Source organism: Maricaulis sp. (genome assembly GCF_030149425.1).
In the GTDB taxonomy this organism is placed as follows: Bacteria; Pseudomonadota; Alphaproteobacteria; order Caulobacterales; family Maricaulaceae; genus Maricaulis.
Genome location: NZ_JASBRQ010000088.1, coordinates 55,634 through 111,698, shown reverse-complemented (window position 1 = coordinate 111,698; position 56,065 = coordinate 55,634). Strand labels below are relative to the sequence as shown.

Annotated in this window: 55 protein-coding genes and 1 pseudogene (2 of these 56 cut by a window edge); 26 read left to right on the top strand and 30 right to left on the bottom strand. The window is 58.8% G+C overall.

The features are described from left to right. Positions 1-70, bottom strand: the 5' end (the start) of a protein-coding gene (locus tag Q1V57_RS15720; RefSeq protein ID WP_300532709.1) for a hypothetical protein. The gene continues 122 nt to the left of window position 1, outside the view; the window shows 70 of its 192 coding nt (coding positions 1-70); it begins with the start codon at positions 68-70; the stop codon falls past the left edge of the window. A 243-nt stretch (positions 71-313) separates the two neighbouring features. On the opposite strand from Q1V57_RS15720, the gene Q1V57_RS15715 reads away from it, so the two are divergent. Next, the gene (locus Q1V57_RS15715; protein WP_300532708.1) at positions 314-697 is read left to right on the top strand and encodes a hypothetical protein; all 384 of its coding nucleotides are present in this window, start codon (positions 314-316) and stop codon (positions 695-697) included. Positions 698-849: 152 nt separating this feature from the next. On the opposite strand, the gene Q1V57_RS15710 is transcribed toward Q1V57_RS15715, so the two are convergent. After that, a complete protein-coding gene (locus tag Q1V57_RS15710) occupies positions 850-2,613 on the bottom strand; it encodes an acyl-CoA dehydrogenase (RefSeq protein ID WP_300532706.1) in 1,764 nt (587 codons plus the stop codon). Positions 2,614-2,746: 133 nt separating this feature from the next. Here Q1V57_RS15710 and Q1V57_RS15705 point away from each other — a divergent pair, with 133 nt between their 5' ends. From Q1V57_RS15705 to Q1V57_RS15685, 5 genes are read left to right on the top strand one after another with little or no spacing between them, the layout of a single operon-like run. Next, on the top strand, positions 2,747-3,346 hold the full coding sequence (locus Q1V57_RS15705) for a YceI family protein (protein ID WP_300532705.1): 600 nt from the start codon (positions 2,747-2,749) through the stop codon (positions 3,344-3,346). Next, positions 3,346-3,918: a cytochrome b gene (locus Q1V57_RS15700; protein WP_300532703.1), complete on the top strand. Its 573-nt coding sequence runs from the start codon at positions 3,346-3,348 to the stop codon at positions 3,916-3,918. The genes Q1V57_RS15705 and Q1V57_RS15700 overlap by 1 nt, the downstream gene beginning before the upstream one ends. 7 nt (positions 3,919-3,925) lie before the next feature. Next, positions 3,926-4,465: a YceI family protein gene (locus tag Q1V57_RS15695; protein ID WP_300532701.1), complete on the top strand. Its 540-nt coding sequence runs from the start codon at positions 3,926-3,928 to the stop codon at positions 4,463-4,465. Positions 4,466-4,513: 48 nt separating this feature from the next. After that, positions 4,514-5,464, top strand: coding sequence for an L-threonylcarbamoyladenylate synthase (locus Q1V57_RS15690; protein ID WP_300532699.1), 951 nt, complete (start codon positions 4,514-4,516; stop codon positions 5,462-5,464). After that, positions 5,461-6,867 (top strand): FAD-binding oxidoreductase, encoded by a 1,407-nt coding sequence (locus Q1V57_RS15685; protein WP_300532698.1) that lies wholly within the window; start codon positions 5,461-5,463, stop codon positions 6,865-6,867. Before Q1V57_RS15690 ends, Q1V57_RS15685 begins: the two co-directional genes overlap by 4 nt. A gap of 139 nt (positions 6,868-7,006) precedes the next feature. Here the strand turns inward: Q1V57_RS15685 and Q1V57_RS15680 are convergent, their stop codons facing one another. Next, a complete protein-coding gene (locus Q1V57_RS15680) occupies positions 7,007-7,405 on the bottom strand; it encodes a GIY-YIG nuclease family protein (RefSeq protein ID WP_300532696.1) in 399 nt (132 codons plus the stop codon). 23 nt (positions 7,406-7,428) lie between these two features. Next, complete coding sequence (locus Q1V57_RS15675) at positions 7,429-8,499, bottom strand: endonuclease/exonuclease/phosphatase family protein (protein WP_300532694.1); 1,071 nt, start codon at positions 8,497-8,499, stop codon at positions 7,429-7,431. Positions 8,500-8,606: 107 nt separating this feature from the next. Between Q1V57_RS15675 and yaaA the strand changes: the two genes are divergently transcribed. The 9 genes from yaaA (at position 8,607) to Q1V57_RS15630 (ending at position 16,065) form a co-directional block, all read left to right on the top strand. Then, complete coding sequence (gene yaaA, locus Q1V57_RS15670) at positions 8,607-9,398, top strand: peroxide stress protein YaaA (protein ID WP_300532692.1); 792 nt, start codon at positions 8,607-8,609, stop codon at positions 9,396-9,398. A gap of 27 nt (positions 9,399-9,425) precedes the next feature. After that, positions 9,426-9,806 (top strand): hypothetical protein, encoded by a 381-nt coding sequence (locus Q1V57_RS15665; RefSeq protein WP_300532690.1) that lies wholly within the window; start codon positions 9,426-9,428, stop codon positions 9,804-9,806. 340 nt (positions 9,807-10,146) lie between these two features. Beyond that, positions 10,147-10,947, top strand: coding sequence for a 3-hydroxybutyrate dehydrogenase (locus Q1V57_RS15660; RefSeq protein WP_300532688.1), 801 nt, complete (start codon positions 10,147-10,149; stop codon positions 10,945-10,947). Then, positions 10,932-11,396: an NUDIX hydrolase gene (locus Q1V57_RS15655; RefSeq protein WP_300532687.1), complete on the top strand. Its 465-nt coding sequence runs from the start codon at positions 10,932-10,934 to the stop codon at positions 11,394-11,396. Before Q1V57_RS15660 ends, Q1V57_RS15655 begins: the two co-directional genes overlap by 16 nt. A gap of 8 nt (positions 11,397-11,404) precedes the next feature. Further along, positions 11,405-11,851, top strand: coding sequence for a TIGR02301 family protein (locus tag Q1V57_RS15650; protein ID WP_300532685.1), 447 nt, complete (start codon positions 11,405-11,407; stop codon positions 11,849-11,851). A 106-nt stretch (positions 11,852-11,957) separates the two neighbouring features. Continuing rightward, entirely contained in the window at positions 11,958-12,992 is a 1,035-nt protein-coding gene (locus Q1V57_RS15645) for an efflux RND transporter periplasmic adaptor subunit (RefSeq protein WP_300532683.1), read from the top strand. Between the two features lie 51 nt (positions 12,993-13,043). Continuing rightward, positions 13,044-13,730, top strand: coding sequence for an ABC transporter ATP-binding protein (locus tag Q1V57_RS15640; protein ID WP_300532682.1), 687 nt, complete (start codon positions 13,044-13,046; stop codon positions 13,728-13,730). Then, entirely contained in the window at positions 13,730-14,881 is a 1,152-nt protein-coding gene (locus Q1V57_RS15635) for an ABC transporter permease (protein WP_300532680.1), read from the top strand. The genes Q1V57_RS15640 and Q1V57_RS15635 overlap by 1 nt, the downstream gene beginning before the upstream one ends. Positions 14,882-14,889: 8 nt before the next feature. Next, positions 14,890-16,065: an ABC transporter permease gene (locus tag Q1V57_RS15630; RefSeq protein ID WP_300532678.1), complete on the top strand. Its 1,176-nt coding sequence runs from the start codon at positions 14,890-14,892 to the stop codon at positions 16,063-16,065. Positions 16,066-16,108: 43 nt separating this feature from the next. Here the strand turns inward: Q1V57_RS15630 and Q1V57_RS15625 are convergent, their stop codons facing one another. Genes Q1V57_RS15625 through Q1V57_RS15615 form a run of 3 tightly spaced genes read right to left on the bottom strand, consistent with a single transcriptional unit; the run spans position 16,109 to position 19,192 of the window. Next, complete coding sequence (locus Q1V57_RS15625) at positions 16,109-16,873, bottom strand: hypothetical protein (protein WP_300532676.1); 765 nt, start codon at positions 16,871-16,873, stop codon at positions 16,109-16,111. Between the two features lie 22 nt (positions 16,874-16,895). After that, on the bottom strand, positions 16,896-18,236 hold the full coding sequence (locus Q1V57_RS15620; RefSeq protein ID WP_300532674.1) for a dihydroorotase: 1,341 nt from the start codon (positions 18,234-18,236) through the stop codon (positions 16,896-16,898). Beyond that, positions 18,233-19,192 carry a glycosyltransferase family 9 protein gene (locus Q1V57_RS15615; RefSeq protein WP_300532672.1) on the bottom strand — a complete coding sequence of 320 codons (960 nt, stop codon included), beginning with the start codon at positions 19,190-19,192 and terminating at the stop codon, positions 18,233-18,235. The genes Q1V57_RS15620 and Q1V57_RS15615 overlap by 4 nt, the downstream gene beginning before the upstream one ends. A gap of 66 nt (positions 19,193-19,258) precedes the next feature. Between Q1V57_RS15615 and Q1V57_RS15610 the strand changes: the two genes are divergently transcribed. The 3 genes and pseudogenes from Q1V57_RS15610 to Q1V57_RS15980 all read left to right on the top strand — a co-directional run bounded on the left by Q1V57_RS15610 (position 19,259) and on the right by Q1V57_RS15980 (position 21,062). Then, entirely contained in the window at positions 19,259-20,065 is an 807-nt protein-coding gene (locus Q1V57_RS15610; protein ID WP_300532670.1) for a hypothetical protein, read from the top strand. Between the two features lie 10 nt (positions 20,066-20,075). Continuing rightward, a pseudogene (locus Q1V57_RS15985) lies at positions 20,076-20,600 on the top strand (DNA-3-methyladenine glycosylase I); the annotation flags it as partial. Then, positions 20,580-21,062, top strand: coding sequence for a helix-turn-helix domain-containing protein (locus Q1V57_RS15980; protein WP_366145181.1), 483 nt, complete (start codon positions 20,580-20,582; stop codon positions 21,060-21,062). The pseudogene Q1V57_RS15985 and the gene Q1V57_RS15980, both read left to right, overlap by 21 nt. Here the strand turns inward: Q1V57_RS15980 and Q1V57_RS15600 are convergent. The 9 genes from Q1V57_RS15600 to Q1V57_RS15560 all read right to left on the bottom strand — a co-directional run bounded on the left by Q1V57_RS15600 (position 21,059) and on the right by Q1V57_RS15560 (position 29,808). Further along, entirely contained in the window at positions 21,059-21,658 is a 600-nt protein-coding gene (locus Q1V57_RS15600; RefSeq protein ID WP_300532667.1) for a DNA-3-methyladenine glycosylase I, read from the bottom strand. The genes Q1V57_RS15980 and Q1V57_RS15600 overlap by 4 nt on opposite strands. A gap of 210 nt (positions 21,659-21,868) precedes the next feature. Beyond that, complete coding sequence (locus tag Q1V57_RS15595) at positions 21,869-22,213, bottom strand: thioredoxin family protein (RefSeq protein WP_300532665.1); 345 nt, start codon at positions 22,211-22,213, stop codon at positions 21,869-21,871. Positions 22,214-22,236: 23 nt separating this feature from the next. Then, entirely contained in the window at positions 22,237-24,387 is a 2,151-nt protein-coding gene (locus tag Q1V57_RS15590) for a peptidase domain-containing ABC transporter (protein WP_300532663.1), read from the bottom strand. A 3-nt stretch (positions 24,388-24,390) separates the two neighbouring features. Next, complete coding sequence (locus tag Q1V57_RS15585; RefSeq protein ID WP_300532661.1) at positions 24,391-25,620, bottom strand: HlyD family efflux transporter periplasmic adaptor subunit; 1,230 nt, start codon at positions 25,618-25,620, stop codon at positions 24,391-24,393. After that, a complete protein-coding gene (locus Q1V57_RS15580; protein ID WP_300532659.1) occupies positions 25,613-26,620 on the bottom strand; it encodes a hypothetical protein in 1,008 nt (335 codons plus the stop codon). Before Q1V57_RS15580 ends, Q1V57_RS15585 begins: the two co-directional genes overlap by 8 nt. A 75-nt stretch (positions 26,621-26,695) precedes the next feature. Further along, positions 26,696-26,905 carry a hypothetical protein gene (locus tag Q1V57_RS15575; RefSeq protein WP_300532657.1) on the bottom strand — a complete coding sequence of 70 codons (210 nt, stop codon included), beginning with the start codon at positions 26,903-26,905 and terminating at the stop codon, positions 26,696-26,698. Between the two features lie 81 nt (positions 26,906-26,986). Next, complete coding sequence (locus Q1V57_RS15570) at positions 26,987-28,276, bottom strand: hypothetical protein (protein ID WP_300532655.1); 1,290 nt, start codon at positions 28,274-28,276, stop codon at positions 26,987-26,989. Between the two features lie 174 nt (positions 28,277-28,450). After that, positions 28,451-28,888 (bottom strand): hypothetical protein, encoded by a 438-nt coding sequence (locus Q1V57_RS15565; RefSeq protein ID WP_300532653.1) that lies wholly within the window; start codon positions 28,886-28,888, stop codon positions 28,451-28,453. 227 nt (positions 28,889-29,115) lie between these two features. Further along, a complete protein-coding gene (locus Q1V57_RS15560; RefSeq protein ID WP_300532652.1) occupies positions 29,116-29,808 on the bottom strand; it encodes a hypothetical protein in 693 nt (230 codons plus the stop codon). A 316-nt stretch (positions 29,809-30,124) separates the two neighbouring features. Between Q1V57_RS15560 and Q1V57_RS15555 the strand changes: the two genes are divergently transcribed. Beyond that, positions 30,125-30,421, top strand: a complete 297-nt coding sequence (locus tag Q1V57_RS15555) for a hypothetical protein (RefSeq protein WP_300532651.1) — start codon at positions 30,125-30,127, stop codon at positions 30,419-30,421. Between the two features lie 568 nt (positions 30,422-30,989). Here Q1V57_RS15555 and Q1V57_RS15550 read toward each other — a convergent pair. The 7 genes from Q1V57_RS15550 to Q1V57_RS15520 all read right to left on the bottom strand — a co-directional run bounded on the left by Q1V57_RS15550 (position 30,990) and on the right by Q1V57_RS15520 (position 38,921). Further along, positions 30,990-31,382, bottom strand: coding sequence for a hypothetical protein (locus Q1V57_RS15550; RefSeq protein ID WP_300532649.1), 393 nt, complete (start codon positions 31,380-31,382; stop codon positions 30,990-30,992). 116 nt (positions 31,383-31,498) lie between these two features. Beyond that, positions 31,499-32,110 (bottom strand): site-specific integrase, encoded by a 612-nt coding sequence (locus Q1V57_RS15545; protein WP_300532648.1) that lies wholly within the window; start codon positions 32,108-32,110, stop codon positions 31,499-31,501. Positions 32,111-32,231: 121 nt separating this feature from the next. Then, complete coding sequence (locus tag Q1V57_RS15540; RefSeq protein ID WP_300532646.1) at positions 32,232-35,069, bottom strand: type IV secretion system DNA-binding domain-containing protein; 2,838 nt, start codon at positions 35,067-35,069, stop codon at positions 32,232-32,234. A gap of 5 nt (positions 35,070-35,074) precedes the next feature. Then, the gene (locus Q1V57_RS15535; protein WP_300532644.1) at positions 35,075-35,479 is read right to left on the bottom strand and encodes a hypothetical protein; all 405 of its coding nucleotides are present in this window, start codon (positions 35,477-35,479) and stop codon (positions 35,075-35,077) included. A gap of 72 nt (positions 35,480-35,551) precedes the next feature. After that, positions 35,552-36,754 carry a type IV secretion system DNA-binding domain-containing protein gene (locus Q1V57_RS15530; protein WP_300532642.1) on the bottom strand — a complete coding sequence of 401 codons (1,203 nt, stop codon included), beginning with the start codon at positions 36,752-36,754 and terminating at the stop codon, positions 35,552-35,554. A gap of 114 nt (positions 36,755-36,868) precedes the next feature. Next, positions 36,869-37,210: a DUF3768 domain-containing protein gene (locus Q1V57_RS15525; RefSeq protein WP_300532640.1), complete on the bottom strand. Its 342-nt coding sequence runs from the start codon at positions 37,208-37,210 to the stop codon at positions 36,869-36,871. Positions 37,211-37,484: 274 nt separating this feature from the next. After that, positions 37,485-38,921: a hypothetical protein gene (locus Q1V57_RS15520; RefSeq protein ID WP_300532639.1), complete on the bottom strand. Its 1,437-nt coding sequence runs from the start codon at positions 38,919-38,921 to the stop codon at positions 37,485-37,487. Positions 38,922-39,246: 325 nt separating this feature from the next. On the opposite strand from Q1V57_RS15520, the gene Q1V57_RS15515 reads away from it, so the two are divergent. After that, a complete protein-coding gene (locus Q1V57_RS15515; RefSeq protein ID WP_300532637.1) occupies positions 39,247-40,770 on the top strand; it encodes a recombinase family protein in 1,524 nt (507 codons plus the stop codon). 47 nt (positions 40,771-40,817) lie between these two features. Here the strand turns inward: Q1V57_RS15515 and Q1V57_RS15510 are convergent, their stop codons facing one another. The 5 genes from Q1V57_RS15510 to Q1V57_RS15490 all read right to left on the bottom strand — a co-directional run bounded on the left by Q1V57_RS15510 (position 40,818) and on the right by Q1V57_RS15490 (position 46,243). Continuing rightward, a complete protein-coding gene (locus Q1V57_RS15510) occupies positions 40,818-42,980 on the bottom strand; it encodes an ATP-binding protein (RefSeq protein ID WP_300532635.1) in 2,163 nt (720 codons plus the stop codon). Between the two features lie 181 nt (positions 42,981-43,161). Continuing rightward, on the bottom strand, positions 43,162-43,674 hold the full coding sequence (locus Q1V57_RS15505; RefSeq protein ID WP_300532633.1) for a hypothetical protein: 513 nt from the start codon (positions 43,672-43,674) through the stop codon (positions 43,162-43,164). A 160-nt stretch (positions 43,675-43,834) separates the two neighbouring features. Then, positions 43,835-44,755, bottom strand: coding sequence for an AAA family ATPase (locus tag Q1V57_RS15500; RefSeq protein WP_300532631.1), 921 nt, complete (start codon positions 44,753-44,755; stop codon positions 43,835-43,837). 2 nt (positions 44,756-44,757) lie between these two features. Beyond that, complete coding sequence (locus Q1V57_RS15495) at positions 44,758-45,270, bottom strand: hypothetical protein (protein WP_300532629.1); 513 nt, start codon at positions 45,268-45,270, stop codon at positions 44,758-44,760. 10 nt (positions 45,271-45,280) lie between these two features. Continuing rightward, positions 45,281-46,243: a CBASS oligonucleotide cyclase gene (locus tag Q1V57_RS15490; RefSeq protein WP_366145180.1), complete on the bottom strand. Its 963-nt coding sequence runs from the start codon at positions 46,241-46,243 to the stop codon at positions 45,281-45,283. Between the two features lie 397 nt (positions 46,244-46,640). On the opposite strand from Q1V57_RS15490, the gene Q1V57_RS15485 reads away from it, so the two are divergent. From Q1V57_RS15485 to Q1V57_RS15475, 3 genes are all read left to right on the top strand, one after another. Continuing rightward, complete coding sequence (locus tag Q1V57_RS15485) at positions 46,641-46,982, top strand: helix-turn-helix transcriptional regulator (RefSeq protein ID WP_300532626.1); 342 nt, start codon at positions 46,641-46,643, stop codon at positions 46,980-46,982. Between the two features lie 65 nt (positions 46,983-47,047). Beyond that, a complete protein-coding gene (locus Q1V57_RS15480; RefSeq protein ID WP_300532625.1) occupies positions 47,048-47,488 on the top strand; it encodes a hypothetical protein in 441 nt (146 codons plus the stop codon). A 218-nt stretch (positions 47,489-47,706) separates the two neighbouring features. After that, the gene (locus Q1V57_RS15475) at positions 47,707-49,251 is read left to right on the top strand and encodes a recombinase family protein (RefSeq protein ID WP_300532623.1); all 1,545 of its coding nucleotides are present in this window, start codon (positions 47,707-47,709) and stop codon (positions 49,249-49,251) included. Here the strand turns inward: Q1V57_RS15475 and Q1V57_RS15470 are convergent. Further along, positions 49,248-50,693 (bottom strand): glycosyltransferase family 39 protein, encoded by a 1,446-nt coding sequence (locus tag Q1V57_RS15470; protein ID WP_300532622.1) that lies wholly within the window; start codon positions 50,691-50,693, stop codon positions 49,248-49,250. The genes Q1V57_RS15475 and Q1V57_RS15470 overlap by 4 nt on opposite strands. A gap of 221 nt (positions 50,694-50,914) precedes the next feature. Between Q1V57_RS15470 and Q1V57_RS15465 the strand changes: the two genes are divergently transcribed. Then, the gene (locus Q1V57_RS15465; protein WP_300532620.1) at positions 50,915-52,030 is read left to right on the top strand and encodes a beta-ketoacyl-ACP synthase III; all 1,116 of its coding nucleotides are present in this window, start codon (positions 50,915-50,917) and stop codon (positions 52,028-52,030) included. Between the two features lie 201 nt (positions 52,031-52,231). Here the strand turns inward: Q1V57_RS15465 and Q1V57_RS15460 are convergent, their stop codons facing one another. Beyond that, a complete protein-coding gene (locus Q1V57_RS15460) occupies positions 52,232-53,449 on the bottom strand; it encodes an ammonium transporter (RefSeq protein WP_300532618.1) in 1,218 nt (405 codons plus the stop codon). Between the two features lie 528 nt (positions 53,450-53,977). On the opposite strand from Q1V57_RS15460, the gene Q1V57_RS15455 reads away from it, so the two are divergent. Both Q1V57_RS15455 and Q1V57_RS15450 read left to right on the top strand, forming a co-directional pair. Continuing rightward, positions 53,978-55,093 carry a beta-ketoacyl-ACP synthase III gene (locus Q1V57_RS15455; RefSeq protein ID WP_300532616.1) on the top strand — a complete coding sequence of 372 codons (1,116 nt, stop codon included), beginning with the start codon at positions 53,978-53,980 and terminating at the stop codon, positions 55,091-55,093. Between the two features lie 11 nt (positions 55,094-55,104). After that, positions 55,105-56,065, top strand: partial view of a hypothetical protein gene (locus tag Q1V57_RS15450; RefSeq protein ID WP_300532614.1) — the 5' portion only. It continues 44 nt past the right edge of the window; 961 of the gene's 1,005 nt are visible here — the first part of the coding sequence; the start codon lies at positions 55,105-55,107; its stop codon lies beyond the right edge, outside the window.

Genomic DNA, 56,065 nt, shown 5'->3' with positions numbered 1-56,065 from the left:
GCAAGACCCAATCCAGGGCGAGATCGGCCAGCAGCAAGACCACGAAGGTGATACCGCCGCTCAGCAGCAATATCTGACTCCGGTTCTGCACTACCCATTTCACCACCAGGCCAACCCCGTCCGCGTGTGTGTCAGTCTTCCGATACGTCGAAAAGACTCCGTTACCAAGCCTCAAGCGCCAAGATTGCGCCGTTTTCGTGACATAGCGTGGCGGTATTGCTGCAGTGCGGCGGGGGAACCTCACCCGGCCGTTCCCGCTCGCAGCGTTCGCGACGGCCATGCTAGTGACAAGGCTGAAGGGAGATAAGCCTCAATGAGCGACACCATTATTGAACCGGGCAATGGGAAAACCGCCGATCGTGACGACAAACTCATGATCGCGTTGAACTATGTCCTGATGCTGATCGGCAATATCATTGGCGTGACGTCGATCATCGCCCTGATCATCGCCTATGCTCGTCGCGAAAATGCGCCCAATTGGCTGTTCTCACATTACGACTTCCAGATTCGCACCTTCTGGATCGCGCTGATCGGTATCATCGCCTGCACGGTGCTGATCTTCACCGTCATCCTCTCGCCCTTCGGGCTTTTGGGTTATGCCGCGATCTGGCTCTGGGTGCTGATCCGCAACGCTATCGGCCTGGTCCGCCTGATCGACGGCCGCGGCATCGCCCAGCCGCAGACCTACTGGGTCTAGGCGCGCGTCCGATAACAGTCTGTCATCCCCGACGCAGGCCCCGCGCAAGCGGGGCGCAGATCGGGGACCCAGCCATTTTTTTCGGGAGCTCTGCTCGTCGCCCGGCTTAAAGCCAGGCTCTCGTCAGGGATGACAGGCGCTCCAGATTGCGATCATTCCCCGATCGCGAAGCCGACCTCGGCAATCATGTCCATGCCCATGGTGATGTCGTCGACGCGTGACGGCGACAGGGCCAGAACGGCCTCGGCATAGAAATTGGCCAAGGCGATGCGCTGGGCTGCAAAGGCCGGGTCGCCGATATTTTCTTTCTGGCGGCGACGGGCCGCGACGGCACCAACGCACAACATCCAGCCGCCGATCACTTCCCCGGCGAGGGTCAGGAAGGGCGTAGCGCCGGCCAGCTTGTCCGACATGTCGCTGTCATTGAGCCAGGCGGCCGCTTCGCGCAGCGCGTCGAGACCATCCTCCAGACGTTCTGCCAGCGGCGGCAGGTCCGGGTGGGACGAGGTCGAGCAGGCTTCAATCGTCTGCTGGATGTCGTCATAGAGTTCGGTGAAAGCCGCCCCCCCGGCCATGGACAGTTTGCGGCCGGCCAGGTCCATCGCCTGGATGGCATTGGTGCCTTCATAGATCGGGGCAATACGGGCATCGCGCAGGTGCTGGGCCGCGCCGGTTTCCTCGATAAAGCCCATACCGCCATGGATCTGGATGCCGAGCGAAGCCACTTCGACACCGATATCGGTAGACCACGCCTTGGCGATCGGAGTGAGCAATTCTTCGCGCCGCTTGGCCGCTGCACGCTCATCCTCCTCGGCGCCATATTCGGCAAGGTCGGCGGCAACAGCACAGGACAGGCAGATGGCTCGCGAGGCTTCGATCTTCGCCTTCATCATCGCCAGCGTGCGCTGGATGTCGGGATGGTTGATGATGGCATGCGGCGCCGGGCCGTCCGCTTCCGGTGCCCGGCCCTGCTTGCGCTCCTTGGCGTAGCCGAGCGCCTGCTGATAGGCGCGCTCAGCGATCCCCACGCCCTGAACACCGACATTGAGGCGGGCCGAGTTCATCATCGTGAACATGCAGCGCATGCCGTTATTCTCGCCGCCGATCAGCCAGCCCTTGGCGCCGGCATATTCCATCGTGCAGGTCGGAGAACCGTGAATGCCCAGCTTGTGCTCCAGGCCGATCGCCTGCAGCGAATTGCGCGTTCCATCCTCGAGCACCTTCGGCACGATAAACAGCGAGATGCCCTTGGTGCCCTCCGGCGAACCCGGCGTACGCGCCAGCACGAGGTGGATGATATTGTCGGTACAGTCGTGCTCGCCCCAAGTGATGTAGATCTTCTGCCCGGACACGGCCCAGGAGCCGTCCGCATTGGGTTCGGCCTTGGTCCGCAGCGCACCCACATCGGAGCCGGCCTGCGGCTCGGTCAGATTCATCGTCGCCGTCCACTCACCGGTCAGCAGCTTGGGCAGGTATTGATCGCGCTGTTCCGGCGTGCCGTGTGACAGCAGAGCTTCAATCGCGCCATAGGTCAGCATCGGGCCGAGACCGAAGGCCATGTTGGAGGACTGGATCATTTCCAGCACCGCGACACCAAGCGCACGCGGCAGGCCCATACCGCCCGCCTCGGCGGGGAATTGCAGCCCCTGCCAGCCGCCTTCGACGAACTGGGCATAGGCTTCCTTGAACCCGTCCGGTGTGGTGACTTCACCATTCTCGAGCGTGCAGCCCTTGAGATCGCCGACGCGATTGAGCGGGCCCAGCACATCGCCGGACAGCTTGGCAGCCTCGTCGAGGATCGCCCCGGTCAGGTCATCCGTGAATTCATGGAAAGCCCCGCCGGACTTGACCGTATCAACAGCGGCCACTTCCTCGAGCGCAAAACGCAAATCTTCGACCGGTGCGCGGTAATCCATTTTTTCTCTCCCAACCGTGTTGGGGGCGAAGATAACCTCCGCGGCGAAACTTGCGAGCCTGGAAACAGTGATTTTCTGTCGCAGCCGCGAGATTGTGCTTTTCCGGTTTCGCCAACCGCCTACATTGTCGGCTATGAGACTGCACGCTTTAGCCCTCGCCCTGCCGCTCTTCATCGCGGCCTGCGCCACACCGACAACAGACCCGGCGCGCCTGCCTGCAGGGCAATGGGAGCTGGACCAGGGGCATGCCAGCGTCGTCTGGCGCGTGCGCCATCTCGGCCTGTCCTGGTATACCGGCCGCTTCGACAGCCTGCGCGCCAGCCTCGATTTTGATGCCGAGCGCCCGGACGAGGCTCAGCTTACAGCGATTATCGACACCGCATCGATCTCTACCGGCGATAGCGACTTCGACCGCACCCTGGCGCAGGACTGGTTCAATGCCGAGCGCCACCCCGAGATCCGCTTCACCTCGAACCGTATCGAGATCACCGGTGAGACCACCGGCCGCGCCTATGGCACGCTGCGCCTCAATGGCCGCACGGAGGAGACGGTGATGGAGATCGAATTCTATGGCGGCCTGTTCAATTTGCTGGAAGGGCGCAATACGATCGGTTTCGGCGCCGACATGGTCATCGACCGCTCCGCCTTCGGCATCGGCAATCTGCCCGAGACTGTGCTGGGCCGCGAAATCCGCATCCGCATTGAGGCGGAATTCCTTGAGGGAGGAGAATAATGCGCGACGTTTATAGCCCGATTGCGATTACCCTGCACTGGATCCTGGCCGTGCTTTTGATCTCCATGGTGTTTTTCGGCTGGTATATGGAAGGTCTGCAAGAACGCATGCTGGCCGGCGAAGGTGTCGCGCTGAGCGATGTTCAATTCGCCTATAACGCCCACAAGACCACCGGCCTTTTCATCCTCGCCCTGAGCCTGTTCCGGCTCGGCTGGCGCCTGACCCACCCGGCACCGGCGCTGCCCGCCGGCATGAAGCCCCATGAAGTCTGGATCGCCAAGGCGACGCATTGGGGCTTTTACGCGCTGATGATCGGCCTGCCGCTGGGGGGCTGGGCCGCAGCATCCGCCACGCCCTTCCCGACGCTCCTGTTCAATAATCCCGAACTGGTCCTGCCCAAGCTCCCGGTGCCGCAGACCGAGGAATTCGCCGCCTTTGCCGGCAGCGCCCATGGCGCCGGCGGCTGGGCCATCCTGATCCTCTCCGGCCTGCATGTCGCCGCCGCGCTCAAACACCAGTTCATCGACCGCGATAATCTTGTCGCCCGCATGATCCCCCTGCTCAAAAGGTAATCCCCCCATGTTGCGTTCCGCCCTCGCTGCCCTGCTGCTCACCGCCTCCCCCGCCCTCGCCCAGGACTGGACTGTGGACCCTGAGGCCAGCCGTGTCGGATTTGAGACCTCGGCCTTCGGCTCGACCGTGACCGGCGCCTTTGACCAGTGGAGCGCCGAAATCACGCTGGATCCCGCCGACCTCACCAGCGCGCGTATTGATGCGACGGTCAGTGTGGCGACGGGCTCGACCGGCAATGGCCAGCTCGACCAGTCAATGCTGTCGGCAGAGGGCCTGGCCCCGGAGAGCCATGCCCTGGCGCGCTTCACGTCCAGCGATATCCGGGCCGCAGGAGACGGGTATGAGGCGCATGGCACGCTCAATATCCGCGGCGCCGACCAGGCGGTTGTCCTGCCCTTCACCCTCGCCATTGCTGACGGGCGCGCTATTGCCGATGGCGCGCTGGAGATTGCCCGCCTGGACTATGGTGTCGGCGATGCCAGCTGGGGCGAAACCGCGGCCAGCGTCACCATCGTGCTGCATATCGAGGCCGATGCGGCTGAATAGGCGCACAACAGGCTTGTCTTGCCACACCGCTTGGCGCTAGCTCGGCCCATGTCTGCCACCATCCTGCCTGCCAGCGAGACCACCGCCATCACCCGCGCTGCCGACATCCTGCGCGACGGCGGGCTTGTGGCCATGCCGACCGAGACCGTCTACGGGCTGGCCGGGGATGCGGGCAATGGCGAGGCAGTGGCGCGGATCTACGCAGCCAAGGGCCGGCCGAGCTTCAACCCGCTGATCGCCCATGTCTCCGGCGCGGACATGGCGGAACGGCTGGTTGAGATCCCGCCCCTCGCGCGCCGCTTGATGGAGGCGTTCTGGCCCGGGCCGCTGACCCTGGTTCTGCCCAAGCGCGATGAGGCGCCGATCTCTGACCTCGCCAATGCCGGTCTCGACACGGTCGCCATCCGGTGTCCCCGGCACAGCGCCGCACGCGCACTGATCGAGGCCGCAAACCGCCCCCTGGTCGCCCCCAGCGCCAACCCGTCCGGCGCCGTCAGCCCGACCAAGGCGGACCATGTAGCAACCGGTTTGGGTGACAAGATCGACATCATTCTCGATGGCGGCGACTGCCCGGTCGGACTGGAAAGCGCGGTCGTCGCCGTGGACGGCGACACCGCCACCCTTCTGCGCCCCGGCGGCCTGGATCGCGAAGCCATTGAAGCCATTACCGGTCCGCTGCAGACCGCCGGTCAGAGCGACGCCCCCGCCAGCCCCGGCATGCTGAAGAGCCACTACGCCCCCGGTGCAGCCGTCCGCCTTAATGCGCGCGCAGCCGGTCCGGGCGAACTGCTGTTGGGATTTGGCGAAATCTCCGGTGACCTCAACCTGTCGGCGACCGGTGATTTGACCGAAGCCGCGGCGCGCCTGTTCTCCGCCCTGCGCGAACTCGACGCCCGCGGCGCAGACACCATTGCCGTCGCGCCCATACCCGGGCACGGTCTCGGCGAAGCCATCAATGACCGCCTGCGCCGTGCCGCAGCCCCGAGAGACGCGACATGACCGAGATCTCCGCCGACACTATTGACCGCCTCAAATCCGCTCTCGGCCCCAAGGGCTGGAGCCAGGATGCACACGAGATCGAACCGCATGTGAAGGACTGGCGCGGGCGCTATCAGGGGCATTCGCCCATCCTGCTCAAGCCGGGCTCGACGCAAGAGGTTGCCGCAGCTGTAAAAATCTGCGCCGAGGCCGGGATCGCCATTACGCCCCAGGGCGGCAATACCTCGCTGTGCGGCGCCTCTACCCCGCAAGGCGAAGTGCTGATCTCGCTGAAACGCGTGAACCAGGTACGCGAGATTGACGCGGCCAATGATTCCATGACGGTTGAAGCCGGCTGCATCCTTGAAACCCTGCAGAACACGGCGGCGGAGGCCAATAGGCTCTTCCCCCTGTCGCTAGGCTCGCAAGGCTCGGCCATGATTGGCGGGCTGATCTCGACCAATGCCGGCGGTGTGCATGTGCTGCGCTATGGCATGACCCGCGACCTGGTGCTGGGTCTGGAAGCGGTGTTGCCCAATGGCGAGATCTGGTCCGGTCTGACCGGCCTGCGCAAGGACAATACCGGCTATGATCTCAAGCAATTGCTGATCGGGGCGGAGGGCACGCTGGGCATTATCACCGCCGCGACGCTGAAGCTTTTCCCGCGCCCGGCCCGCTTGGAGCTCGCCTTTTGCGGGCTCAGCTCCGCCGATGATGCGGTGCAATTCCTGAGCCTGGCCAAACAGGCCTCCGGCGGCGCTGTCACGGCCTTTGAAATCATGCCGCGCAATGCCCTCGACCTGGTGCTCGAACACGTTCCCGGGACCCGCAACCCGCTGGAAGGCCGGCATGACTGGTATGTTGTCTGCGAAATGAGTTTCGCCCGCGAAGACGGTGCCCGCGACACGCTGGAAGCGGCTCTGGGCGAGGCTTTCGAGCAAGGCCTGATCGCCGATGCCGCGATCGCCGAGAATGACAGCCAGCAGCATGATTTCTGGCGCCTGCGCGAAACCATTGCTGAGGCCGAACGGGCCCATGGCAAGGCGCTCAAGCACGACATCTCCATCCCGGTCTCAAAAATGCCGGCCTTTATGAACCGGGCAACCGAGACCGTTGAACGCGACTACCCGCAGGCCGAGGTGATCGCCTTCGGCCATGTCGGCGACGGCAATGTTCACTTCAACATCATGGCCCGTGAGACCGGCGCCGGGGATGAATTCCTCGCCGGCATCAAGCCCGCCTCGGACATTGTCTATGATCTCGTCGACCAGTATGGCGGCTCGATCTCAGCCGAGCACGGCATCGGCATTCTGAAGCGCGAAGAACTGGCCCGCCGCAAGCCGATCGATGTGACAGTCATGCGGGCCATCAAACAGGCCCTCGACCCGCACGGGATCATGAATCCGCGGGTCTTGCTGGGCTGATCGGGTTCGGTGGCTGAGCCGGCCGAATTAAACCGCCCAGCGCAGGGTTGAGGTGCCCCGGATAAACCGGGGCATGACGGAATTTTGAGACGTTTGCGACACACACAAGACCGCTATCCCCCGGTTTATCCGGGGGAGCTCAAAACAGACCACGCCAAAGATCGCGCCACTCGGGATTTTCGGCTTCGATCAGATTGACCTTCCACTGCCGGGGCCATTTCTTGATCCGCCGCTCACGCTGGTTGGCCTCGACCAGAGACCAATGCCGCTCCCACCAAATCAGGGATGTACAGCTATACTTGGTCGTGAAGCGGGCCCCCTCACCCATCTTGTGCTGGCCAACCCGGCGAACAAGATTCTTGGTCACACCGGTATAGATTGGCCCATCAAAACGGCTGCTCATCATATAGACAGCGATGATGTTCTCGGCATCTCGATCCGCGACGCAGAACGGGTTTTGCGGGGTTGTGCCTTCGATGTGCGGGGAGAGTTCATACGGATAGCGCAGCGTTGAGGTGCCCCGGATAAACCGGGGCATGACGGTGGCTGAAAGAGACTGCTTCACCCCTTCACAGCGTTCAGATACTCCCGCCCGAAATCGATCTTCAGCGCGGCCCAGAGCGGCAGGTGATCGGACATCTGGTGGGTGCGCCAATAAGTCTTGAAATAGCTGGCTTTGCCGGCCGCATCGCGGGCCTCGCCTTTTGAATTCTCGTGATAGCGCTTGCCCATGGCATCGATATAGAGCGCCTCATCCTGTTCGCGGTAGACGACATCGAAAAAGTTGAAGGCGCCGGCCTTGATCAGCTGGTCGGCGGGCGCTTTCGGGGTCATGAAGGCAATCTGGTCAAAGAAGCGCTCTTTCTTGCCGACATTGGTGACCTGTTGCAGCGCGTCGGGGATGGTGAAGCCCTCATCGGTGAGCGCCTGGAAAGTGACATCATCCGGATCGAAAATATTGAAATCGCCCAGCAGGATGATGTTTTCGGCCCAGGCGTGCTTTTGCCCGGCCCGCTCGGCCATGGTTTTGGCGATCTGACGGATTTCCTTTTCCCGTTCCGGGTCTTCCGCCCTGGAGGTGCCATAGACGATATGCACGGTGGAAAGCATGAATTTGAACCAACCCGCCTCGAAACCGACGAGATAGGGCGTCCGGGCGAGCTGTTTGACCGGGGTATAGACCTTCTTGCGGTTGGCATCGCGGGTCTCGATCGGCGGTAGCACCACCTCACCCGCCAGCCCGCCAAACCGCACCTTGCGGGTGTCGTAGAAGAAGGCCATCCGCTCCTTATTGCCCTTGGTGCCACCGGTGACATCGGTCACCAGATAATTCCACCATCGACCGAGAAGGCCGCGAAGCTTGTCGAGCGGCTCGGTTTCCAGGCGGACCTCCTGGATGGCGACAATATCGAAACGGGAGATGATCTCGGCGATGTAGTGATAAGGCTCGGACCTGCGTTTTCCGTAGGCCGGACTATCAAATTCGCGGATATTCCAGGTCGCCAGCAACAAGGTATCGTCCAGCGTCTTGGCTGGAATTTCCGCGCTCAGTTTTTCGTCCAGCGCCAGCAAACGCTCCGCGGTGCGGGCATCTTCCGGTTTGGATTTGTCGAGGTCGTAAAAGAATGGCATCGCGTCCCCCTTTAGCGAAGCTGCACGATACTACCTAAGCGCGATGCAGACCACTGGAATCGCCCGGGTGCGAGACCTATGTTGGGGCCAAGAAGGAGATTCGATCCATGCTGGTTTTGTTGTCGCCCGCCAAGAACATGAATTTCGACCCGCTGGAGCGCGATCTGCCCGCGACCACGCCGGCGTTGATCGACGAAACACGTATCCTGTCGAAAACCACGCGCGGGCTGAGCGCGTCCAAGATCAAGGCGATGATGGGCATCTCTGACGACCTCGCCCAGCTCAACCGCGAACGTTTCCAGGCTTTCGATGCAGAACAGCCCGGTGAGAAACAGGCCGCCTTCGCCTTTAATGGCGAGGTTTATCGCGGTCTCGATGCGGCCAGCCTGTCCGAGGACGACCTCAACTGGGCCCAGGACCACCTGCGCCTTCTGTCGGGCATGTATGGCACGCTGAAACCGCTCGATGCCATTCACCCCTACCGCCTGGAAATGGGCCGCAAGCTGCACACCCGCCGCGGCGAGAGCCTGTATGATTTCTGGGGCACGCTGATCGCCAAGGATCTCAACGCCGCCATGGAGGGCGAGGACGAGCCGGTCGTTTTGAACCTGGCCTCGAACGAGTATTTCAAGTCCGTCGACAAGAAAGCACTCAAGGCCAAGGTCATCACCGCCACCTTCAAGGAAGAAAAAGACGGCCAACTCCGCGCCCTCATGGTCTACGCCAAGAAGGCCCGCGGCATGATGGCCCGCTGGGTGATCGAAAACCGCGTCACCGACCCGGCTGATCTGGTCAAGTTTGATGCGGGCGGGTACCGCTTCGTCGAAGACGGCTCCAAGCCCGGCGACCTCTTGTTCACCCGCCCGCAACCGGCTGCGGCGGGGAAGAGGGCGGCTTAGACGGTCACTTCCGGAGGATGCGGCGTGATGAACTCCAGCCCGCGCCCAGGCACAATCAAATTCCTCAGCGGCACGATTGATCGTGAAAACTATCGGATTGCCAACGCTGAGTTTGATGTCCTCGCAAGCGACCGCGCGCTCGCTTATCTGCTGGACGGCGAGCCTTCAGAATCCTTGGGCGTGAACGTCGTTCCGAATAATCCGGGAGCAATCAAGTCAGCTGATGGATGTGGAATTCATCGGGTGTTTGTCAGATCGCACGGTAATCGGGGCTTCACATATCAGCCGAACCATCATGTCGAAGTCTACGAGATCCTCGCCGCACCCGACGAACTCGCCTCCGATTTGCGCCGCGCCATGCGCCTGCGAGTCCGCGCGATTGGGCAGGCGATCCTCAACGTCACATAACGATTTCAGTCTCTCCACTCTCCTCTCTTCCTGTGTTATGGTCCAAGGGCCGCCGGGGACAGGTGCCTCTGCCCCCTTTGGCCGCCCTTTAGGCGATTGAGATACGGATAACGACCTTCCAGCCGCCTATCCGTTCTCTTTTCACCAGAAGGACGAGAGAGCATTTCGGTAAACGAAACAAATCTCCCTCCTTGGATTGGCGCCGGCCTGGATTGGCCGGCGCTTTCATTTTAGCACAAACGCTCGCATAGGTTGCACAACTCTCGTGAACCGTCCCTCTCCCTTGACCTCCCGCGTCTGATCCCCTTTCTTGCCCCAAAGCAAAGTTGAAAGGTGGTTCATGTCTGGGATCCGTACCGATTTGTCCGGCCAGGTGGCCATTGTCACGGGCTCGACCAGCGGCATTGGCGCGGCCATGGCCGAGGCGCTGGCGCAAAATGGTGCGCATGTCGTGCTCAACGGGCTCGGAGACAGTGCTGAAATCGAGGCCTTGCGGGCCCGTATCGCTGCCGATCATGGCGTGGAGGTGCGCTATCACGGCGCCAACATGCTCAAGCCGGACGAGATCGCCGATCTGGTCAATTCCACCGCCGCCGAGTTCGGCCAGCTCGACATTTTGATGAATAATGCCGGTATCCAGAATGTCGCCCCCGTGGAGGAGTTTCCCGCAGCCAAGTGGGACGCCATTATCGGCATCAACCTGTCCTCGGTTTTCCATGCCGCCAAGGCCGCCATTCCGCACATGAAAAAGGCCGGGCGCGGGCGGATCGTGAACCTGGCCTCGGCCCACGGCCTCGTCGCTTCACCCTTCAAGTCAGCCTATGTCGCGGCCAAGCACGGGGTGATGGGCTTTACCAAGACCCTGGCCCTAGAAGTCGCAGAACAGGGCATTACCTGCAACGCCATCTGCCCCGGTTATGTGAAGACGCCGCTGGTGGAGAACCAGATCGCCGATACGGCCAAGGCACGGGGGATTTCCGAGGAGGACGTGGTGCGTGATGTCATGCTGGCAGCGCAACCGACGAAGAAATTTGTCACCTATGAAGAACTTGCTGGCGCGCTGCTCTATATCGTGTCTGATGCGGGAGCGAATATGAACGGCTCCTGGATCAGCGTGGACGGCGGATGGACAGCCAAATAACAGACATCAAACGGCCTGTTGCCGGAGCCGGCGTCGTGGTCATTCGCGGCGAAGAAGTGCTGCTGATCAAACGCGGCAAGCCGCCTTACAAGGGTGAGTGGTCGATCCCGGGCGGCAAGATCGAATATGGTGAGACCTCGGCTGAGGCGGCCCTGCGTGAGCTCACCGAAGAGACCGGCGTCACAGCCGAGATCGCCGGTCTGATCGATGTCGTCGACAGTATCGGCCAACGCGAGCCCGGCCAGCCCGGCGATTGGCATTATCTGCTGATTGATTACGCCGCGCGCTGGATCAGCGGCGAGCCGGTTGCCGATGATGATGTCGATGAAGCCGCTTTCTTTCCCTTTGAACAGGCCATCGCCCTGACCCGCTGGGACAAGACCCGCGATGTGATCAGCCGGGCCGCGGCCATGATCCGCGCCATGCCTGCGCCACAATCGGGCGCATGATGCGCCGGATGCGCGCACTCCTGCTGATATCGGCCCTTCTTTTCTGCGGCAGCGAAGCCCTGGCTCAAAAGCCGGGACGGGGCAATCCACAGCCCGCCTTCGAGAATTTCGGCTCTGCCCAGCCGGAACGCCCGCAGCGCGCCGAGCCCAATATCGATGTTGATCGTATCCTGCCCTATCTCGCCTATACGCTGGGCGAGCTGCACTATCTCGCCTACGCCTGCGAGGGACCGGATGCGCAGACCTGGCGCACGCAGATGATCGCCCTTCTCGCCGCCGAAGCGCCGGACAATAGTCGCCGCCGCGACCGGTTGATCGACGAATTCAATGACGGCTATCGCGAACAGCAACGTTTCCGCGCCATTTGCGGCCCGCAGGCGGATGCCGAACGTCGTGCCCTGGCTCATCGCGGCCGCGACCTTTCCGAGATGATGCGCTCGGCCTATTTCGACTGACAGGTTTTTTCGGCAAGGCGGACAAGTAACGGGAAAATTCCCATTCCGCTTTGCCCGCTTGGCGGGTACAAATCCTGTCACGCGTCTGTTTGCGAGGGGGTAAGTGATGTCGGACCGCAAAGCCAAGCTGGAGTCCCTGAGTATTGACCGCAGCTATGATGACGGCCCGCGCGGTGCCGGCGCGACAACGGTTATCACGGCAATCCTGGTCTCCGCAGCGCTTGGCGCCGGGGGAACCTGGTATCTGATGCGTCCGGGCGAAGAAGCGCCCGCCCCGGTTCAGCCGGCAGCGACGACACCGGCCCCGGCTACGACGCCGAGCGAACCCGCCCCCGCAGCCACCCCGGCGCCCCGCCGCGAACCCCGCGCCAGCGGCCTGGTCGCGTCCGGCTATGTCGTTGCCCGGCGCCAGGCGACCGTGTCCGCCGAGATTACCGGCCGCATCCAGGATGTGCTGATCGAGGAAGGCACCGTCGTCGAGGAAGGCGAAGTGGTCGCCCGGCTCGATGATGAACGCGCCAATATCCAGCTCGACCTGCTGCGCTCCCAGCTCGATGCCGCCAATGCCCGCCGTTCGGCGCTGAATGCCGATCTGGCCGAAGCCCGGCGCGTGCTGGAACGGGCGGAGCGGCTGGAGGAGCGGGAAATCGGCTCGGTCGCCAATACCACCGCCGCCCGTGCCCGCGTTCAGAGCCTGAACGCCCAGATCATCGCCGCCAATGCCGATGCGGAAACCTCGCGCCAGCAGATCCGCGCGCAGGAGGACCTGATCGACCGCCATATCGTGCGCGCGCCCTTTGCCGGTGTGGTGATCGCCAAGAATGCCCAGGTTGGTGAAATCCTGTCCCCGGCTTCTGCCGGCGGAGGCTTCACCCGGACCGGGGTTGCGACTCTGGTCGACATGGCCTCGCTGGAGATTGAGGTCGATGTCAATGAAGGCCAGATCGGCCGGGTGATGCCGGGCCAGCAGGTCGAAGCCCGGCTCGACGCTTACCCGGACTGGCGTATCCCGGCCCGTGTCGAGGCCATTATCCCGACTGCCGATCGCAGCCGCGCCACCATCACCGTGCGCGTCGCCTTCGAGGAACGCGATGATCGCATCCTGCCCGATATGGCCGCCCGCGTGACCTTCATTGAGTAAAAGCACTTTGCATATTAAAGTCGAATTCGAATAACCGAGAGGAAGACGCCCATGACCGCCCTTTACACGCTGACGGATCTGTCCAAGCGCTATACCAGGGGGCGGGAGAGCATCACCATTTTCGAAGAGCTCAACATGACGATTGAGCAGGGTGAATTCATCGCCATCATGGGCCCGTCCGGTTCGGGCAAGACGACGCTTCTGAACCTTCTGGGCGGTATCGACCGCCCGTCCACCGGTTCTGTCGAGTGCGAGGGCGTACGGGTCGACAAGCTCTCAGAGGGCAATCTGGCGCGCTGGCGCTCGGCCAATGTCGGCTTCATCTTCCAGTTCTACAATCTGATGGAAACGCTCTCGGCGGCGCAGAATGTCGAGCTTCCCCTGCTTTTGACCAATCTCTCCCCGAAGGAACGCAAGCGCCGGGTCCGTACCGCGCTGGAGATTGTCGGCATTGAGGACCGCGCCGGTCACCGCCCGGCCCAGCTCTCCGGCGGTCAGCAACAGCGCGTTGGCATCGCTCGCGCCATTGTCGCTGACCCGAAAGTCCTGCTCGCCGACGAACCGACAGGCGACCTTGACCGGTCTACCGCCGACGAAGTGCTGGAAACACTGCAGCTCCTCAATAAGGAGATGAACAAGACCATCGTCATGGTCACGCACGACCCGGCCGCCGCCGGTTATGCCAGCAAGGAACTGCACCTGGACAAGGGACGTTTCGTGGCGAAGGAGAACGCCTGATGAACCGGCTCACCCTCGTCCGCAAGAACCTGTTCCGCAAGAAGACCCGCTCGACCCTGCTGCTGCTGTCGATCGCGATTGCCTTCCTTCTGTACGGCGCCCTGGGCGCGTTCAATCAGTTCTGGGAAGACCCGCCCCAGGCCCCGACGCGCCTGGTGACGCTGAACAAGATCAACTTCACCCAGCCCCTGCCCTACGCCTATTACAACCGGCTGCAGAGCGTGGACGGCATAGTCGCCGCCAGTCATGCCAACTGGTTCGGCGGTTATTTCCGCGAGCCGACCAATGTGGTGACGTCTTTTGCGGTGGAGCCGGAAAGCTGGTTCACCGTCTATCCCGAATTCACCATGCCCGCGGAACAACGCGCGCGTTTCATTTCCGACCGCACCTGCATGGCCGCCGGTGCACCGATTGCCGAGCAATATGGCTGGTCGGTCGGTGATCGGATTCCACTGCAGAGCAATATCTTCACTCGTGCTGACGGGGCCGAGGCCTGGCAACTGGAAGTCTGCGCCATCTATACCTCGACCGCCGATACAGCCGGCGCCGGCGCCGTTTTGCTGCACTATGAGCTGTTCCGCGAGACCGCGAGTTTCGGTGGCAACAGCCTGGGCTGGTTCGTGCTTTTGACCGAGGACGCAGCGCTTAATGAGAGCGTTTCACGCGGTATTGACGACATGTTCGCCAACTCCTCGGCCGAAACGGAAACCTCGACCGAAGCCGCTTTCAACCAGGCTTTCCTGGAACAGTTCGGCGATATCGCCACCATCCTGTCCCTGGTGATCGGCGCGGCCTTCGTCTCCATCCTGATCATTGTCGGCACAACCATGGTGCTGGCCATTGCCGAGCGCACCAAGGAGATCGGCGTGCTCAAGACGCTGGGCTTCCGCAATAATGCCGTGTTCGGACTGGTGCTGGCAGAGTCGGTCTTCCTCTCCCTGCTCGGGGGCCTGATCGGGCTCGGCCTGGCGGCCGGACTGCTGATGGCCGCGGAAGCCGGGCTGGGCGATGCCTTCCCGCCCATTGTCATCACCTTTGAAATCGCCGCCTCCGCGGTTGGACTGATGTTGCTGTTTGGGCTGATCACCGGGCTGATCCCCGCGGCCTCAGCCCTGCGGCTGAAAATCATCGACGCCTTCTCGAAGGGATAGGACCGGATATGCGCCAGACCCTCGCCGTCATCTCCCTCAATCTGAGATCCATCCCGCGCCGCCTGGGCATGTCGACGGCCACAATCGGCGCTGTCGCCCTGGTCGTGGCCGTGCTCCTGGGCTTCCAGGCCATCGGCAATGGCTTCCGGGCCACCGCCGAACGCAGCGGTGCGGAGGATATCGCCATCATGTTGCGCGAAGGCTCCCAGGCCGAGCTCAATAGCGGCCTGTCGCGTGACCAGGCCCGCCTGATCGAAGTTGCCGATGGTGTCGCCCGCGATGAGACCGATAATGGCATCATCTCGGCCGAGCTTTACGTCATCGTCGATGGCGTGCTGCGCGGCGCCCAGACCGAGGCCAATATCGGCCTGCGGGGCCTGGAGGCCAATGGTCCGTCCATGCGTCAGGGCTTTAGCCTGGTCGAAGGCCGCATGTTCAGCCCCGGCGCAGCCGAGCTGATTGTCGGCGAAGGGGTGCAGCGGGAGTTTCTCGGCTTCGAGCTGGGCCAGGAAATCCGCCTGGGCACCAATAACTGGACCGTGGTGGGGATTTTCTCGACCGGCGGCACTGTTTTCGACAGTGAAGTCTGGTCCGATCTCGGCGTGCTTCAGAACCTCTATCAGCGCGGATCCAGCGTGCAATCGGTGCGCGCCCGGCTCACCTCGCCCGGCGGTCTGGAGCAATTGCAAGCCTATGTCGAAAACGAGCCGCGGCTGAATCTCGACGTCCAGACCGAGGCCGAGTTCTTCGCCGGCCAGTCCTCCGGAACCGCAGGCGTGATTTCCAGCCTCGGCTGGCCGCTTTCAATCGTCATGGCGATCGGCGCTCTGGCGGGGGCCTGGAACACGCTCTACTCCTCGGTCGATGCCCGCGCCCGTGAAATCGCCACCCTGCGCGCGATCGGCTTTTCCGGCTTCTCCGCCTTTATCGGCACCATGGCCGAAGCGGTCATGCTGTCTGCCATTGGCGGCGCGGTCGGGACCGCCATCGCCGCGGTATTCTTCAACGGGCTGAGCTTCCAGGGACTGGGCGACAGTTTCACCCAGGTCGTGTTCGACCTGTCGGTGACATCCGACTCGATTGTCACCGGCATCGTGCTCGCGGTTATCGTCGGCTTCCTCGGCGGAATTTTCCCCGCCATCCGGGCCGCGCGCATGCCGATCCTGGCGGTGCACCGGGGTTAGTGCCCCGGGGGCTGATGCGCCAGGGACGAATGACCGAGGCTAGTTAGCCGTAATAGGCGTCCTCGGCGGCGCGCAGCTTTTCCTCATCCTTGTGCGGGGGGAGGATTTCCATTTTCACGTGGCGGCGGCGATTGGTGGAGATGACGAAGAAGCGCTTTTCCGGATAGTCCAGCTTGGCTTCCAGCATGGCCGAGGTGATCAGATCGACATTCTTGAGATCATCGTCGGACATGCCAAAGGAGTGCGGCAGATTACGGCCGAACTTTTCCAACCCGGCCTCGACACATTTGCGGATCGCCATGCGCTTGAGACCTGCGGTGGTCAGATGCGGCCCGAGCTCCTCGCGCACATCCAGATTGGAGACCGGATAGATCGAGATATAGTTCGGTTCCTCCGGCAAATGGCCCGCATCGACGAGCATTTTAATGCCCTGCCGGATCACTTCGCGCGAATGCTGACGGGCGGTGATGATGGAGACCGGACGGCCCTTGAGCACGGCGTATTTGAAAATCTTCCAGGACGGGCCGCGCCAGTTGGCGGTGTCGAGCGCACGGCGGATATCGCGCCAGAAATACTCCTCGCCATGACGATCCTTGCCGTCGGCAAATTCGCGATAGGAGCGCGCCGGCGGATCGGCCCAATCCTCCCACAGCCCCGGCACGCCGAGATAGGAGCGGATCTCCTCATACTCGTGCTGGCGCATGGCCCGCTCCTCACCGGTCACCGTATTCAACAGGTGAATCCGGGTCGGCAGGTGGAGGATGTTTTCGTCGATATCGAAAAAATAAAAGCTCTGACGCTCACTCACCGGACAGTCTCCTGATCTTCGCTTAGGCGTCTTCCGGAAGCGCTTCCATGAATTTCACCGGCTCGCCCTGGCTCGGACCAACCAGCTCATCATCGCGCATGACGATTTTGCCGCGCACGATGGTCGCCATCGGCCAGCCCTTGACGGTGCGGCCGTGGAAAGGCGTCCAACCGGACTTCGAGGCCGACCACTCATCGGTGATCTCACGCGAATGGTTCATGTCGACCAGGGTGAAGTCAGCATCCCAGCCAGCCGCCATGCGGCCCTTGTGGGCGATACCGAAAATGCGCTGGGCGCCGTGCGAGGTCAGATCGACGAAACGCTCCAGGCTCAAACGGCCGGCATTGACGTGGTCGAGCATGACCGGGACCAGCGTCTGCACGCCCGGCATGCCGGACGGGCTTTGCGGATAGGGGCGCGCCTTTTCTTCCAGCGTATGCGGGGCGTGGTCAGATCCGATGACATCGACCACACCGCGCTCGATGCCGCGCCACAGGCCTTCGATGTGATGACGCTCACGCACGGGCGGGTTCATCTGGGCGCGGCCCTTGATCTCTTCGTAAATACCCGGCGCTTCCAGGGTGAGATGCTGCGGCGTGGCTTCCACGGATGCGATATCGCGGTGATGGGCCAGGAATTCCATCTCCTCGGCAGTGGAGATGTGCAGCACATGGATGCGCTTGCCGGTCTTGCGGGCCAGGCGCACCAGGCGTTTGGTCGACATCATCGCGGCTTCCGGGTCGCGCACCACCGGGTGGCTGGTCCAGTCACCTTCAACGGCCAGGCTGCGGCGCTCAGTCAGACGGTATTCGTCCTCCGAATGGAAGGCGGCGCGGCGCTTGATAGCCCGCAGAACGCGCTCGACGCCCTCATCATCGGCAACCAGGAGCGAGCCGGTTGAGGCGCCCATGAAGACCTTGACGCCGCAGCAGCCGAGCATGCGCTCCATTTCCGGCAGGATGTTGTAATTCTCGCTCGTCGCTCCTGCGTAAAAAGCGTGGTCGCAATGCATGCGGTGATGCGCGCGCTTGAGCTTGTCGGTCAACTTGTCCGGCTCGGTCGTGGTCGGCTCGGTATTAGGCATTTCGAACACCGCCGTGACACCGCCCAGAACCGCACAGCGCGACCCCGATTCCAGATCCTCTTTCCACTCCATGCCCGGCTCGCGGAAATGGACCTGGCTGTCGATCACGCCGGGCAAGACATGCAGACCCGTGCAATCAAACACCTCACCGGCCGAGGCCTGGGAGAGATCGCCGATTTCGACAATCTTGCCGTCACGGACACCGACATCGGCGCGGCCGCGACCATCATGGTTCACCACTTCGCCGCCCTTGAGCAGGAGATCGAAGGTCTGGCTCATGACTGGGTCCTTTCGAAAAGATCTATGGCTGCCTGATACGCCGCATCGACGTCGAGGTCGAGCATCAGGCTTTCAGGCTGGAAACGGCGCTTGTCTTTAAAGCGCGCATAATGTTCGGCGTAAGAGGTGCTGCCGCGCACGACCGAAGCGTTCGCACCCCAGGGGCCGTACAGCCGGTCATCGGTCGGGCCCATGAGGCCGAGCGTCGGCGTGCCGGCAGCAGCAGCGATGTGCATCAGCCCGCTATCATTGCCGATATATAGCCGCGGACGTTCAAGACAGGCCGTCACCAGGTCAAGCGGCAATTGCCCGGTCAGATCGACCCAGCGGTCCTTGGCGATCACCTCGCGGATCGGCGCGGCGGCGGCTTCATCGCCCGGTCCGCCGAATATCGCCACCTTGGCGCCCGCCATGGGGCCGTCCTCGGCGATCATCCGGTCGATCAGCGCTGCGAAACGGTCACCGGGCCAGACCTTGTAGGGCGCCGAGGCCGACGGGCATACGGCGAGCCAGGGCTGGGCATTATCGAGAATACCGGCAGCCTCGGCACGGCGCTCTTCGGACACGAACAGAACCGGGTCGGGCGCCGGGTCGAGCCCGAGCACGCTGGCGGCCTCGAGCACCTTGTTGATCGGGGTCTTGGACTGGCTGAGAATGCGACGCGCACCGGCATTGAGGAAATAGCCGGTCGCGGAACAGCGGATATCGACCACCAGATCCCAGCGCTTGCCGACGGTCTGCTTCCACAGATCGATCCAGTGCCCGCCACGCTTCTTCTTGGCCATGACGATGATCTCGTCGAGCCGCGGCACAGCCTTGAACAAGGGCGCAGCCAAAGGCCCGCAGGCAATGGTGAAACGCGCCTCCGGGCGGGTCTCGATGAGGTACTGCAAGAGCCCGGAATTGATGACCGCGTCACCGATCCGTGTCGAGGTGATGAACAAAACCCGTTCCATGCCAGCGGGGCATAACCCGCACCGGCCCTCTTGGCCAGTCATCAAGGCAATGCCATATGCCATGACATGACCGAGACACTCTTCCGCCTGCCCGCCCGATCCATCCTCACCCTGACCGGCCCGGATGCCCGCTCACTGCTGCAGCGCGTCATCACCGCCGATGTCGAAACCCTTGAGGCGGGCCAGTGCCGGCCGGGGGCTTTGCTGACCCCGCAGGGCAAGATCATTTCCGACTTCATGATTTTCGGGCGCACAGACGGGCTCTGGCTGGATGTGCATGAAAGCGCCGCCGAGGCCCTGAAGAAGCGCCTGACACTGTACAAGCTCAAAGCCGATGTCGCGATCGCGCTGGATGAGGCGCTGATGCCGGTCTGGAGTCCATCTCCGTTCGACGGAGCCGCCACCGATCCGCGGCTTACGGGTGTCTTCCGGGCCATCCTGCCGTCAGACGGGACGGAAATTCGCTCGCTCGACGCGGTCGAGATCCCCCAAGGCGTTCCCGCCTTCGGTCGCGACTACGGCGAGGCCGAGGTCTTCCCCACCGACGTCAATCTCGATGTCTATGGCGGCGTCGGCTGGACCAAGGGCTGTTTCATCGGCCAGGAAGTCGTATCGCGGATGAAACGGCGCGGCACCATTCGCAAGCGTTCCCTCGCGGTTGCGGCAGACGCCCCACTGCAAACCGGCGCATCGATCACGGCCGGGTCATCAACGATTGGCGAGATCAGCGCGGCCTCCGGACATAACGCTGTCGGCAGGGTGCGCCTGGACCGCTTGGAAGCCGCGAGCGAAACGCTCATGGTCGGCGATATTGAAGTGCGCATCGATCTTCCCGACGCGCTCAAGCCGGAACCGGCGCCACAGAAAGTCTGACCGAGCCATCATGACCGAACACCGCTGCGCCTGGGTGACCCAGGGCGATCAACTCTATGCCCATTATCACGACACCGAATGGGGCGTGCCGGAATACGACGCCCGCGCCTTGTGGGAGAAGCTGATGCTGGACGGCTTCCAGGCCGGGCTCGCCTGGATCACCATCCTGCGCAAGCGCGACACATTGCGCGACGCCTTTGACGGGTTCGAGCCGGAGCTGATTGCCGGTTATGGCGAGGCCAAGAAGGCTGAGCTGCTGCAGAACCCCGGCATTATCCGCTCAAGGACCAAGATTGATGCCGCCATCGGCAATGCCCGCGCCTATCTGGAGATGCGCGATCAGGGCCTCGATTTCTCCGACTATCTCTGGGACTTCGTCGACGGCCAACCGATCCAGAACAGCTTCCGCACGCTTGAAGACGTGCCGACCGATACGGCGCTCAGCGCCGCGATTTCCAAGGATCTGAAAAAGCGCGGCTTCAAATTTGTCGGGCCAGTGATCGTCTATGCCTTCATGCAGGCGGTCGGCTGCGTTCCCTTTTTCCCAAATCGGCCGCACACATTTGCCACCCAGATCCCCCTGCCTTGCCGCGTATCGGAAGACGGGATCGGGCGTCTGCTGCATGAGCGGCGAAACCAACTCAGGCTGACGAAAGTCGAAGCCGCCGAGCAGATCGGCGTGACCGCAGCAATTCTCCGGGAATGGGAGGAAGCGCACCATGTACCGAGCATGGAGCACATGCCTGCGATCATCGCTTTCCTGGGAACTGACGACTGGCTTCCGGGTGATGCGCTCTCCGACCGATTGAAGCGCCTCCGCGCGCGGATGGGCTGGTCACGCCTGCGCGCGGCCCAATGGCTGGACTGCAGCGAGTCGAGCCTGGCGGAGTGGGAAGGCGGAAAAGAGCCGTCTCGATCACGGCGCGCAAAGCTCGATGCATTGCTCGCACGCAATGAGCAGCGCTTCACACTCCAGACCTCACCGACCCTGCACTAACGGTGCCCGGCCATCGCGCGGACCGCGTCGTGCCGGTGGCACGAAACTTCGTGGTCATTGACCATCCCAACGGCTTCCATAAACGCGTAGACGATAGTCGGCCCGACGAACTTGAATCCCCGCTTCTTGAGATCTTTCGAGATCGTCTCACTCAATGGCGTTTTGGTCGGAATGTCCGATAGCTGTTGGTAGGTGTTCTGGATCGGTGTTCCGTCGACGAATTGCCAGAGGTAGTCCGAGAAATCGAGGCCCTGCTCGCGCATGTCCAGATAGGCCTGCGCATTGCCGATCGCCGCATCAATCTTGGATTTCGAGCGAATGATCCCCGGATCAGCCAGCAAGCGTTCGCGGTCGCTCTCACTGTAGCGGGCGATGATGTCCGGATCGAAACCGTCGAAGGCAGCGCGCATGGTCTCGCGCTTTCTCAGGATCGTGATCCAGGCCAACCCGGCCTGAAAGCCATCCAGCATCAGCTTTTCCCAGAGCGCCCGACTATCGTACTCGGGCACACCCCATTCGGTGTCGTGGTACTCGGCATAGATCGGATCGGGCGTATTCACCCAGGCGCAGCGTGTCGTCACGGAGTTTCCGTCCATTCATTTCTGACCGGGACCTCAATACCGCGCTCGCTTCGAAAACGCAGCTATCAGCTACTGCCAAGGACGGCACTCCTCGCGCTGAAATCGAGGGCCGGATAGCTCGACGTCCACAATGCTGCGCGCCGCTCATTCGATCGATATCGATCTCGACGGCCTATTTCATTCACTGGACAGGGCGAATTTTGACTTGCGCGTAATCGGGGCGCATCAACGGTTCAGGCCTGTTCCCCGAAATCCGATCCAATCTAGGTGTTCATCCAATGTATCGCCGGGCGAGAAGCCCGAAAACTTCCGAACCTCGTCCCCATCCCGCAGGAACACAACGGTCGGGTAGGTAGGAACCTTAAACCGCCTGATCAGGCCCCGTATCTGGTCGTCCCCCGGCACGAATTTGATGTACCGAACAGCGATCTGGTCACGTTCCCAGTCTTGCTCTCGCATGTACTGCGCCAAAGCGGTGCACGGATCACATCCATCAATCGAAAACACCAATATTGTTTTGCCGCGAACAAACACGGGATCTTCATCGGTCAGGGATGCTTTTTCGTTCATCTGATGCCCCACGCGAGATCAAATTAGACTTGTTGAAGATTTCGACGATGATCGTTGACCGTTGCATCACCAGACACGACGGTTCCCCCGGAAACTTCAAAGTGCAGATCAGCCCGCTCGATGAGCGCTGGTCGATGCGCTATCGCGATCCTAGTTATATCCAGCGACTGAACGACATCGGCGATGCGCGCTTCGGTTTCTCGGTCCAGGTTAGCAGTGCCTTCATCCAGAATGAGAACTTTTGGCTTTCTATAGAGTGCCCTCGCCAGCAGCACTCTTTGGTACTGCCCCCCCGATAGCGTCGAACCCATGTCACCGATCAAACTTCTGTACCCCATCGGCTTGTTCATGATGTCCTCATGGATATCCGCCATACGCGCGGCCTCCTCTATTGCCGCAAAATCCATCTCCGGATCAAAGAACGAGATATTTTCGGCAATGGAGCCGGAGAAAAGTTGATCATTCTGCATCACCACCCCAACATTCGCCCGCCAATCGCGAATGCTTCTATGCATCAGCGGAATCGCGTCTATCGCAATTTCCCCTGCCGTCGGCTGCTCAATCGCAAGCAGCAGCTTTATTAGGGTCGTCTTGCCGCCGCCCGACCTGCCTGTGAACACGGCAAAGGCCCCCTGAGGGATCTCAAAGGTCACGTCGTCGAGAATAAGTGGATCCGTTTCGGAGTACCGGAATGCAACCTTCGAAAACTCGATTGCACCCTCAACTTCCGGCAGGGCAAAAGATAACTCGTCCTCGTTCAAATTTTCCGGATCCGACTGAACAATATCACCCAGTCGCTGCGCATGCGTCTCCATAAGAACAAAACGAGTGAGTTCAGTCGTCAACGCCGTCAGCCGGCCATCAAAGGTAAGGCGATAGGCCAAGACAGCAGTCATGGCTCCGATCGACATTTGGCCACCCATTACGCGGGTGGCGGCAAATGCAACGATCAGAACGGTGATCAGGCTAGAACTCGCTTCAAGAATGAAACGCAGCAAAATTCGAAGCTGTTCGAGCGAAGTCCGCGTAGAAATCGCGTGCGCGAACCTATTTTTCCAAGTGTTCTCCCGCTGAGCTTCCACACCAAAGAGCTTCACCGCCGAGGCAGCTCTGATCGTCTCGATGAGGTGAGTCTGCTCGCGTGCTGTCGCAACAACATTTTCGTCCTGCCTCACTCGCATGATTTTTGCGATCATCGTCGTTGCAATAAGCGAGAACGCTCCACCCAGTGCGACAACAAGTCCGATAAGCGGATCATATACGAAGAGCACAGCCAGCATTGTAACCGCGAGGAAGCCGTCTAGCACGATTGTCGGCAATCCTTCTGCCAATAGCGCCTGCAGCGGTACCGTCGACTGCACGCGGGAAAGCACATCCCCTACGCTGCGGCGTTCAAAGTAGTGTGGAGGGAGACGAAGCAGGTGATTCACAAGCCGTCCCATGGAGGCAAACGAGAGCGACTGAGACAGAAAAAGCGATGACCAACTTCTCAGCGCCGACGTCATTGCCGCCAATACAAACGCCCCGAGAAAGCTCACGGCCAGCGTAACGAGAAAACCGACATTTAGCGTTGGAATTGCACGATCGATTACGACTTGAACAAAAACAGGAGCAATAAGCGCGAACACCTGCACAAGGACTGAGAGTGCGACAATTCGGGTGATGGCCTGCCCAACCCCGGGCACGCGCCCAAGTAAGCTGGTTATTTTGAGACGCTCGCCGATCTGCTCCGGTTCAAAATCCTCGCGCGGAGAGAGCTCAAGAGCCACACCCGTATAGTGCTCGTTTAGGCGTTCAAGGCTCATTTCGCGAATACCGGCGCCTGGATCATGCACAACAGCCTGTCCACGCCGCACCGACTTCAGAACGACAAAATGTTTCATGTCCCAATGTAGTATGCAGGGCAACCGCAACGAATTGAGGTGCCGAGCATCAGCGCGGAAGGCCCTACTCGATAGTCTTAGACTGTCAGCTAGTCGCACAAGATCGCTCAACCGCGCGCCGCTCATCGATACGGAGAACCGCCGACGAAGCCCGTTCAATCCGATTTCGTGACCGTGAAAGGCTGCAATCATCGCTACGCACGCAAGGCCGCACTCAGCCGCCTCGGCTTGCAGGATCAGCGGCAAGTTTCGGCCGTGAAAAACCGAGCTTCGAAACGGACTTCCTACCATTGCTTATCGCCCAAGCAGCATCTGGAGAACTGTCACCTCACCGGTGACCGCGCGGGCCGTTACGAGCATCCCGGCCTGCAATGGAATGAAAGAGCTACCGTCAACGATGGCGCCGTCCTGCAGTTGGACAATGGTGCGATAGACTGAACCTTGGAAATCGATGGGGGACGAGATGGCCTCTGCGCTTGTGGCACTGCCGCTAATGTGAACGATTTCGCCGGCTTGTTCACCGAACCTCTGGTAGGGAAAAGCCTCGTAGCGCAGCCGCACTTCTTGCCCGGTATGGATCGCCCCAATCAGCTCAGACGAAGCCAGAATGTGAGCCTGCAGCTCGGAGTTGCCAGGTAGGACGGTCAGCAACAAATCGCCGGCGGTAACGCTGTCGCCTTCTCTATTTGGGATTGTTCCGACCACACCTGACGCTGGTGCCAATATTGAGTACTCGCGTTCGACGAGGATTTCTGCGTGTCGCTGTTCGAGAACCGCGCGCTCTTGTCGAAGTTGATGTAGCAGCGCTTGCGTTTCGTGCCCAGAAGCTGCGGACTGAAGCGAAAGTTCTTGGATGCTCGTTTCCAGAGAACGTTGTGTATTCTCCAATTCAAGCGCTTCCCTTTGGGCTAATAGGAAAGCAGCATACCGATCGTCCAACGTGGTCTGTGCTCCAGAGCCGCGTGCTACCAACGCCGCCATGGAATCATACTGACGCCGTGCTAGGGCGATCAGTTCTTCTTGAAGTCGGAAAAGCTCGGCAGCATCTTCCAGGTCAGCGCGCATCGCGGCTATCCGAATTTCCCATGCTTCACGTTGATTTCGATTTTGCTGCTCAATTTCGACAACTCGCCCGTCAATAATCGCGATCTGTTGGGAGAGAGAGGCAAGTGCATTTTCGTTCGCATTCAGTCCGGTAATTGAAGCCCGGTCAGGTGACAGCACGGCCAGCACTTGGCCTCCAACAACCTCTTCGCCTTCCCGGACCGCGATCTCCACCACCCTCGCCTGACCGGGAACGCGCAGTTGAATCTCGCCGTCAGCCGGAGCTAGCCAACCAGACATCTCGATCGTGGTCGGCACTCGCACAAACACCACCCCGCCGAACGCCAAAAGGACCAATAGGGCAAGGAAAAAAGTACTCAACAGGGAACCAGGCGGCGTCACCCGAACAGGGGCGGATGCTTCGATTGAGTAGCCTCCACCATTGGCCGCCTGCATCTCGCGTTTCCCTGCTTCAGCCATAGACTTCTTCCATTGCAGCAAAGCGCAAAAGCCCGTCAGCGAATATGCTGGAGATGTCTCTTGTATCCGCCCCTATCTCGAGCCAAGCCCATTGACCATTCGCGTTGCATTCGAGAAACCAGTATTGGCCTGTGTCGTCGACGATAAAATCGAAAACACCCGCTTCAAGGCCAACGTCGCTCAAGTAACGAATGGCCGCTTCTCGGATGGAGTGAGGCGGATTTATGCGATCACAAATCTTCGACTGGAACGCTATACGCCAATCCGGATTGGATTCGACACTTCCACGGGCGTCGTTTTTGTAAGCGACGCATTGGTCATAAAAGACTACCATTCTTACTTCAAACGCCCGATCCGTGATCTTTCTCTGGTAGATCGCTGGACAGGCGGCAATTGCCTGCTCCGATGTTAAGGCAAGCTCCTCAACAGTTACATCTCGAGTAAAAACGTACTTGACGCTCATCGGATCGGCGGCAACTGGCGGAGCTATACTGAGTTGAAGAGGCTTTACGATAACGTTCCGATGCTCGGCAGCAAAACTCAATATGTCAGTGCGAGAGCTACTAACAATAGAGGGCGGCAGAGTGAAGCCTGCACTTTCTGCAAAGCGAAGCTGAAATAACTTGCCACCCTTTTCTTGCGTCTTGAATGGGGAATTTGTTATACGCGCTTCCGAATGGCGGAAGTAACTTAATAAGTTGGTCCGCTTAGTTGAAGATGCAAATTTCTGATATTGCTGGGTTTCACTATGAACTAAATCAAAGAAATATTTGTCCCTCCACCAAAACACGCATTCACTTCCATCAATTTTTTCCACTTCGCCGGTTCGAAAATCAGAAGCCTCTAATCGCTCCCAGCCACGTGTTGTGCTGAAAGTTGAAGATGTCGTCTCGAGATAGTCGAGGATCTTTAGGCTCACGCCTAATGAAGCCAGTTCATCGGCCACATGCTGGACGTGTTCGTCTGCTCGAGATCCGACAGCTACAATTTTGGTTTTCACCTTCCCCTACCCCCGCAATGAGCGAGGCGAGGCACGCTGACGCGCACCTCGCCTCAGATCAACTCGAATTGGTTCTTACAGACCAATCTGATCGTCCTGGGAATCACAGTCATCCGTGCTGCAGTGCGTCGGCGGAGAACCGTCCGCGTAGACGGTCGTCGTGTTGATGCACGCCCCGCCGGAAATCGCATCGAGCTCAGCAGAGTTGATGTCGATTTCCTCCGGCGCCGAAACGGCCTTCGAAAGGATAAACGGGGTTTGGTCTACAGTGCGAGCAAGGCTCATAAGTCCCTCCTGTTAAGGTTGAAAGTCGATACTATTTTTAGTTATTTCGAAAGAGTCAACCATCCAGGCGTGTCGCATTGACTAAGGCACACTGATCGGCCCCTCAAGGCGAATATTCTCGGCTTCAGGCCTTTGCACATACAGGTCGTACGTTCCGGGCGGGAGCGCCAACGTAAAGCTCTCCGACGGCGTCTCTATCAAAAGCTGATCAACCGGAATTGTGTCGACGTTAGCGCCGACGGGGCGCGCCTGGACAAGTAGCGGAAGCGTATCTGGCAACAATGCGCTCGAAAGGACTACAGGTTCACGGGCGCTGCTTGCAAAAATCCAACCGGGCCTGCCGTCCATCTGGCCAACCTCAGGATGAAATACAGAGAGGTCGATGTTTCGTGCTTCTGAGAAAGCTACGCCGCTTGAGGTATAGAACACCGTAGATTCCGTGATGCCGTAGGTAGATTGAATATGATCGTTGAGCGCCCGTGACGGCGGGTGCGCTCTCGGCGTTCCGTGAGTTTGATCGATCGTCAGCGGATCGATCCCCGTCAATCTTGTGAAGTGTCCGCCCATATATCCGCGGTTGGGGTCATTTGCGGAGACTAACTCTGCATGGTGCATGTACCCGACATGCACAATCATTCGAGCTGAGGGATTATTTTCGAAGTATGCCGCGAGATTCTGGGCTTGAATAAGCTCTCGTGCCCATCTGTATTCCTGAGGTGAACAATCTGGCTGACATCGCTGATCGCGCCGGACCTCATAGGGGACAAGATCCATTCCAGCCTCGACCGCTCTTTCAATCATCTCTGCGAAGAACGGGTCGTGGACATAAGCCGACGCTGTTCGTGTCGGCCCGTTAGCAGACGCGACCTGCCCGGAAACGTTTGGCGCAAACCCTTCTGCGGCGAAGGCTGTGAAGCCATCCTCGTTTAATGCTTCAATCAACCTTCTCGTAAAGTCTCGATGGCGCGACACATTGTGCGCCTCATTGATCATCACGACTTGATGATCAGCGGCTAGTATCCGTATCGCTTCGATCGCTCGCTCCGGGTTAAACGGCTCGCCTTCGAGATTGGTAACAGAAGCGACCTCGTCTCCGGCGTACGAAGCTCGAAATCCCTCAAATGCACCGACCTCGTCCCCCATATACGCCCTGAGGGTGCCAGACCTCTCTCCAACTAACTGAGCATAACTGCCTGGCTCTGCGATACTTTCGATCAGCACGAGAGCTTCCAGGTAGCGCCCATCCCTTTCAAGAACAAAACTCTCGTTGATCCTCTCAAGGACCACTTCATCATCGGCTAGGGCATCAGGCGTTACCAAAGCAACGGCACAACCAGCGATCACGACCAGCTCGCCTAAATCAACGCGCATTTTTTATCCTCAGCTGCCTCGGCAAAGCCTATATCGCCGAGACAGGAAAGCAATCTATGATTGCTTATATTCAGCTGACCCTCCTTAAATCTTCTGAGGATCGCTCATCGATTCCTCGCGATTAAAGGCAACTTTCAAACAATACAAAACACATAGGACTGTTACGGAGCGCGCTTACCAAGGGCGACACTCTTCGCGCTCAAATAGAGGCCCGGACAGCTCGACGTCCACGATGCTACGCGTTCCAACCAAGTGCTCCGCACACCCACCGAGGACCTCTCTCGCCCACTGGCTTGGACGAAGGTCGGAGGTGCGCATCGTCCGGACGGCATCAACGGCTCTTTGCGGCAAGGCTGGAATATCGAGGGTGTGTTCAGCGTACGGGATTGGCTGACCGAGCCCGTTTGCATCAAGAAGCTCAACCGTGATCGGTCCACCTTCTGCGAGCACCGACCAATAGGCCCCCGCCGAACTGGCCGACACGTCCCAGCTCACCGCCACGCTCCTTGGAAGCGCGGTGAATTCATTTCGAGCAACCACATCCGAGAGCACGACCGCACCATCTTTGTAGATGCGGATGACGACGTAGCGCGCAGAGCGCGGCGGCTCCATGAATGCTCCCCACAACTCGTTCGAGCACGGCGTAAAGTCCGTCCGTTCCGATGAGCATGTCACCGCAATTCCACCGCCGCCTGGAAAGGTCGCGCTCGCCATCATGTGCCCAACCACCCGCGTGGGCGCGTATTCGATACGAAGCGTTCCCGACCAGCCTCGTGCGCTCTGCGCGCCAGTGTCGGCACTGGCCAGCAAGGCGGCACACGCCGCCCCAAGGCTTATTCTCAGCGCACGCATTGGCCTACCACGTCCTGGGCACAGCTCATCGGTGCTGTGAGTGCCGCGGTCCGCTCGCGATCGGTATTGCCAGAAGCGATATCTTTGAGCCGATCGATAATTGCCCGTCCGACAATGGCCTGCGCTTCGTTATCGCTCGGTAAGCTGCCGCCAAGCCGTGCGACAGCGCCAAGGTTCGAGGTCCAGAGCCGGCCATAAGTCGGGCTATAGAGGATGACGCGATAGTTCTGGGTCAGGGTTGCGCGTTGAAGCGAGAGCATATTGGTCTCGTGCTCGACACCAAGTTTGACCACACCGACGATGAGGTCCGCATCGAGAATGTCCGCAGCCCTGGCGAAGGCCTCGTCCTGCTCACGCCTTGTCATCTGCGCAAGCTCGGTCGGGATATCGGTTTGCCGGATGCGGGCGCCGGTCGTGGCCGGCGTGATGATCTGGTCGAAGGAGATTTCCGTTTCCGCGATCTGCGCGGCTTCGACGAGCGAGCGGTCCGGAGAGACCCAGAACGCGAGCACGTCGGCGTCCCTCAAGGTGCTCTGGGCGGACGGATGAATGTGCTCATCCTCAAACTCGACGCCGATCTCACCGCCCGAAACGGATTGGTAGACCTTGTATCCGCCGTAGACGCTAGTTGCGACCGCGATACCCGAGGCCGCCATCATGATGGCTGGGGCGGCGGCCACGCAGCCCGAAACAGGAATTGTCAGTGAAGCTAAAAGCACCGCCCGCTTAGCGATGCGGACGGTTTGGGCACCAAAGCGCATGAGATCCCCCTGCGTTGAACACTTTAGTGCATAGTGTTCAACCTTACCGCGCGAATGCCGCCTCCTCCGGAACACTCATAGTGGCACAGCGAACCGGACGCTCGCGGGCAGCTAGGAACAGCCGCCGAATGAACGCCGAGCCGGGAAGCATCGAAAACGACCGTAAAACGAGCCTCTTGATTGTTGCTGCAGTCTTGATACTGTAAAAGGGGGTATGGACCCATCGAAGTAGCGCGTGATGACAGACGAACCTACTACTTCTCCACCTGTGCAGTATTCCCGCGATTGGGGCTGGATCGGCGTTTTAGTGGGTTTTATCGCGTTTTCAGTATTTCTAGTGTTCCAAACTGAGCGGGCGTTTATGGCGTCCGCCATTGTGACAGCGGGCTGCGTCTGGGGCCTTTCTCATGCTCTGCGATCTCCCAAATGGTTTATAATTGACTATTCGAGCGGAGAGGATGAGGTTCTTCAATTCGAAACAGAAGCTGATGCTTGGGCAGCGATTAGCGAAATTGAAAACCGGCGGCGGTGAAATGAATTCGCGCACGGCCCAACTATTCGGAGCTCGAAGCGGGAACGGCCAGGCAATGTCGTAGGCACTTCCGACCCACTCTCGACGGTCGCGAATGCCGATGAATGCCTATCGGCTCAAAATCAATCCCTTAGTCGAATGTGTTTTTCGACAATTTCAATTGCTCTTGGCAGAGTAGCGATATCACTTTTCCAACGCGAACCATCGCGGTGAATACTAAAACTCGTGGTGAAAGGTGCGGTTGATCTAATGATCTCGTATTTGTGCCGCTTTCCAAAACGCGCTTCGATCACTTCTCTTACCACCACGGCGGGCCTCCCATAGCGATCACGAGGTATTTCTCGCCTAAGCACACCATTCCCTCAAACTGGCATCGGTTGGCATCTATGCCAAGAAGGACCGATCGATCGTTGGGTTGTGCACGTGCGACGGTCATCTGCGTGCTTGGTGCGGGGAACCAACGAGGGCACCATACGCCTGCCCAATAGTGAACCAAGTTGACCGTACGAGTTCCGTCGCGGGCGAAGCCTTATCGCGTCCACTCGCGACCTCTTTGGAATGCAGCCGCCTAATCTCCAATCGGGACAACTGGAAGCTGAGGAGTTGTGTCAAGATCGATACTCCCAACTAAGAGATTTACGATCCCCCAAACGGAAATCATCACAAAGAACGCAATCAAGCCCCACAACATAAGCTGCTGCCCTTTCGCGCGCTTCTCTGGATCGGCACCGCCAAAAATAAAACTCGACACAAGCCCCCAAAGAAATACCACGAACGCAATCGCGAATATGAGAACGACCAAGGTGTCATTGATAAAATCGGTTATCAGAACACCTAAGTCTTGTAAGCTATTGACCACCTCTTGCGCGAATACGAAGCTTGGAACTGCAAGACCGCCGGCTGTAAGGATTAGCCCTCTCGGAAAGAGTGCTGCAAACCCGATTTTGGTATTATTTTTCATACCTATGCATCATACCGAAACATTTCAAATCGGATTGGATTACACCCTCTCACTGTGGATAGCTTGCTAGAAGCTCACGCCCAGAAGAACTAGGCTGCCCTGTCACGTTGGACACCTCATGGGCCGTCGATGAAATACGGTGCGTTCGACTGGGCCGAACGCCTAGAACAACAATCGCCCCACAAACGCGCTGCGATCGTTCGCTCCTCGTCGCCTATCGCATTCGCATAAATCGCCGTCGTCTCGATGCTTGCGTGCCCAAGCCAGCGTTGAACTAAATTCAGAGGAACGCCAGCCTGGATAGCAAATACGGCAAAACCGTGCCTCAGTCCCTTCGGGCTGGCATGACCGCCCACTATGCCTGCCCTCGCCATCGCTCGCTTGACTACACTCCATCCGGTGGTTCGGCACCACGGCCATATGCGGCTATCGTCGGACATGCGGTCTGCAAACCCAATCAATTCCTGGAGCATCCAGTCCGGTATTGGAACTACGCGGTAAGCCGGTTCGGGCCCGCGTTTTTTCAAAGTGCGCAGTACAACCGCTTTCATATCCAAATCAATTTGGGATTTGCGAAATTCAAGGGCCTCACTGGGCCTGCACCCCGTGTAGGCCATAAGCAGACAAAACAATCGTTCCGCGACTGGCATTTTTTTGGACGAGCGAATGAACTTATCGCGCTCTTGTGGCGAGAGGTACTTCCTTCGCCCCTGCAAATCGAAAAGCATAAAGCCCTGCACCCGGCATATTGATCCAATTAGTCGATCAGTTGTTGACGCGGGCTGTTAGCTGATAAACACTATGCACTATAGTGTTCAAATTTAACCATTTTTCGTGAATTCACGCCACTTAGGCGTCGTCTGGCGGATCGCTTGGCTTGCTCGATCGAGCCAGGATTTTGGCGATGGTTTCGCGCTTGAATTTGGCCTCCTCCGGAGAGACCGGGCTGAAGTTCGTTCGCACACGGTAGCCCCTGATCGTTTCCTCCGTCGAGGAGAGCTTTGCGGCGTGCCTGTCTAACGCTTGGATAAGTTCTTCAACCCCCACTGCGAAGACCACTCCACCGCTCTCTCCCCGCAAACGTTCCTCAAGCGCTTGGGCGATCTTCCCCCGCTTCTTGGGATCGGGGACGAGGAGATAGGTCTCCGAAAACCCGGCCTCGACACACTTTGCAGCATTGCCAAGCTCGTGATTGACGTCGGTGGTATTAGAAACTTCGACGGCGATTGTGAGATCGTCCCGTTCCAGCGCGACATCGACACTCCCCTTCCCACCCAGAACGGTCTGCTCAATCGTCGCTTTGAAGCCACGCTCATGCCCGATCGCGCGAACACGGTCTTGCCATTTCTTGTGCTCACGCCCGCCAACACCGGCGACGTAGCGATCGATTTCCTCGCGCCGATCGTCGACCGGCTGCGGCTCACTTGGCCGTGCTGGCGGCGGTGCTTCTGACTCCGCCGCATTCGCATCCTGAGACGCAGAGCACTCTTCGTTGATCGGCGTTACAGGCGCGCTTTCTCGCGATGGAATGTCGTCCGCTTGCTCTTGCACAGGTGCGCGCGTGTCCTCGCGGATGAGATCTTCGATCTCGTCGAGAGGCACGCAATAACGCACCCGGTTCTGGTCCATCAGAGCCTGGAACCGGTCATCGTCCATCGCGCCAAGCTTGTTGATCCGGCCAAGCTCGACATTCACGTAGATGGCGTTAGGCGTTCGGTTCTTCACATAGGTCGCAAATTCAGAACGGCCGGCGCGCTTGCGCGTCGCCTGGATGAAAGCCGCATCTGTGCGCATGTCGTCGGCCAACTGGCGCGCATCGCGCGCGGAGACACCGCCCGCGAACTTCAGCGATGTGGACGCCATGACGGTCGATCGCAACCGCGTGGGCATTTGATCGAGGTTCTGAGCGGCGACATGGAGCCCAACGCGGTATTTGCGCGCCTGGTTGAAGAGCTGTTCCAGCGTTTCGTCGAAATAGTCGTGCGCTTCGTCGATATAGACGTGGACGGCACGCCTTTCATTCTCGGGGAGCGTTGCCCGCTCCAGTGCGGCCTGGGCGATCTTGGCGATAAAGAACCGCCCGAAGATCGAACACCCTTCCGCCTTCAGGAGGTCCTTGGCCGTGTTTATGAGGATGATCTTGCCCTCATTCATCGCGCCGAAGAGATCAACCTTGTTTTCCGGGTGCGAGAACATGCGCTCGAACACTTCATTGGCGAGCACGCCCCACAACCGCCGAAGGATCTGCTTCTTGGTCGCTGCAAAGCCCGGCGAGAAGAACTCGGTTTGGAAGAAGCGGCGGGCGGAACCTTCCAACTGCGCCATGTACGGTTTGAACGGTTTGCCGTCCTCCATCAGCTCGCGCAGCGTTTGAACCGTGGCATCTGGGATTTCCAGCATCAGCCGCGCGAGATAGCGGAAGACCACGCCTTGCTTCTGCGTCAGCTCCGCCCCGAGTAGTGCCGTGAAGAAATACTCATAAAGATCGATCACGGAATTGAGGACGCGTTGGCGGTCGGCGCGCGAATACTCCCCCAGTCGCGCCTGGTCGAAGGCAAAGAGATTGAGCGCGACCGGAAACTCGATGTCGGCGGGATCGATCAGAACCAGCCGATCGCTGAGCGAGTGTTCTGCGTCGGGGTCGAAGATCGGGAGACGCGCCAACGTCTCGATCAGATCGCCTTGGCTATCAATGACGATCACGCCCGGCGATGCCGCGCCTTCCTGTTGGAGGTCGTGCAGGATCAAGGTCTGGAGCAATTGCGTCTTGCCGTGCCCCGAGCCGCCGAGAATGAGCGCGTGCTCTGAGCGCACTTGCTCCGGGATAGTGATAGGCAAGGGCGCATCGAGGAGCGCTTTGAGCGGAGTGTATCGAAGATAGGTTTCGACCAAATCAGGCACGGGCGCTGGCTTCGCCTGGGACGCCATCACGAACGGACGGTCGGTGTGCGGTGCATGAGCTGCTGCCGGTTTGAGCCCCGACGCGAAGAAGAGGTTCCGCATGAGCTGCTCACGCACCGGAACGAACAACTCGCCTTTGCGAAGTGATCGGCTTTCGCTGCAGAAGGTGGAAAGTATGTCGTCGATCGCCCCTCTTGCGTCGCTGAGGACGCCTGAGACGCTCATATCGAGCGTTAGAGCGCTTGGGTCGGCTTCTCCAGCAAAAAGCCCGTCAGCGGCCATGTCGTCCAGCAGAGACGCCAAGAGATCGATGATCGAACACTTGGCAGCTTCCAGCGCCTCATCGAGCGACGCGTACAAGCCCTCCTTGCGACGCAAGTAAGCTCGCAGGTCCACGCGGGTCGCCATTTCCAGGCGGCCAATATCGCCGTCATCGTATCGAGGGAACCAGACAAACTCATCGAAAACGAGATCGTAGAGGGGATCGTAAAGGGCGTGCACGAGCGGCTCGAACAGCCCTTCCGCCCGCCCCGCGAATGCGCGGAGCATGATGTCGCTCACGATCGCGGCGACCGGACGCTCCCCTGCCAGCATCGACGCGTCGTGCATCGCCTCGACGCTCGCATGGAGCGCAACAAGCTCTTGAACCTCACGGTCTCGTTCGGTGAGGAACCAATTGGAGAAAAGCCCGCGTCCGACCGTCGGCCCAAACGAAGGCTGATTTGCGCTAGCTTGTGCACCCTCCCGCCACCAGCGTGCGATGTCTGAGAGTAGATCGTCGCCCATTCAAGTTAGGCCGGCTCGACCTCTAGGATCTGTTCCGTGCCATCGAAACTGCGCGCCACGTCCAAATAAGCGCGTATGTTCTTGCACGCCTCATGGACCTGGACCTCGGTGCCGATCACCTCGTTGAGGTCCTTGCACTCGATATGTTGGCCGTTCACGAGATCACCCAGCGAGAAGGATCGCTTGGTCAGCCGATCCATCATCACGCCGCCGAATGCCGAAAGCCGCCCATTGATCGCATTGTCGCGGTTCGCAGCCGCGGCGTCTGACTGATAGACGAGCTGCTTGCTCAGCCGATACTTGCTGACCAGCTCGGTCTCTTCCGAATTGAGCTCCGCCATCACGTCGAGGACAAAAATCGGCGTACCGGTAAGCCCTGACTTCTGGCTCCTGCGGATTTTCAGTTGCATGCCATCCTCTCTGTCGTTCTTGTGGGAATTGAATATCACGAAACAAACAACCTTAGCGAGTCGCTTGCTTGTTTAACGCGTCCAGGGGCGTTTAATGGCTTGCGGGAGGATTGTCGTCGCGCTGAAGGGGCGGCTTGGAGCCCCCTCGATCATGAGGCGCAGGCAGATGTCGTAATTGGCGAGATTGATGAGATCGAGCCTCTCAAAATTGGGCTCGAATTCCTTGGCCAGATAGGCCGCATCCTCCGCTCCCACACGAAAGGCGATGAGCGTTCCAGCATTCCCCAAGACCGAATGGCGGACCGGCAAGCTCACCTGGCTTAAGAACTGATGCGCCAAGATGAGCGCAACGCCGGTCTTGCGCATCTCCGCCATCATTTCGGCGAAGGCGAGGGTCGTGAAGGTCTGGAACTCGTCGACATAGATGTAGAACGGCCGACGCTTCTCCTCCGCTATCGCCACGCGGGAAAACGCGGCAACGCCCAGCATCGTCGTGAGTACACCGCCCAGGAGTGCCGAGCTGTCGCCGCCCAGACGGCCTTTGGAGAGGTTGACGATGAGCACCTTGCCTTCGTCCATGATCGGGCGGAGCCGCAAGGCGTTCTTCTCGCCCGTGAAAAACCGATAGAGACGCGGGTCGGCTAAGAGTGCCCCCACCTTCGACTGGATCGGCGCGATTGCGTCGCCCCGATAGCGCTTGGCGTAGTTTGGAAACTCATGTTCCCAATAGCGCCGAACTTGAGCGTTTTGGATATAAGGTAACGCGCCTATCCGAAACGCGTCATCCGAGATCAGCGCGAGAATATCCGGCAATGTCGCCTTGGGCTGATCAAGGAGCGCCAGGAGCGCATTGCGCAACACATGCTCCATGCGCGAACCCCAGGCATCGCTCCACATCATCTTGAAGACATCGAGGAGCCCGGCCGCCACGAGCGGCCGCAGAGGCGCGCTGACGCGAACCAGCGGATTAAAGCTGGCTGCGCATGATGGATCGGCCGGGTCGATATAGACGGCACACCGTTTCTGGCGTTTGCCCATGCGCGTCCACAGGCGATGTGCCAGATCGCCATGGGGGTCGAGGAGCGCGCAGCCGAGCCCGTCGCGAATATCGCCGGACAGCATCGTCTCGAGCAGCGTGGTTTTGCCCGTTCCCGTCTTTCCGACGATGTATATGTGCGAAGCACGGTCAGCCGGCCGAATTCCAAAGAGGCGATTATCATCGCGGTGCCGAAGGCGTGCGAAGTAGCGAATACGGGAGGGATGCTGGAATGGCATAGGTGCTAAGCCTACCGGACCCCGCGACCGACCCGTAGACGTGGGGATGTGCGAGACGCGCAAACGCCCACGCCTTGAATAAGAAAAGGCTCCGCGACAGGCGGAGCCAAAGAGCTAGTATTCATCTGCGAACATGAGGGTAAGCACGCGGGTGGTTTTCTCCGGATCGGACGGATCGTCCGAGCCGAATTCCAGGTTCTCATCATAGTAGTCGATCTTCCAGAGAAGCGGCTCACCCTTGATCACCACCCGCCCAAAATCATGATCCCCATAGGGATCATTCTCCTGGGTGAAGTCGTCGAAGTCCCGAACGGCTGCGAAAGCTGCCAGAATGAAAGCATCGCCTCTTTTGTAGACGCCTCGTGTCATCATGAGGCGGCCGCCTTCTCCCTTCGTCCGCAGCGCATCATTGAGCTCGCGGATCGTGCAGGTTCTGCACTCTGCTGTGGTTTCCATAGTTCTCTCCGTATCGCGTCGCCGGCACCGCCAATCGGTGCCGGCGGACGACACCGAAAGACCGGTGCATCCGACTGAGCCCATCCGGGCAGATCACGCAGGCAGGCAAACTCCTGCGCCTTGCCATTGTCTCAAGGCAGCGCTTTGAGGAGTAGACGTGGGCATGTGCACGCTGTGCACATGAGGACATTGAGGACGTCGGGGGACGTTGTACGGCACCCATACTCCAAAACAGCGCTATGCTTGGTTTATAGGGTTGTATGGCGCCCCTATCTCAGGAACGTCCCTCAACATCCCCCACCTCTACGCGAAGCGTTTCTCCGAGCTGCTCGCATAAATGTGCGACATCCTCTTCGGTAATGTCGTAGCGTTCATAGAGCGTCTTGAGCGCCGGGATTTCCGCTTTGTGGATGATGAAGACGCCATGGCTCTTGGTGGTCTTCAAATTGAGCTTCGTGCGGACGATATGCCCCACCGCACGCGCGGCCAGAGGCTTGCTCACACTGTCGAGATACGCGCGGCCGTGCACCTTCGCGATTTCCTGCATGCTCACACCGGCGCCGTCTTCGCCCAGCATGAGCTTGCGGATGACGGTGAGCACCTCGGCTTCAAGCGTCTGCCCCCGCGCTTCGCGCAGCCGCTCTTGGGCAACCGAGGCATGAGCGAGGATCGCCAAGCGGTCTGTTTCATCCTCCGCAATGGATAGGAGCGGGCTCAGGATTTGGCGCATGCGCGGCTCGATGTTGGGCGCTTCCGGTCCTAATGGCTTGGGCTCTCCGAAACGCTCGAAATTATCGAACCGATATTGCAGCAGTTTCGAGCGCAGCACGGCGGCCTCTGCCGCCTGATCACTCGGCAGATTGATCGGCACGTCTTTTCGGTCGGATGGATTGGATGAGGTCTCAGTGAGGAATCGGCTTTCAAGCGCCGGATCATCATAGCGCCCCCGCATGCCGACAATCTTCGGCCCGAACACTTTGAAGGCGCGCGGCCGAAAGTCCTTGCCATTGATGCTCTCGCTGCGAAGCACCGGGTAGCCCTTCACATTGCCGGCGTTGAGGATCTTCGCGATGAGCGCGCTTTCATCGGAGAAACGAAAGTCCGCCTCGTCGATCACCAGCGTGCCGCCGATGCGGTTGAGCAGGTGGAAAATCGGCGAGGTGGTCGATGCTCCTCCGGCGAATATTGGCTTGTAGCAGATCGATCCCACCACTGTGAGGAAGCGGGTTTTGCCGGTCCCGTAGTCTCCGCGTCTGCGGAGGTATGGAAGCTCGTTGAAGCGGTCATAGACCCAGGTCAGAAGGACATAGTTGGCGGCCAGGCGTTCGAAGGCTTCTGAAACATCGACATATTTGTGGATGTAAGACCGGATGGCGCTGAGCAGGTCCGACGTTTCCCCATAGCGCATGGGCTCATCTGGGAAACGTACCACTCCATGCTCGACGAGTGCTCCCGCGCTTGAAAGCGGGACATAGCGGGTGACCTCATCCGGCGCATACGTATCAACGATTGCGGCCTTTTGATTTTTCCAGATTGCGAGCCGCGCTCGCTCCTTGTTCGCGTCGAAGATCGTCTCGATCAACTCGCGATTGGGACCGATGCCCGAGACGATCTGGATAGTGGTTCTGTTGGGTTTGCTTTGTGTGCGCTCCGGCTGTTTCGGAGCGTCCGGTTTGTGATCTGGCATATGCCTCAAGGCTAGCTTGAGCACCCCGCCTCAAACCAGACGTGGGGATGTGCGGATGGTGCAAATGCCCACGCCTACTGCATCGCTCCCCCGAGGCGTATCCTGAGAGGTCTTATGTCCGATACACCTCACAAACGTCCTCGAATTGAGTTTCTCCGGAAACTCCTCCCGGTGGACTTCACTGAGGAGCAAATCCAGGTCGAGGAGGACCGGCTCTTACGTTTCATCGCGCTTGTCGAAAGGATTGTGCTGCGGACCGAATTTGAGGAGCACGCGAGGAAGACCACCCAACGAGATTCGACTCTTTGCGATCAAGATTCTATCCTATGAATCTATAACTAATTGATTTATGGGAAATTATTACGCTTACATTCGCGTCTCAACGGTCAAGCAAGGCCACAAGGGCGTATCGCTCCAAGAGCAACGCAGCGCAATCCAACAGTACGCTGACCGCAGGCAGCTCACCGTAACCGAGTGGTTTGAAGAGCGGCAAACCGCCGCCAAGCAGGGACGGCCTGTTTTCGGGCAAATGCTCAAACAGCTACGCCGCAAAAAGGCTGAGGGGGTGATCCTGCACCGCGTCGATCGCGGCACGAGAAATTTCCGCGATTGGGCAGATTTAGGTGAACTCACGGAGCTTGGTGTCAAGCTCTACTTTGCGAACGAAGATATCGACTTTTCTTCCCGAAGCGGACGGCTGACCGCTGACATCCTCGTTGCGTTCGCTGCGGACACCATTCGCAATCTACGCGAGGAGACCAAAAAAGGATTCTATGGCCGGCTAAAACAGGGACTGTATCCTCTCCCGGCCCCGGTCGGATATCTCAACCAAGGCGGCGGCAAGCCCAAGGCGGTCGATCCATTGAGAGGCCCGTTGGTTCGAGAGGCTTTCGACCTCTACGCGACCGGACAGTATTCCATCACGACATTGCGGGAGAAGATCACAGCGATGGGTCTTCGAAGCGCATCGGGCAAACCTCTCTCCGTAAGCATGATCGGCCGGATGCTAAACAACCCATTCTACGCCGGGATCATGCGGGTTCAGAAAACAGGTGAGGCGTTCAAGGGAATACATGAACCACTGATCTCGCCCCACCAATTCAAGCGCGTTCAATCGATCTTGCAGGGTAAATCCGGTGAGAAGCTCAGACGACACCGCTTCTGCTACAAGCGCCGGCTGCGATGCAAGAGGTGCGAAGGCTATCTGATCGGAGAACTCCAAAAGGGTCGGGTCTATTATCGATGTCGGACCCGCGGCTGCAGTGGGTGCTGCATTCGAGAAGACATGGTGGACGGACAGATCCAGGCCGTCCTATCCACCATCCAGATTTCGAAGGCCGAGGCGAAAGCGCTCATCGCCGCTCATCAGGATCTCAAGAACGATTTTCGGGCTCAGGAAACTGAAAATCGAAAGAAGATCAGCTTGCGAATACAGCAATTGAAACAGCGCCTGGAGCGGCTAACAGACCTCCTTATCGATGGCACGATTTCAGACGAGGTGTATCGAAGCCGACAGGAAAACCTGCTGATGCAGATCGCGGAGGCCGAACACGAAAGTTCGAATATTGGGGCCACACGGGGTGAAAATCGTGATCGAGTTCGCAAAATGTGCGAACTCGCTCAAAGCCCGCGGTTGAGCCATTTCTCAGCAAATGCGCCAGAATCTCTGGAATTGCTAAATGAGACGTGCGCGAACTTTTGGGTGGATGGAAAAAAGCTCTCTGTTGAGCTGCATTTTGCCTACGAACTGCTCGCAAAACGCACTTCCATCCCGACTGGCTGCCCGATGAGTGCCATTATTCGAACTTTGACGTGGTGGTTTGCACAGGGTGCACATGACCATGCCAAAACCACGGAAATGAAGCGACACTAACCTGATCGAATTCTCTGCTTACGTGCTAACTTTCACGTTCGGCGACACTAATCGGCTTCCTCTTGCTTAAGCGGCTTGTTTAGTGCGGCGCTGGCTTCACGTTTAGCAGGATCCTCGACCCTCCTGGCTATTAGTGGACGTTCGCTCTTGATCGCTTTTCCATGCGCAATGAATTCCAAAAAGCGCAAGTTTGGTATTGCTTTTATATGCTGTTTTCCAAGTACATTTTCGAGATAAGACAGGCTGGTTTGATCGACGAGGCTGTGAACAAAATGAGTATTACATTGCGATAAAATCGTTTTACTAACCAATGCCGTTCTCTGTGAGACAAGCATGAGACCTACTCCGTACTTTCGACCTTGCAGAGCAATCTGTCCAATTTTACCAACAACCCATTGAGTATCCTTATCCGCAGCAAATGTTTGTTCGGGAATGATAGTGTGAGCCTCTTCAAGGACAATTAGAATTTCACGCGCGCATCTATTGGAACGCGCCCAATTCATAATCGTCGAGATATACATTTCAGTAGCTTGAATTGTTGCTTTAGTGTTGCTGATTTCAGGCAGCTCAAAAATAGCAATCTTCTTATCTGCATCTTCGCTTTCAAGAAATTCCGAAACTTCCGCGTTCACAGCAGGTCGAACTTCGTCGACAAACTTCTTGAGTTCTTTTTTCTCTGCCGAAGCCCTGTATTCGCCGGTGTCCACGTCGAACAGAAGGCCTTCAAATTTTTCGATTGTCTCCGCGGAAACTCCCATCGAAATCGGGTTAAGATCGGCAAGGCGTTGGACATACTCTCCTGTAAAGTCGACTACAAACACCTTGTTTCCACGATTGACAGCGTCTCGCAGCAAATCAAACACAAACTCCGTCTTTCCCGTCCCGGTCACACCAAGGATGGCGGAGTGATATGCTCGAAGATCGTCTTGAACGATTGGCACTCGGTAGCCAGTGTCAGGCACCTCTCCGAGATATAGGATTCCCTCAACATCCGGCTGCTGTGTGGCCACCTTATCAACTTGCCAGAAAATTGGTTGGTTCATGTCCGGAAGCCATGGGTATTTCAGAAACCCCTTCTCGTCATCATAGACCCCTAACTGAGAAGCTGTGACGATGTGTGCTCCGAATGGATTTTGCTCGAAGCTCTCTTCAGCCGTACTCGCATCAAGCACCTGAAAATGGACCATTTCGCCTCTCACGTTAGCAAAAACGACCATTCCCTCGCTTAGCTGCGCACCACGAACAACCTGGAAGCGTATTGTTTCGATCGTGGAATTCTCAACCACGATCCCGACCAGCCTGCTCTCGTGGTCCACGCCAGAAAGTGACTTGGTCAAGTCTGCAGACTTGGGCTGATCGTCACCATCGGGCAGCTGGAAGACTAACCCCTTTTCAGTGTCAGTCGCTTCGATGCCGGTTGGAGTATCGCAAATTATTCCTGTTCCCAGCACCTCTTCGTTCTGGGTTTGCGAAAACAGGGGCAGGACGTACTTCGGTCGCCCACCTGGAAGGTAAGCGAGATGGACATTGGTCAACTTCCAACGTGAGCGCTTGCCCTCTAGCCGGACACGAACAATCCCAGGGTCGTCAATTCGAAGCACAACCCCCGAAAACTCGCGCGCCTTATCCAACTCACTTCGACTGCGAACATAGTTGAACACTCGGCCGATCAGATCGAATGGCTCAACGAGGATGAAAGCTGTCCAGAAAGCGAGGATGACCACTGTCGCGACGAGGTCGCTTTGGTAGAAACCAACAGCGCTAATTACCACCGCCGGCGTGAATAGAATGTCGCTTCTACCTAGCGCCCCCGTCAGGCGGTAGGCAACTTCGCCGACCCACTTCCCCGACTTAAGGAAGAAGATCGCTGTCAGGGCTCCCGCGGCTACGATTAGTGCGTAAGTCAGGAAGGAGTATCGGGCTACTTCCAGAGTGAGTTGAAACTGCCCAGTGGGTGAAAGGTCGATCGTGCCGAGCAGCACAGCAACAGTAATTGCGGTACTCAGTGCGTCTTTTGGCGGATTGAAGAATGGGGCCGCGACAAGAACAATTATCCAGTGCGCGATGGCAGCTAGATACCACACACTTTCACCAGATCCGGTCGGGACAATTGTTCCAAAGATAAAGAAGTGGATGCTAGCTGCTGCTAGAACATTCAACGCCAGTACGACCACCCGTCCTGGCTGCTTGAGCTTTTCGATTTGCGCCACTGCCCACCCTGCCATGATAGCTTTAGACTACCATAACGTGCGATGAGGGCGTCGGATAGCACTAGCCCACTGAGCGACCTTCGCAACACTGCTAGACACCCAATGGAAATCCTAGGCTGCTGGCCGACACGTAGTGTCGTCCAAACTTCCCCCCCAACCCTGAGAGCAACTAGGGACAATCTCACTCATGGCCTGCGGTGATCATACTGATAATGATGTCATTCAGGAGGCGACCGCGGAAATTGACCAAGACAACATTGCGATGCCGCTCTAGCTCGTCAATGGCCTCGTTATCCACTCGACCGCCTGCATGTGGAGCGTAAACGACCAGGGCTGTTTGATCTTTTTTCAAAGTCAGAATTCGACGAAGTCCGTCCACTCCCCAGTCAGGCCAATGAACCAGATAGGTTTGTGCATTTTCGGCCCGCCCCAAGTCGTTCAGCCTACTCACCGCAACGATATTTTTTTTGGTGAAAAGCTTGGTGTCCCCGAGAAGGTCCACAAGACTTGTAAGCGTATCTCCCGATGCAAAAACCGCTATCTTCTTGTGACGGAGTCCGTTCCCAAGCCGCCAAAGCGCCGGCAAAAATCCGATTACCGTCAAATAGCCTGCATAAACCACACCAGCCACAACGAATAGCGACAAGATCAATCGCAAATAAGGAAAGGCCGCCTGAACGAAATCCCACATCATAATTCACCATACCGGAAACTGTGCGCACCTGCCTTGCGCAATAGTTAGAAAAGTAGACCAGAAAAAATGCCTATGTGCGCGCAGTTGGGAACAAGATAGCGCCGAAGCTTTCTAATCCGGACACCCATTAAATTCTCAGAATATCAAGCCCTCCCAGAGCTCAAGACGCTTTGAATGGGGGTGTTGCGGCGAGATTGCGGGCAATCTCGATCGCTCGCTGCTCACTAACCGGATGATTTGGGAACGCTTCTAGAACGATCGTAGGCAAAAGCCGTTGCGTCAGGTCCGAATACGTAAACCCGACCTCTCGGGCTTGGCTGGGTCCCGTCGCGGAAACAATCTGGCGCACCCCCTCCTGACTGACACCAAGTTGCTGCAGGTAGGGTGACAGTACCGCCGCTCTTTGTTCTGGATTGGGGCGAGAGAACTCAATCACATCGGCAGAACGCCGCCGTACAGCCGGGTCGAGCGCTCCCAGGCGGTTGGTGCACATGATGACGGCAGCGGGCAGTGCATTGTTGGCAAATTTGTCGATCCCGCGGATGAAGGCGTTTACGCCGGCACGATCTTCATGGTGCATTTGATCTGTCTCGCGAGACTGCGCCAAAGCGTCCGCTTCATCCACTAAGAACAAAGCCGCGCCACGAGCTTTTCCGCCCGGGTTTTTTAGACGTTCCGAGAACGCTGCCACATGGTCGAACGCCTCGGTTAGGAGCTGGGTCATTTCACCGACGCGGCCTTGCCCGCGCGTAGAGAGGCTTAGCGGAAAGAGCGTGATACTTATCCTTTGCTCCCTCGCGACACGATCACCGATTGTCTCAGCGAGTTCGGTCTTGCCTGAACCAACATCACCCGCAAGCACAACCAACGGCGGCCGTCGACCAACCAACTGAACAACACCTCCTGCGCCAGCATGATGTCTTTGAGCCCACGCCTGCAACGCGTTTGGGTCGACCAGAACTCCCAACATTTTGGATAGTCGGGCGATTTTATCGTCCATTCCAACCAAGCGGCTCAACCGCTCGTTCGCGTCGATGTCAGGCAACTGGACGGTGGCACCAAAAAGATTCTGATCTGCCATCCTTAATACCCCTTCACAACAGAACGGTTTAGGGCACGCCCACCAGCGCTATAGGTTTGATCGGAGGAGAGGTAGCCAGAAATTTCAGGCTTAGGCGCCCCCACACGTTTTACCGCGAGCTTGGATCTAAACGCTTCTTTCTCTGTTTCGCTAAGGGCGTTCCAACGGCTGGAGTAGGTGAGGTAGGAGTAGAAGGATGCACCCTCGATATCTTTGCGGGTAGGCAGCAATCCAGGACGATCATCCGCCCCATCGCCACTCAAGTCGCGAGCGGTGTATTTCAGGCTTGGTTCAATCCATTTTTCATCACGCCTGAAGCCATACCAAACTTCACCCAAATATCCTTCTTTGAGAAAAGCTGTCACTTCCTCTTCGTATTCATCGATTTCATTCAATGACGGCTTGCCATAATACCTATGCATACGCATCAAGTCCGTCCGAACCTTTGACGCCAAATACTTGGCATGGGTAAGAGTGAAGGTGGTGGTGTTCGATACGGTATACGATCCACTCATTTGGTCTGCCTCATACTTGGAAAGTTGGACCGAAAACGCCCTGCCAAGCTTCAACAGTGGCAGTCTTTGTCGGTGCAGAAAGAGCCCAATCAATTGCATCGCCGGCGGCTTCCGCAGCATCAACGATCGCATTCACATTTGCTGATGTGTACAATCGAGCAACATTATTCTTGGCATTCACTGGATCGATTATTTGCAATACATCGGAGCATTCGACATCCGCGAAATCATAGTGCTCATTAAACACAATGCGTTCGCTCAAGTTCGAATTGATGATGTAGGTGAAGAATTGCTGGAGCGCCTCCGGGTAGTCAGAAAAATCCACCCCCTGATCTGCCAATTTCGCCATAATCAATTCGATCATGAACGACTTAAATCGGAATGACGCATCTTCGTCTTTGCGTTGCTTTGACCAATACTTGAGCAGCCTAATCACTTGCGCGTAGTGATTGGGCGCTGCCTTTTTCCGATCTCTTATGAAATCAAGATGAAGCGGAATGCTGGTTTCCAGGAATGATCCATCATCCTGGCTCACGAGGTCGCCCCGCCAGTCGGGGTCTCCGTAATAGAGGATCGGAACGATATCTACGTCGAGCCCCGACCCTTTGAATGACAGTGTAATACTGTAGGTATTTCGGGTGAGCTGGTCAGACGTGACGTTGGGGTAGGCTTCAACGATCTTGTCAGCGATATAATCCAGCAACCCACCGATATCGTCGGGCACACTGGAACCCGCGACGTACACGCCAACATCAATATCGTTTAAGGATCGCAGCGCAGTACCTTTTGCGAGACTGCCCGATAACAACATCTTCTTGAGCGAGAAGTTCGGATGCGCGTCGAGGTGAGCCTTCAGACGATCACGAAGACCACGCACCTGCTGCCGATACTTTGACGCAACATCCTGCGGAAGATTAACCTTTGCTCCCGCAAACGTTGCGATTTCCGAGTGACCTACGTGTTGCCGACCCATCGATATTTCCCAACCTGAACATCCAAGCTCAATATGTATGGGCATTGCAGGCCTCACCCGCAAGATGTAGCAGAAAGAAATTCTTCGAATTCCGGCAAAGGAAATTTCCGAAGTTGACCGCATGATCCAGATTATGAAGTTTTATCAACTATTTAAGTAGTTAACAGTCGAGATCCGGTGCACGTTTTGGTCGAGCAATATCTATTTGTTGTAGGTCAATTTTCCCTAATGCTATCCTGAACCTTTCCAACACCCGACCTTGCCAGCGTCATACGATCTCTTCCCTGTCCAGACGTGGGTATGTGCACACCCCGCACATCCCCACGCCTCCCAGGATCGCTTGAACATGCAACAATAAGCATGCACTGCGCTGCTAACGGCGCCGTGCCCTTGCATCATGATTGACGCCAACGCCATTCGGCTCAAAGCCTGTCGGCGGCGCGGCGGGCTCGACCAGGCGGAACTCGCTCGACTGGTCGGCACCACTCACAGCACGATTTCCAGATATGAAAGCGGCCGGCTGCGCCCTGATGTCGGCACGCTGATCACGTACGAACTGATTTTCGATATACCCGCATCGACGCTTCTGCCCGACACGACGATCGCCAATCGCCGAAAGACACTCGCTCGCGCCCACGCCCTCAAGAAGCGGTACGAGCGTTCCAGTGGTGCGCTTCCCGCAACCAAGGTCGAATTTATCCGAACACTCTGCCATCGGCTTGATGGCACTTCGCCCTGAGCCGCTTACACCACATAGCCCATGTACTTGCGATCGAGCCCAGTTCACGGGGGCTCTATTTCGCCGTGTTCGACGACAAGCGAAGGCTTTTGGATTGGGGCGGGCATGAGGCTCGTGCGAACAAGAACCAGGCATGCCGGGGCATTGCCGCAAGATTGTTGCGTGGTTATCGACCTCGCCATCTCGTGCTTGAGGATGCACTGACGCCGACGTCGACGCGCCACGTGCGCATTCGACGGCTCCTGACCTTGATTGCTGAAGACGCAGCCTGTGAGACGTGCGTGATCGTCCAAATTCCGAAGCTCAGGGTCCGGCAGCGTTTCTGCATGTACGGCGCGGCCTCAAAAGACGATATCGCCTCCGCCATCTGCTCCCTGTACCCGGAGCTCAAATCACGCCTGCCGAAGAAGCGACGTCCATGGCAGAGCGAGCACTACTCGCTTGCCGTCTTCGAGGCGGCTGCGTTGGGTGTCACTTTCTTTTCTCTTTCCGAACAACCCCGCTGACTTCCCAATTTTGACATGCGCCAATCCGCACGCTGACGCGATTGAGCTGAACGCTCACTCCTCTCCCCCAACAGCGGTCCATCCGCCCCCCAAATTCTCGCGTTACCTTTTACAAAAACAAACACCTGTCCACTTAAATTGCTGAATTTAAAGAAACATATGTTTCGCCGTCGCTATTCGTGGTACGTTTGGGCGTCTCCGTATTAGAGGAGCGCACCATGGAGAATGTGGAGCGGAAAGCCGTCGGGATTTGGATCCGCGTTTCGACCGAGGATCAGGCTCGCGGCGATAGTCCGGAAGTGCATCGCCGTAACGCTGAGCAGTTCGCCCAATTGCGAGGTTGGGACGTTGTTGAGGTCTATGACCTTTCGGGCGTGTCCGGCAAAACCGTCATGGGACACGCCGAAACGCGGCGAATGCTCACCGACATCAAGTCAGGACATATTTCCGGGCTGGTGTTCTCCAAGCTCGCCCGCCTTGCGCGCAACGCCCGCGAATTGCTGGAATTGGCGGATATCTTCCAGGCACACAATGCGGACCTGACCTCAATCCACGAGAGCATCGATACAAGCACACCGTCTGGGCGGATGTTCTTCGGCATTATTGCGAGCGTCGCCCAGTTCGAGCGCGAAGAGACGGTGGATCGCCTCCGGCTTTCGATCGCCACGCGGGCGAAGATGGGCAAACGTCTGTCCGGGAAAACCTCGTTCGGATTTCGTTGGCAAGGTGATGAGCTTGTACCGGACCCAGACGAAGCGCCCATACGCGCCCTCATATTCGAACTCTTCGCCGAGTATCAGCGAAAGAAAACAGTCGTGCGAACACTGAACGATCGCGGCTATCGCACGCGAAATGGATCGCTCTTCTCTGTCCCGACCATCCAGCGCCTACTGACCAATCCGGACGCAAAAGGCCTCTATCGGATCAATCACACATGCGTCGGCCCCACGGAAAACTCCCGGGCTATGAAGCCCGAAAGCGAATGGGTATGGATGCCGTGCGAACCGATCGTCTCCGCGGAATTATGGGATCAATGCAACGCTATCCTTGCCCGGCAGGCCAAAGGCAATAAGCCAGGCCCCCGGGGACAATACCTGTTTGCCGGCAAGGTCAGGTGCGGCTGCGGGAGCAAGATGTATGTGCTGTCCAAGCGGTACAGGAAATTCGTGTGCCGGCAATGCCGCAACAAGATCCCACAGGATGACCTGGAGGCGATCTTTCGAAGTCAGCTCCAGACCTTCTTCGCGTCCTCGACGGACATCGAGGCCTATCTGGCGTCCAACGAGGCCGAAGCCACAGCCAAAGAAAACCAGATCCGCGTTTTCCGCCGGGAGTTGGCCGAGCTCAAGGAAGACCGTGAACTCGCCTGGAAGGGCTACAACGACGGTGTGATTGAGCGAGACCGGTTCAAGGAATTGGAGACGAATGCGAGCACCAGGATCAAAGCGATCGAGACCGGCATTTCGGAGCTGGAGAGTGAACTCGCCTCGCTAAAGGAAATTGGCCGCTCTAGCGAAGAGGTCGTGTCATCCGCCAGAGACCTTTATGGCCACTGGGAGATGCTGTCTTTCGAACAGAAAGCCAGCATCATTCAATCGATCACCGACGACATTGTCGTCGGTGATCGGGACATAGCGATCAACCTTCACTATGTCCCTTCCCCGCAAGACGCTGGTAACAGGGGCACGGAGCGGGTCGGCATGGTCAATGACCATGAGGCCAATTGCCCGCGCCATGCGGCCTGCGCCGCCCTCGCCCGCTAGCCGCGCTCACACACCATGAAATACCGGCGATAGGTCTGCGCGCCGCCGGCGGTCAGGTCCTGCGTATCCATCGCCCCGCACTCCAGCTCACCCCAGCGGGCGGACGCCTGGCGCAGAAGTCCGGTGATTTCCGGCGGAACCCCGCCCTCATCGCGCCACATCACCAGCACGGTTTGCGGTAGCTGCTCCAGCGGCGGCAGATATCCATTGGCCACGGCGACCGGCACATTCATCGCCAGATGCAGATTGCCAGCATCATTGATGTGTTTGGACAACAGGATATCCGGCTCTGGATAGGCCGCCGAAATCTGCGACGCCATGTCCTGCCAGCCCGCCTGGCGAGGCTCTTCCGAGGCCTGCAGATCGACAATACGGGCGATCAGAATGAGGGCGATGAAGACAATCGCAATCCGCCCGGCCCAGCGTTTGCCGTTATCGCCCAAGGTCCGGAACATGGCCGCGGCCCAGACCGGGCAGAGCCAGACCAGGCCCGGCGCCAGCCAGCGATCGCGTACGACGGATGTATTGGTGATGATGATCGAAACGGCCCAGATCGCCAGAAAGATCAGCCCGCTCCACAGCAGGACACGCTCTTCCTGGCCCATTTCGCCATACCAGCGGGCAATGCTCGCCTTGTAGCGCACCGCCATATAGATGCCGGTCAGCACCAGAAGTGCGGCCTCGGCGAGAATGGAGCTGAGAAAATCGCTGAGTCCGCGCAGGAAGGCGAAGGTGCTCTCCCCCATGCCGAACTCATTGAGGCCATTGTCGATTGCGGCACTGGTAGAGAGCAGCTGGATAAAGAAGGCCGCATTGAGCGCCAGCATGATCAGCGCCGCTATCGCCGCCTGTTTGCTCAGCTCGACCCGCGCCGGCACGCGCGCTACCCAGAGCGCTGCGATCTGGGCGACCGCCAGCATGATCATGGTGTGTTTGAAGGCCAGGCCCAGCGCCCAGACCAGCCCGAGGACGAGCCAGAAGAAGCGCCGCGGTTGCTGCATCTGGCGGAAGATCAACAACGTGGAGGCCAGGCTGACAGCGATCATCGCCACGGTGTGGGTGGCTTCGCTCAGCGCATCCTCGCCCATGGTCGGCAGCGACATGGCAAAGGCGACCGATAACAGCGCCGCAGCAGGGGAATGGGACACCCGGTAGGCCAGCACACCGCACAGATACAGACCGGTTATGGCAAAGATCAGCTTGAAGGCTTCCAGCGCGGCGACATGGCGCCCGGTCAGCTCCAGCAGGCCCTTGGCAATCCAGGCATAGAGCGGCGGCTGTTCGTCATAGACCAGCTGGAAGGATTGGGAGAGGACGAGCATCTCGCCCTGGTCATTGAGGAAAACCGGATTGACGAAGCGGCTGATCAGGGCGCCGGCAAAGACCGCCAAGAGGACAATGCGCAGTACCAGGAAATCGCGCTGCCCGCCGGGTCCGGCCATTGAAGAATTCTCCGTCACGTCTCTATTCCCCCAAACAAGACGCCGCAGTTTTACGCCCGCCTTGTTTGATATCAAAGCCTAAAGTCATTGTGTTTTCTTAGTGATACTTATGCGCGAAGCAGGCTGGCACAGACCTTGTTACAGTAAACGCAGCTGCCCGGGTGACGTGCTGGTCCATTGCCACTAATTTCCCGCCAGCCCAAACCGAGGGAGTAAGGCGTATGAATGCAGTGATCCGGTCGACCGGACTGTGGCACCCGGAAGAGACGGTCAGCAATGATGAGCTGGTCGAATGCTTCAACGCTTATGTCGAAAAATTCAACGCCGAACACGCCGACGCCATTGAGCGCGGTGTCGTTGAACCGCTCAATGCCTCCTCGACCGCCTTCATCGAGAAGGCCTCCGGCATCAAGTCACGCTACACGATCGACAAGGCGGGCGTGCTCGACGTTGAGCGCATGCGCCCGAGCGTCGCGCCGCGTCCGAATGAAGAGATTTCGCTGATGGCCGAAGCCGGCCTCGCCGCCGCCAAGCAGGCGCTGGAGAATGCCGGCCGGGACGCCAAGGATGTCGATGCGGTGATCTGCTCGGCCACCTCCATGCAGCGCACCTATCCGTGTATCGCCATCGAGATCCAGCAGGCGCTGGGTATTGAGGGCTTCGGCTATGACATGTCTGTGGCCTGTTCCTCCGGCACGTTCGGCATGATTTCCGCCATCAATATGATCAAGACCGGCATGGCCAAATCGGTCCTGGTCGTGACCCCGGAAATCACCACACCACAGCTCAATTTCCGCGATCGCGACAGCCATTTCATCTTCGGTGATGTTGCCGTGGCGGTGCTGATCGAGGCGGAAGACGTGGCCGGCGATGACGGCTGGAACATCCTGTCCAACCGGATGATCACCCAGTACTCCAACAATATCCGCTCGAATTTCGGCTTCCTCAACGCCTCCGAAACGCCCGAACCGGCCTTCGAGGAGCGCTATTTCGTGCAGGAGGGCCGCAAGGTCTTCAAGGAAGTCTGCCCGATGGTGATCGAGCTCATCCTGACCGAGCTGGGCAAGATGAAGCTCTCGCCCGCCGACATGAAGCGGATGTGGCTGCACCAGGCCAATATCAACATGAATATGATGATCGCCAAGAAGGTCTATGACCGCGATTTCGAGCCGCATGAAGCGCCGGTTGTGCTTGACGAGTTTGCCAATATCGCCGGCGCCGGTTCGCTGGTCGCCTTCCACCGCCACCATGACGGGTTTGAAAGCGGCGATAAGGGTCTGATCTGCTCCTTCGGTGCAGGTTACTCGGCCGGCACGATCTTCCTGGAGAAGCGGTAGCGGGAACCACCGTTACCGATGCGCCGCACAAATAGCGCACCGCAACGACCTTCATCTTCCCCCCGACGCATGTCGGGGTCTGGCTGAAACACACCGTCGATGACTCTGGGAGCTGACAGCGCCACGAGTCATCGACGTTTTTGTTTCTACCGGGCCCCGGAACAAATCCGGGGGAATTGTGCGTTGCAGAAAGCTAGCGCCCTAGCTCCCCACCGATTCCCCGTGCAGCTCGGTATCGAGACCCTTGCGTTCAGCCTCTTCGCTGACCCGCAGGCTCATGAATTTCGACATCACGAACAGGATGATGAAAGTCACCGCGCCGCTATAGAGGGCAACCGAAAGCGCGCCCCAGGTCTGGGTCCAGACCTGCAGCAGATTGCCTTCAATGGCCCCCGGCGCGCCGCCAATCGCCTCAACCGCAAACACGCCAGTCAGTACCGCGCCAACAAAGCCGCCAATGCCATGCAGGCCGAAGGCATCGAGGCTGTCATCGATCTTGAGCAGGCGCTTCAGCCCGGTCACGCCCCAATAGGCGCCGGCCGCGCCGCCAGCGCCGATGATGAAGGCCGCCCAGGCCGGCACGAAACCGGCGGCCGGTGTAATCGCCACCAGACCGGCCACGGCGCCTGACGCCGCGCCCAGGGCGCTGGCCTTGCCGCGCAGGCTCCATTCCAGGATCATCCAGGTCAGCGCCGCCATGGCCGCAGCGATCTGGGTGGTGACAAAGGCATGCGCCGCCGCACCATCCGCCGCCAGGGCCGAGCCGCCATTAAAACCGAACCAGCCCACCCAGAGCATGCCCGCACCGATCAGGGTGAGGACGAGATTGTCCGGGATCAGTGCCCCGCCCGGCCAGCCGCGCCGCGGACCCAATACCTTGGCCAGCACCAGACCGGCGACACCGGCATTGATGTGAACAACCGCGCCACCCGCAAAATCGAGCTTGCCGGCATCGCCCAGGAAACCGCCGCCCCACACCCAGTGGCAGACCGGGGCATAGACCAGGACCAGCCAGAAAGCCGCGAAAATCAGGAACGCCGAAAACCGGATACGCTCAACCGCCGCACCGGCAATGATCGCCACAGTGATAATGGCGAAGGTGAGCTGGAACATGAGGAAAAGATTGGCCGGCAGGTCACCATTCATGGTCTCCGGCGCGATCCCGGCCAGCCCGGCATTGCTGAGACCGCCGACAAAGGCATTGACCGGTCCGCCATGAGAGAAGGCCAGCGAATACCCCACCAGCGCCCATAAAACCGTCACCACAGCGGCAGCGCCGAAACTCTGCATCAGGGTGGAGAGCACGTTCATGCGCCGCACCATGCCGGCATAGAACAGGGCCAGCCCCGGCAAGGTCATCATCAGAACAAGCGCCGTCGATGTCAGCACCCAGGCATTGTTTCCGCTATCCACGACCATTCCCTCCACATCACTGCTGGCATGTTGCGTCGCAGCAGAGCTAGGAACAGGGCCGGACGCCTGTCCATGCAATTGCGCGGATATTGTGCGGAAGCGGCTCTGGCGCTCGAATATTGTGCAAACCTGCCTCGTAAACGAGCACGGACGCAAAATTCTGCGTCACAAACCGACTGACCGGGTGACCCATGCCCGAGCTGCAGACAAAAAAAAGGCCCGGCTGCGGTTGGCGCAGCCGGGCCAGTCATACGTCTTCAACCGGGGAGGAGTGGTTTCGACGCTTTAAAACTCGCTGCAGCGCCTCGAGACAGACTCGAATTGCTGCGTCGCAACAATAATTGGTGCAGCGCAGCGTGAGGTCAAGGGGGGTGGGTGAAGTTTTCCGCTGAATAACGCTCATACGAAAAGTTTTGGGCGAATTAACCGGCCCAGCCATAAGCGCTGCACGTTTGTTTTACGGTGCAGCGCCGCATTGATTAGACGAAATCATCGGCTAGGCTGATCGCCGAGGGAAGAAACGGGCCAATAATCGTGCGCAAAAGCATTATCCGGTCGACGGGGCATTACATCCCGGAAGCCGTTATTACCAATGAAGAACTCGTCGCCAGCTATAATGCCTGGGCCGAGCGCTTCAATTCCGACAATGCCGCCGCCATCGCCGCTGGCGACATGGCCGAGCAGCCATTGTCGAGTGTTGAGTTCATCAAAAACGCGTCCGGTATTGAACGTCGTCACGTCGTTGAGAAGTCAGGCATTCTCAACATCGACACGATGACGCCGGAGATAGCGCCGCGCCCGTTTGAGCAGACCGCCTTCCAGGCCGAGTTCGCCATGAAGGCGGTCACGCCCGCGCTGGAAAAGGCCGGTATTTCCGGCTCTGACGTCGATGGTGTCATCGTCGCGTCCTCGGCCCAGCAGCGAAACTTTCCGGGCCTGGCCTGTGAAATCCAGGACCTGATCGGGTCGAGCGGGTTTTCCTTTGACCTGACCATGGCCTGCGCCTCGGCCCTTTATGGCCTGCACATCGCCAATGGCATGATCCAGTCCGGCCAGGCCAAGCGCATGCTGGTCTGCTCACCGGAGATCATGACCTGTATCAATGTGCATTCCCGCCGTGATGTGCACTTCATTTTCGGTGACGCAGCAAGCGCCATTCTCGTCGAGGCCGATGACGGCCAGGACGGCGGCTGGGACGTGGTCGGCACGCATTGCCAGAACAAGTATTCCATCGCCCTGCGCTCCGATTTCGGCTTCATCAATGACGCCGAGCGCACGGTGGATCCCGATTATGCGCCGGGCCTGGACCAGGACGGGCACAAGGTCTTCAAGGACGTGGTCGGCTTCGCCCCGACTGTCGCCCGCTCAATGATGGATGATATCGGACTGGAACCGTCCGAGGTGCGCCGCACCTGGCTGCACCAGGCCAATATCCGCATGGTCGACATGATCGCCAAACGCATCCTCGGCCGCGACCGGACCGAGGAAAACGCCCCGGGCATCCTGCACGAATACGGCAACACCTCCTCCTCGTCCGTCGTCATCAATTTCGAGCAGAACTCCGATGACATGGCTTCAGGCGAACATGGCGTGATGTGCGCTTTCGGCGCCGGTTATGGTGTCGGCGCGGCGGCTGTGCGCAAACGATAGGAACAAATACGATGAAATATCCGGCTTTCGGCATTGCCCTTCTCACCCTGACCGCCTGCTCCGCACAGGAACCGGTCGAGGAAACCCCGGCAGAGACGCCGGAAGCCGTCGTAGAAGACGCCCAACCCGCGCCGGAAGAGGCCGCTGAGGACGCGGCTCCGGCCATGCCGGGCAATGACATCTTCATCTACGCGCTGGAGTGGGAAGACGGTGTCCCGTCGCTGGGCGAGCGCGTCACCCAGGTCGACCGGCCGGGCTATGACAATCAGCCCTTCTTCACCCCGGACGGCACCGCCCTGCTCTACACGGCCGGGGATAATGAAAGCGGTGAGACCGATATCTGGCGCCTCGATATCGCTTCCGGCAATTCCCAGCCCGTGACCCGCACCCCGGTGGAAAGCGAATACTCGCCGCGCATCGCCCCCAATGGCATGCGTCTGAGCTATCTGCTGCAGCCTGAAGGCGGCTATGCCGGCAATGCGGCCCTGGCCCGGTTCGACAATTCCGAACGCGAGCTGGCGCATGAGCTGGCCCCGGTCGGTTATTATGTCTTCTCCGGGGACATGAACCATGTCGCCGTCTTCTATCTCGGTGAGCCGGGCAGTGTAGGGCCCTTCACCCTGCAGCTGATCGACCGGACCACCACGCCGGAAACCGTGACCCAGATTGCGGAAAATCCGGGCCGGACCCTGTATCGCACGCCGCGCGGCCAAGCGGCCTATTTCTCCGTCGGTGATGCTGAAACCGGCGCCCACACGGTGCACACGCTCGATTTTGCCAGCGGCACGGCCGAAGTCCTGTTCGACCTGCCCGGCACCAGCCAGGACTTCGTGTCCATCGGCGCGCCTGATGACACGGTCGATTTCCTGTCGACCAATGACGGCCAGATCGTCTGGCGCAATGATGAGGGCACCTGGCAGGCCATCTTCGACCTCGCCGGCGCCGGCCATACCGGCGTCACCCGTCTGGCCG

Excerpts from the sequence above, each read along its gene's own strand:
- Q1V57_RS15650 (WP_300532685.1), top strand. The coding sequence starts at position 11,405 with ATGCGCGCACTCCTGCTGATATCGGCCCTTCTTTTCTGCGGCAGCGAA.
- Q1V57_RS15675 (WP_300532694.1), bottom strand. The coding sequence starts at position 8,499 with ATGCCATTCTTTTACGACCTCGACAAATCCAAACCGGAAGATGCCCGC.
- Q1V57_RS15620 (WP_300532674.1), bottom strand. The coding sequence starts at position 18,236 with ATGAGCCAGACCTTCGATCTCCTGCTCAAGGGCGGCGAAGTGGTGAAC.
- Q1V57_RS15695 (WP_300532701.1), top strand. The coding sequence starts at position 3,926 with ATGTTGCGTTCCGCCCTCGCTGCCCTGCTGCTCACCGCCTCCCCCGCC.
- Q1V57_RS15460 (WP_300532618.1), bottom strand. The coding sequence starts at position 53,449 with ATGGTCGTGGATAGCGGAAACAATGCCTGGGTGCTGACATCGACGGCG.
- yaaA (WP_300532692.1), top strand. The coding sequence starts at position 8,607 with ATGCTGGTTTTGTTGTCGCCCGCCAAGAACATGAATTTCGACCCGCTG.
- Q1V57_RS15570 (WP_300532655.1), bottom strand. The coding sequence starts at position 28,276 with ATGCGCGTTGATTTAGGCGAGCTGGTCGTGATCGCTGGTTGTGCCGTT.
- Q1V57_RS15685 (WP_300532698.1), top strand. The coding sequence starts at position 5,461 with ATGACCGAGATCTCCGCCGACACTATTGACCGCCTCAAATCCGCTCTC.
- Q1V57_RS15515 (WP_300532637.1), top strand. The coding sequence starts at position 39,247 with ATGGGAAATTATTACGCTTACATTCGCGTCTCAACGGTCAAGCAAGGC.
- Q1V57_RS15980 (WP_366145181.1), top strand. The coding sequence starts at position 20,580 with ATGCAGGCGGTCGGCTGCGTTCCCTTTTTCCCAAATCGGCCGCACACA.
- Q1V57_RS15500 (WP_300532631.1), bottom strand. The coding sequence starts at position 44,755 with ATGGCAGATCAGAATCTTTTTGGTGCCACCGTCCAGTTGCCTGACATC.
- Q1V57_RS15600 (WP_300532667.1), bottom strand. The coding sequence starts at position 21,658 with ATGGACGGAAACTCCGTGACGACACGCTGCGCCTGGGTGAATACGCCC.
- Q1V57_RS15615 (WP_300532672.1), bottom strand. The coding sequence starts at position 19,192 with ATGGAACGGGTTTTGTTCATCACCTCGACACGGATCGGTGACGCGGTC.
- Q1V57_RS15525 (WP_300532640.1), bottom strand. The coding sequence starts at position 37,210 with ATGGAAACCACAGCAGAGTGCAGAACCTGCACGATCCGCGAGCTCAAT.
- Q1V57_RS15595 (WP_300532665.1), bottom strand. The coding sequence starts at position 22,213 with ATGAACGAAAAAGCATCCCTGACCGATGAAGATCCCGTGTTTGTTCGC.
- Q1V57_RS15470 (WP_300532622.1), bottom strand. The coding sequence starts at position 50,693 with ATGGCCGGACCCGGCGGGCAGCGCGATTTCCTGGTACTGCGCATTGTC.
- Q1V57_RS15655 (WP_300532687.1), top strand. The coding sequence starts at position 10,932 with ATGGACAGCCAAATAACAGACATCAAACGGCCTGTTGCCGGAGCCGGC.
- Q1V57_RS15690 (WP_300532699.1), top strand. The coding sequence starts at position 4,514 with ATGTCTGCCACCATCCTGCCTGCCAGCGAGACCACCGCCATCACCCGC.
- Q1V57_RS15540 (WP_300532646.1), bottom strand. The coding sequence starts at position 35,069 with ATGGGCGACGATCTACTCTCAGACATCGCACGCTGGTGGCGGGAGGGT.
- Q1V57_RS15660 (WP_300532688.1), top strand. The coding sequence starts at position 10,147 with ATGTCTGGGATCCGTACCGATTTGTCCGGCCAGGTGGCCATTGTCACG.
- Q1V57_RS15495 (WP_300532629.1), bottom strand. The coding sequence starts at position 45,270 with ATGAGTGGATCGTATACCGTATCGAACACCACCACCTTCACTCTTACC.
- Q1V57_RS15610 (WP_300532670.1), top strand. The coding sequence starts at position 19,259 with ATGACCGAGACACTCTTCCGCCTGCCCGCCCGATCCATCCTCACCCTG.
- Q1V57_RS15665 (WP_300532690.1), top strand. The coding sequence starts at position 9,426 with ATGAACTCCAGCCCGCGCCCAGGCACAATCAAATTCCTCAGCGGCACG.
- Q1V57_RS15505 (WP_300532633.1), bottom strand. The coding sequence starts at position 43,674 with ATGATGTGGGATTTCGTTCAGGCGGCCTTTCCTTATTTGCGATTGATC.
- Q1V57_RS15550 (WP_300532649.1), bottom strand. The coding sequence starts at position 31,382 with ATGAAAAATAATACCAAAATCGGGTTTGCAGCACTCTTTCCGAGAGGG.
- Q1V57_RS15640 (WP_300532682.1), top strand. The coding sequence starts at position 13,044 with ATGACCGCCCTTTACACGCTGACGGATCTGTCCAAGCGCTATACCAGG.
- Q1V57_RS15585 (WP_300532661.1), bottom strand. The coding sequence starts at position 25,620 with ATGGCTGAAGCAGGGAAACGCGAGATGCAGGCGGCCAATGGTGGAGGC.
- Q1V57_RS15635 (WP_300532680.1), top strand. The coding sequence starts at position 13,730 with ATGAACCGGCTCACCCTCGTCCGCAAGAACCTGTTCCGCAAGAAGACC.
- Q1V57_RS15590 (WP_300532663.1), bottom strand. The coding sequence starts at position 24,387 with ATGGTAGGAAGTCCGTTTCGAAGCTCGGTTTTTCACGGCCGAAACTTG.
- Q1V57_RS15715 (WP_300532708.1), top strand. The coding sequence starts at position 314 with ATGAGCGACACCATTATTGAACCGGGCAATGGGAAAACCGCCGATCGT.
- Q1V57_RS15535 (WP_300532644.1), bottom strand. The coding sequence starts at position 35,479 with ATGCAACTGAAAATCCGCAGGAGCCAGAAGTCAGGGCTTACCGGTACG.
- Q1V57_RS15475 (WP_300532623.1), top strand. The coding sequence starts at position 47,707 with ATGGAGAATGTGGAGCGGAAAGCCGTCGGGATTTGGATCCGCGTTTCG.
- Q1V57_RS15700 (WP_300532703.1), top strand. The coding sequence starts at position 3,346 with ATGCGCGACGTTTATAGCCCGATTGCGATTACCCTGCACTGGATCCTG.
- Q1V57_RS15630 (WP_300532678.1), top strand. The coding sequence starts at position 14,890 with ATGCGCCAGACCCTCGCCGTCATCTCCCTCAATCTGAGATCCATCCCG.
- Q1V57_RS15545 (WP_300532648.1), bottom strand. The coding sequence starts at position 32,110 with ATGCTTTTCGATTTGCAGGGGCGAAGGAAGTACCTCTCGCCACAAGAG.
- Q1V57_RS15710 (WP_300532706.1), bottom strand. The coding sequence starts at position 2,613 with ATGGATTACCGCGCACCGGTCGAAGATTTGCGTTTTGCGCTCGAGGAA.
- Q1V57_RS15680 (WP_300532696.1), bottom strand. The coding sequence starts at position 7,405 with ATGCCCCGGTTTATCCGGGGCACCTCAACGCTGCGCTATCCGTATGAA.
- Q1V57_RS15490 (WP_366145180.1), bottom strand. The coding sequence starts at position 46,243 with ATGGGTCGGCAACACGTAGGTCACTCGGAAATCGCAACGTTTGCGGGA.
- Q1V57_RS15485 (WP_300532626.1), top strand. The coding sequence starts at position 46,641 with ATGATTGACGCCAACGCCATTCGGCTCAAAGCCTGTCGGCGGCGCGGC.
- Q1V57_RS15575 (WP_300532657.1), bottom strand. The coding sequence starts at position 26,905 with ATGAGCCTTGCTCGCACTGTAGACCAAACCCCGTTTATCCTTTCGAAG.
- Q1V57_RS15530 (WP_300532642.1), bottom strand. The coding sequence starts at position 36,754 with ATGCCATTCCAGCATCCCTCCCGTATTCGCTACTTCGCACGCCTTCGG.
- Q1V57_RS15565 (WP_300532653.1), bottom strand. The coding sequence starts at position 28,888 with ATGGAGCCGCCGCGCTCTGCGCGCTACGTCGTCATCCGCATCTACAAA.
- Q1V57_RS15705 (WP_300532705.1), top strand. The coding sequence starts at position 2,747 with ATGAGACTGCACGCTTTAGCCCTCGCCCTGCCGCTCTTCATCGCGGCC.
- Q1V57_RS15465 (WP_300532620.1), top strand. The coding sequence starts at position 50,915 with ATGAATGCAGTGATCCGGTCGACCGGACTGTGGCACCCGGAAGAGACG.
- Q1V57_RS15645 (WP_300532683.1), top strand. The coding sequence starts at position 11,958 with ATGTCGGACCGCAAAGCCAAGCTGGAGTCCCTGAGTATTGACCGCAGC.